The 57,671-nt window shown below is 40.9% G+C and carries 47 protein-coding genes, 2 tRNA genes and 3 rRNA genes (2 of these 52 cut by a window edge); 23 read left to right on the top strand and 29 right to left on the bottom strand.

All coding sequences use genetic code 11. The features are described 5' to 3' along the window. The 3 genes from mnmG to asnC all read right to left on the bottom strand — a co-directional run. Window positions 1-1,065, bottom strand: the 5' portion of a protein-coding gene (mnmG, locus tag PZ638_RS00220; RefSeq protein WP_004906322.1) for a tRNA uridine-5-carboxymethylaminomethyl(34) synthesis enzyme MnmG. 825 nt of this gene lie to the left of the window's left edge; the window shows 1,065 of its 1,890 coding nt (coding positions 1-1,065); its start codon is at window positions 1,063-1,065; its stop codon lies off the left edge, out of view. Between the two features lie 377 nt (window positions 1,066-1,442). Next, complete coding sequence (gene mioC / locus PZ638_RS00225) at window positions 1,443-1,883, bottom strand: FMN-binding protein MioC (RefSeq protein WP_094962009.1); 441 nt, start codon at window positions 1,881-1,883, stop codon at window positions 1,443-1,445. A 91-nt stretch (window positions 1,884-1,974) separates the two neighbouring features. After that, complete coding sequence (asnC, locus tag PZ638_RS00230) at window positions 1,975-2,436, bottom strand: transcriptional regulator AsnC (RefSeq protein WP_094962010.1); 462 nt, start codon at window positions 2,434-2,436, stop codon at window positions 1,975-1,977. A 161-nt stretch (window positions 2,437-2,597) separates the two neighbouring features. On the opposite strand from asnC, the gene asnA reads away from it, so the two are divergent. After that, window positions 2,598-3,590 (top strand): aspartate--ammonia ligase, encoded by a 993-nt coding sequence (gene asnA / locus PZ638_RS00235; RefSeq protein ID WP_004906329.1) that lies wholly within the window; start codon window positions 2,598-2,600, stop codon window positions 3,588-3,590. Here asnA and viaA read toward each other — a convergent pair whose 3' ends face one another. Next, entirely contained in the window at window positions 3,591-5,048 is a 1,458-nt protein-coding gene (viaA, locus tag PZ638_RS00240) for an ATPase RavA stimulator ViaA (protein ID WP_094962011.1), read from the bottom strand. A 2-nt stretch (window positions 5,049-5,050) separates the two neighbouring features. After that, window positions 5,051-6,568, bottom strand: a complete 1,518-nt coding sequence (gene ravA / locus PZ638_RS00245; RefSeq protein ID WP_206277736.1) for an ATPase RavA — start codon at window positions 6,566-6,568, stop codon at window positions 5,051-5,053. A gap of 280 nt (window positions 6,569-6,848) precedes the next feature. On the opposite strand from ravA, the gene rbsD reads away from it, so the two are divergent. The 6 genes from rbsD (at window position 6,849) to rbsR (ending at window position 12,673) form a co-directional block, all read left to right on the top strand. Beyond that, window positions 6,849-7,268, top strand: coding sequence for a D-ribose pyranase (gene rbsD, locus PZ638_RS00250; protein ID WP_144141626.1), 420 nt, complete (start codon window positions 6,849-6,851; stop codon window positions 7,266-7,268). 7 nt (window positions 7,269-7,275) lie between these two features. Beyond that, complete coding sequence (rbsA, locus tag PZ638_RS00255; protein ID WP_096863684.1) at window positions 7,276-8,790, top strand: ribose ABC transporter ATP-binding protein RbsA; 1,515 nt, start codon at window positions 7,276-7,278, stop codon at window positions 8,788-8,790. Continuing rightward, window positions 8,787-9,749: a ribose ABC transporter permease gene (gene rbsC, locus PZ638_RS00260; protein WP_004906340.1), complete on the top strand. Its 963-nt coding sequence runs from the start codon at window positions 8,787-8,789 to the stop codon at window positions 9,747-9,749. Before rbsA ends, rbsC begins: the two co-directional genes overlap by 4 nt. Before the next feature lie 18 nt (window positions 9,750-9,767). Next, the gene (rbsB, locus tag PZ638_RS00265; RefSeq protein ID WP_094962015.1) at window positions 9,768-10,658 is read left to right on the top strand and encodes a ribose ABC transporter substrate-binding protein RbsB; all 891 of its coding nucleotides are present in this window, start codon (window positions 9,768-9,770) and stop codon (window positions 10,656-10,658) included. An 80-nt stretch (window positions 10,659-10,738) separates the two neighbouring features. Next, the gene (gene rbsK, locus PZ638_RS00270) at window positions 10,739-11,668 is read left to right on the top strand and encodes a ribokinase (RefSeq protein WP_004906346.1); all 930 of its coding nucleotides are present in this window, start codon (window positions 10,739-10,741) and stop codon (window positions 11,666-11,668) included. A gap of 3 nt (window positions 11,669-11,671) precedes the next feature. Next, complete coding sequence (rbsR, locus tag PZ638_RS00275; protein ID WP_164454777.1) at window positions 11,672-12,673, top strand: ribose operon transcriptional repressor RbsR; 1,002 nt, start codon at window positions 11,672-11,674, stop codon at window positions 12,671-12,673. On the opposite strand, the gene mdtD is transcribed toward rbsR, so the two are convergent. Both mdtD and PZ638_RS00285 read right to left on the bottom strand, forming a co-directional pair. Then, window positions 12,670-14,073: a multidrug transporter subunit MdtD gene (gene mdtD / locus PZ638_RS00280; RefSeq protein ID WP_004906350.1), complete on the bottom strand. Its 1,404-nt coding sequence runs from the start codon at window positions 14,071-14,073 to the stop codon at window positions 12,670-12,672. The genes rbsR and mdtD overlap by 4 nt on opposite strands. A gap of 47 nt (window positions 14,074-14,120) precedes the next feature. After that, window positions 14,121-14,819, bottom strand: a complete 699-nt coding sequence (locus tag PZ638_RS00285; protein WP_004906351.1) for a FadR/GntR family transcriptional regulator — start codon at window positions 14,817-14,819, stop codon at window positions 14,121-14,123. A 545-nt stretch (window positions 14,820-15,364) separates the two neighbouring features. Here PZ638_RS00285 and PZ638_RS00290 point away from each other — a divergent pair. From PZ638_RS00290 to PZ638_RS00315, 6 genes are all read left to right on the top strand, one after another. Next, window positions 15,365-16,904, top strand: a 16S ribosomal RNA gene (locus PZ638_RS00290). Between the two features lie 65 nt (window positions 16,905-16,969). Further along, a tRNA-Ile gene (locus PZ638_RS00295) sits at window positions 16,970-17,046 on the top strand. Between the two features lie 138 nt (window positions 17,047-17,184). Then, window positions 17,185-17,260 (top strand) — tRNA-Ala (locus PZ638_RS00300). Window positions 17,261-17,585: 325 nt separating this feature from the next. Next, a 23S ribosomal RNA gene (locus PZ638_RS00305) occupies window positions 17,586-20,491 on the top strand. Window positions 20,492-20,629: 138 nt separating this feature from the next. Further along, window positions 20,630-20,745 (top strand): 5S ribosomal RNA (gene rrf, locus PZ638_RS00310). Together the 16S, 23S and 5S rRNA genes with 2 tRNA genes alongside form the textbook arrangement of a ribosomal RNA operon. 964 nt (window positions 20,746-21,709) lie before the next feature. After that, window positions 21,710-22,156: a hypothetical protein gene (locus PZ638_RS00315; RefSeq protein WP_094962901.1), complete on the top strand. Its 447-nt coding sequence runs from the start codon at window positions 21,710-21,712 to the stop codon at window positions 22,154-22,156. 97 nt (window positions 22,157-22,253) lie between these two features. Here the strand turns inward: PZ638_RS00315 and PZ638_RS00320 are convergent, their stop codons facing one another. The 7 genes from PZ638_RS00320 to acs form a co-directional block, all read right to left on the bottom strand. Continuing rightward, the gene (locus PZ638_RS00320; RefSeq protein WP_112308040.1) at window positions 22,254-23,642 is read right to left on the bottom strand and encodes a 3-deoxy-7-phosphoheptulonate synthase class II; all 1,389 of its coding nucleotides are present in this window, start codon (window positions 23,640-23,642) and stop codon (window positions 22,254-22,256) included. A gap of 45 nt (window positions 23,643-23,687) precedes the next feature. Beyond that, on the bottom strand, window positions 23,688-24,083 hold the full coding sequence (locus tag PZ638_RS00325) for a cupin domain-containing protein (protein ID WP_094962899.1): 396 nt from the start codon (window positions 24,081-24,083) through the stop codon (window positions 23,688-23,690). Window positions 24,084-24,137: 54 nt separating this feature from the next. Then, entirely contained in the window at window positions 24,138-24,665 is a 528-nt protein-coding gene (locus tag PZ638_RS00330) for a prephenate dehydratase domain-containing protein (protein ID WP_112308039.1), read from the bottom strand. An 18-nt stretch (window positions 24,666-24,683) separates the two neighbouring features. Then, window positions 24,684-25,382: an RraA family protein gene (locus PZ638_RS00335; protein WP_144141880.1), complete on the bottom strand. Its 699-nt coding sequence runs from the start codon at window positions 25,380-25,382 to the stop codon at window positions 24,684-24,686. A gap of 303 nt (window positions 25,383-25,685) precedes the next feature. Further along, window positions 25,686-27,335, bottom strand: coding sequence for a cation/acetate symporter ActP (actP, locus tag PZ638_RS00340; RefSeq protein ID WP_094962897.1), 1,650 nt, complete (start codon window positions 27,333-27,335; stop codon window positions 25,686-25,688). Continuing rightward, window positions 27,332-27,643 carry a DUF485 domain-containing protein gene (locus PZ638_RS00345; protein ID WP_144141072.1) on the bottom strand — a complete coding sequence of 104 codons (312 nt, stop codon included), beginning with the start codon at window positions 27,641-27,643 and terminating at the stop codon, window positions 27,332-27,334. The genes actP and PZ638_RS00345 overlap by 4 nt, the downstream gene beginning before the upstream one ends. Window positions 27,644-27,838: 195 nt before the next feature. Next, complete coding sequence (gene acs / locus PZ638_RS00350; RefSeq protein WP_272674401.1) at window positions 27,839-29,794, bottom strand: acetate--CoA ligase; 1,956 nt, start codon at window positions 29,792-29,794, stop codon at window positions 27,839-27,841. A 417-nt stretch (window positions 29,795-30,211) separates the two neighbouring features. Here acs and sodA point away from each other — a divergent pair, with 417 nt between their 5' ends. The 4 genes from sodA to yiiM all read left to right on the top strand — a co-directional run bounded on the left by sodA (window position 30,212) and on the right by yiiM (window position 34,890). Continuing rightward, a complete protein-coding gene (gene sodA / locus PZ638_RS00355) occupies window positions 30,212-30,838 on the top strand; it encodes a superoxide dismutase [Mn] (protein WP_094962904.1) in 627 nt (208 codons plus the stop codon). A gap of 194 nt (window positions 30,839-31,032) precedes the next feature. Next, window positions 31,033-32,739 carry an Hsp70 family protein gene (locus PZ638_RS00360; protein ID WP_275612169.1) on the top strand — a complete coding sequence of 569 codons (1,707 nt, stop codon included), beginning with the start codon at window positions 31,033-31,035 and terminating at the stop codon, window positions 32,737-32,739. Further along, on the top strand, window positions 32,739-34,157 hold the full coding sequence (locus PZ638_RS00365; RefSeq protein ID WP_180312270.1) for a J domain-containing protein: 1,419 nt from the start codon (window positions 32,739-32,741) through the stop codon (window positions 34,155-34,157). Before PZ638_RS00360 ends, PZ638_RS00365 begins: the two co-directional genes overlap by 1 nt. A 55-nt stretch (window positions 34,158-34,212) precedes the next feature. Next, window positions 34,213-34,890: a 6-hydroxyaminopurine reductase gene (yiiM, locus tag PZ638_RS00370; protein WP_110592749.1), complete on the top strand. Its 678-nt coding sequence runs from the start codon at window positions 34,213-34,215 to the stop codon at window positions 34,888-34,890. A 65-nt stretch (window positions 34,891-34,955) separates the two neighbouring features. On the opposite strand, the gene PZ638_RS00375 is transcribed toward yiiM, so the two are convergent. Both PZ638_RS00375 and PZ638_RS00380 read right to left on the bottom strand, forming a co-directional pair. Then, entirely contained in the window at window positions 34,956-36,590 is a 1,635-nt protein-coding gene (locus PZ638_RS00375; protein ID WP_275612170.1) for an ATP-binding cassette domain-containing protein, read from the bottom strand. Continuing rightward, window positions 36,583-38,268 (bottom strand): ABC transporter ATP-binding protein, encoded by a 1,686-nt coding sequence (locus PZ638_RS00380; protein WP_206277634.1) that lies wholly within the window; start codon window positions 38,266-38,268, stop codon window positions 36,583-36,585. The genes PZ638_RS00375 and PZ638_RS00380 overlap by 8 nt, the downstream gene beginning before the upstream one ends. A 187-nt stretch (window positions 38,269-38,455) precedes the next feature. Here PZ638_RS00380 and PZ638_RS00385 point away from each other — a divergent pair, with 187 nt between their 5' ends. After that, window positions 38,456-39,361 carry a LysR substrate-binding domain-containing protein gene (locus PZ638_RS00385; protein WP_094962891.1) on the top strand — a complete coding sequence of 302 codons (906 nt, stop codon included), beginning with the start codon at window positions 38,456-38,458 and terminating at the stop codon, window positions 39,359-39,361. 44 nt (window positions 39,362-39,405) lie between these two features. On the opposite strand, the gene PZ638_RS00390 is transcribed toward PZ638_RS00385, so the two are convergent. Beyond that, window positions 39,406-40,281, bottom strand: coding sequence for a pirin family protein (locus PZ638_RS00390; RefSeq protein ID WP_206277633.1), 876 nt, complete (start codon window positions 40,279-40,281; stop codon window positions 39,406-39,408). Between the two features lie 266 nt (window positions 40,282-40,547). Between PZ638_RS00390 and PZ638_RS00395 the strand changes: the two genes are divergently transcribed. Beyond that, window positions 40,548-41,225 (top strand): hydrolase, encoded by a 678-nt coding sequence (locus PZ638_RS00395; protein WP_004906617.1) that lies wholly within the window; start codon window positions 40,548-40,550, stop codon window positions 41,223-41,225. 95 nt (window positions 41,226-41,320) lie between these two features. On the opposite strand, the gene trpS is transcribed toward PZ638_RS00395, so the two are convergent. From trpS to PZ638_RS00450, 11 genes are all read right to left on the bottom strand, one after another. After that, complete coding sequence (gene trpS / locus PZ638_RS00400; protein WP_206277631.1) at window positions 41,321-42,361, bottom strand: tryptophan--tRNA ligase; 1,041 nt, start codon at window positions 42,359-42,361, stop codon at window positions 41,321-41,323. A 16-nt stretch (window positions 42,362-42,377) separates the two neighbouring features. Next, the gene (locus tag PZ638_RS00405) at window positions 42,378-43,070 is read right to left on the bottom strand and encodes a phosphoglycolate phosphatase (protein WP_206277630.1); all 693 of its coding nucleotides are present in this window, start codon (window positions 43,068-43,070) and stop codon (window positions 42,378-42,380) included. Beyond that, window positions 43,067-43,741, bottom strand: coding sequence for a ribulose-phosphate 3-epimerase (gene rpe / locus PZ638_RS00410; protein WP_004263207.1), 675 nt, complete (start codon window positions 43,739-43,741; stop codon window positions 43,067-43,069). Before rpe ends, PZ638_RS00405 begins: the two co-directional genes overlap by 4 nt. A 15-nt stretch (window positions 43,742-43,756) precedes the next feature. Further along, a complete protein-coding gene (dam, locus tag PZ638_RS00415; RefSeq protein WP_004263205.1) occupies window positions 43,757-44,659 on the bottom strand; it encodes an adenine-specific DNA-methyltransferase in 903 nt (300 codons plus the stop codon). 82 nt (window positions 44,660-44,741) lie between these two features. Next, window positions 44,742-45,647, bottom strand: coding sequence for an SPOR domain-containing protein (locus PZ638_RS00420; protein ID WP_180312273.1), 906 nt, complete (start codon window positions 45,645-45,647; stop codon window positions 44,742-44,744). Between the two features lie 261 nt (window positions 45,648-45,908). Next, window positions 45,909-46,997 carry a 3-dehydroquinate synthase gene (gene aroB / locus PZ638_RS00425; protein WP_004263201.1) on the bottom strand — a complete coding sequence of 363 codons (1,089 nt, stop codon included), beginning with the start codon at window positions 46,995-46,997 and terminating at the stop codon, window positions 45,909-45,911. A 45-nt stretch (window positions 46,998-47,042) separates the two neighbouring features. Further along, window positions 47,043-47,564: a shikimate kinase AroK gene (gene aroK / locus PZ638_RS00430; protein WP_004263200.1), complete on the bottom strand. Its 522-nt coding sequence runs from the start codon at window positions 47,562-47,564 to the stop codon at window positions 47,043-47,045. A 507-nt stretch (window positions 47,565-48,071) separates the two neighbouring features. Continuing rightward, window positions 48,072-49,136: a transporter gene (locus tag PZ638_RS00435; protein ID WP_413242980.1), complete on the bottom strand. Its 1,065-nt coding sequence runs from the start codon at window positions 49,134-49,136 to the stop codon at window positions 48,072-48,074. Beyond that, the gene (locus tag PZ638_RS00440) at window positions 49,129-49,677 is read right to left on the bottom strand and encodes a hypothetical protein (protein ID WP_110592746.1); all 549 of its coding nucleotides are present in this window, start codon (window positions 49,675-49,677) and stop codon (window positions 49,129-49,131) included. Before PZ638_RS00440 ends, PZ638_RS00435 begins: the two co-directional genes overlap by 8 nt. After that, complete coding sequence (locus tag PZ638_RS00445; RefSeq protein ID WP_004263186.1) at window positions 49,670-50,215, bottom strand: PilN domain-containing protein; 546 nt, start codon at window positions 50,213-50,215, stop codon at window positions 49,670-49,672. The genes PZ638_RS00440 and PZ638_RS00445 overlap by 8 nt, the downstream gene beginning before the upstream one ends. 3 nt (window positions 50,216-50,218) lie before the next feature. Continuing rightward, window positions 50,219-51,049 carry a type IV pilus biogenesis protein PilM gene (locus PZ638_RS00450; protein ID WP_036958620.1) on the bottom strand — a complete coding sequence of 277 codons (831 nt, stop codon included), beginning with the start codon at window positions 51,047-51,049 and terminating at the stop codon, window positions 50,219-50,221. Between the two features lie 116 nt (window positions 51,050-51,165). Between PZ638_RS00450 and mrcA the strand changes: the two genes are divergently transcribed. Beyond that, a complete protein-coding gene (gene mrcA / locus PZ638_RS00455) occupies window positions 51,166-53,682 on the top strand; it encodes a peptidoglycan glycosyltransferase/peptidoglycan DD-transpeptidase MrcA (protein WP_180312274.1) in 2,517 nt (838 codons plus the stop codon). Window positions 53,683-53,838: 156 nt separating this feature from the next. Here mrcA and nudE read toward each other — a convergent pair whose 3' ends face one another. Further along, window positions 53,839-54,390 (bottom strand): ADP compounds hydrolase NudE, encoded by a 552-nt coding sequence (gene nudE / locus PZ638_RS00460; protein WP_094962884.1) that lies wholly within the window; start codon window positions 54,388-54,390, stop codon window positions 53,839-53,841. Window positions 54,391-54,715: 325 nt separating this feature from the next. Between nudE and PZ638_RS00465 the strand changes: the two genes are divergently transcribed. The 3 genes from PZ638_RS00465 to hslO all read left to right on the top strand — a co-directional run. Next, window positions 54,716-56,809 (top strand): IgaA/UmoB family intracellular growth attenuator, encoded by a 2,094-nt coding sequence (locus PZ638_RS00465; RefSeq protein WP_004263171.1) that lies wholly within the window; start codon window positions 54,716-54,718, stop codon window positions 56,807-56,809. 64 nt (window positions 56,810-56,873) lie between these two features. Next, window positions 56,874-57,284 (top strand): ribosome-associated heat shock protein Hsp15, encoded by a 411-nt coding sequence (gene hslR, locus PZ638_RS00470; RefSeq protein WP_004263168.1) that lies wholly within the window; start codon window positions 56,874-56,876, stop codon window positions 57,282-57,284. A gap of 39 nt (window positions 57,285-57,323) precedes the next feature. Continuing rightward, window positions 57,324-57,671, top strand: the start of a protein-coding gene (gene hslO, locus PZ638_RS00475; RefSeq protein ID WP_004263166.1) for an Hsp33 family molecular chaperone HslO. Its footprint extends 525 nt past the window's final position; 348 of the gene's 873 nt are visible here — the first part of the coding sequence; its start codon is at window positions 57,324-57,326; its stop codon lies beyond the right edge, outside the window.

Below are 57,671 nucleotides of genomic sequence, written 5' to 3' on the forward strand. Positions count from 1 at the left end.
TTGTTTTAGATCTCTAGGGTCAAAGAAATCATATTCAATAGCATAACCAGGGCGGATGATCCTTGCATTTTCCATTCCTTTCATGGAATGAACAATTTGCATTTGAACATCAAATGGTAAGCTGGTGGATATCCCGTTAGGGTAAATTTCATTGCTTGTTAAGCCTTCTGGCTCTAAGAAGATCTGATGTGAGTCTTTATCGGCAAAACGCATAACTTTATCTTCGATCGAAGGGCAATAACGTGGGCCGATCCCTTCAATAACCCCTGCATACATAGGGCTACGATCCAAGTTATTTCTGATCACTTCATGGGTTTTTTCATTGGTATAGGTGATATGACAAGGCATCTGCTGTGGATGTTGATCTTGTGAACCTAAAAATGAAAATACCGGCATTGGATCATCACCTAGCTGTTGAGCTAACTGACTGAAATCAATAGTTCTTGCATCAATACGTGGTGGCGTTCCTGTTTTTAAACGATTAACACGTAAAGGCAATTCTCTCAAACGTTGAGAAAGTGAAATTGAAGGGGGATCACCTGCACGACCACCACTGTAATTTTCTAAACCTATATGAATTTTGCCATCAAGGAAAGTACCAACGGTTAATACTACAGCTTTGGCTTTAAATTTTAAGCCCATGCGAGTAATAGCCCCTGTAACTCGATTGTTTTCAACAATTAAGTCTTCTACAGGTTGTTGAAAAATCATCAAATTTGGCTGATTTTCTAAAGCCATTCTAACAGCTTGGCGATAAAGAACACGGTCAGCTTGTGCTCGGGTTGCACGAACTGCAGGCCCTTTGCTGGCATTTAATGTTCTAAATTGAATACCTGCTTTGTCTGTTGCTGTGGCCATTAGACCACCAAGGGCATCAATTTCTCTAACCAGATGCCCCTTACCGATCCCACCGATGGCTGGGTTGCAAGACATCTGGCCCAATGTATCAATATTGTGAGTCAGTAATAGGGTTTGACGCCCCATACGTGCAGCTGCCATTGCTGCTTCAGTACCGGCATGACCACCACCAATTACGATGACGTCAAATTGCTCTGGATAAAACATGTGTGGACCTTAAACGTTAGAAAATGCGGATTGTGCATTTGAGGAGAGAATTCTACTCAAGTTTGAGGAAGAGACCAAGCTTTAGGTTTCTCCCCTATATAATATAAAGATCTTTTTATTTAAAGATCTCTTTATTAGATCTTTTATTAGGATCACTCGTTTCTGTGGATAAGTGGATTTTCACTTTAAAGATCATAAAAGTGTAAAGGATCATATACTGTGAATGATCCGTGATCCATTTGCGTATAAGCTGGGATCAAAAAGGGTACTTATACACAGGGCATGGGGAACCTAAAACTTATACTCTGGATAACTACGGGTTAATACCGGGATCTTCCCTGAGTTATCCACAGTTGATTGCTGTTATTTTAATCAAATTAGAGTTCATTTGCCCAAATTTTAACCCATTCCCCTGCGGGATCTTCGGGTATTTCGTGTTGTTGGACATCAATTTCCAAACATTCACCGATCCTTTTAGCCCCTTGCTTGGTTAACAAGTCATCTATTTTATGGATCGCACCACAAAAAGTGTCATATTCAGAGCTACCGATCCCTACCGAGCCAAATTGAACTTGGCTTAGATCAGGAGCACTTTCTTCTATTGAATCAAAAAGAGGTTGAATATTTTCAGGGAGATCACCTGCACCATGTGTTGAGCTCACCACCAGCCATATGCCTTCAAGTGTTAAGTCATCAAGCTCCGGGCCATGCTGAATTTCGGTTTCATGACCGAGTTCTTCTAAAATCTCAGCCATGTGCTCGGCAACATACTCCGCACTGCCCATTGTACTGCCACTTATTAAGGTTACTTTTGTCATGGTGATTCTCTTTCACAATAATAGGGCGCTATTGTACGCTGTGAATGAGCTGGGATCTACCTGTGGATAATGTGGTTATATCATTTTTTTTCTACGGATTGATTGTTCGTAAGATCGGGTTTTGTAAGGAGATCAGTGTTTCTGTGGATTGTATCTCATCAATGGTCTGAATTTTGTTGATAAGTACGTCTTGTAAAGAATCGATAGAACGGCACATTACTTTAATAAAAATGCTGTATTGCCCTGTTGTATAGTACACCTCGACAACTTCTTCTAAGGCATCTAATTTTTTTAGTGCGGTTGGGTAATCTTTTGCACTTTTTAAAATAATGCCAATAAAGCAGCAAACATCGAACCCTAATTGTTTTGGGTTTATATCAATACGTGTGCCTTTAATAATTCCTGCTTGTTTCATTTTTTCGACACGGACATGAATTGTCCCGGGACTAACAACGAATTTTTTGGCTAATTCAGCATACGGTATGCGTGCATTTGCCATTAATTCGTGAAGTATGTCACGATCGAGATTATCGATTTGATAATTTTCCGGCATTATTTCACCTCTATTTTAACGATTATTCATTTTTATACCTGTTTTTTTATTCAAAATAAACAGTAAAGGCTTTTTTTAATGATGGATATTGAATTTATACCTCATTTTGTTGCTTAATCTATACATCAGCTAATACAGCTAACAAATTATGGGAATAAATTATGGACAAGTCATTTATCGAACATCAGCAACAAATTAGTTTTGTGAAATCATATTTCTCACGTTTACTTGAAAAAGAATTAGGGTTAATTGAAGTTCAAGGGCCAATCCTAAGCCGCTTAGGGGATGGTACTCAAGACAACTTATCTGGCAGCGAAAAAGCCGTTCAAGTGAAAGTGAAATCAATTCCAGGTGCAACCTTTGAAGTGGTTCATTCTTTGGCTAAATGGAAACGTAAAACATTAGGGCGTTTCGGTTTTAGTAAAGGCCAAGGTCTATACACTCATATGAAAGCGTTGCGTCCGGACGAGGATCGCTTAACCCCAATCCACTCCGTCTATGTTGATCAGTGGGATTGGGAAAAAGTGATGGCAGATGAGGAACGTACACTTCCTTATCTGAAGCAGACAGTGGGTAAAATCTATAAGGCAATAAAAGAAACAGAAGCTGCCGTAAGTAAAGAATTTGGGTTGGCACCGTTCCTGCCTGACCAAATCCACTTTATTCACAGTGAAGAGTTGTTACAGCGCTACCCTGATTTAGATGCGAAAGGGCGTGAACGCGCAATCGCAAAAGAATTAGGTGCAGTATTCTTAATTGGTATCGGTGGTAAGCTATCTAGCGGTGAATCACATGATGTTCGTGCGCCAGACTACGATGACTGGACAACAAAAAATGAAGACGGTTTTTGTGGTTTGAACGGCGACATCATTGTGTGGAACCCTGTTTTACAGGACGCATTTGAGCTTTCTTCAATGGGAATTCGCGTAAGTCCTGAGTGTTTAACTCGTCAATTAAGTTTAACTGGCGATGAAAAACGTATGGAATTAGAGTGGCACCAAGCGTTAGTGAAAGGTGAAATGCCACAAACTATCGGTGGTGGTATTGGCCAGTCTCGCTTAGTTATGCTACTTCTTCAACGCCAACACATTGGCCAAGTGCAATGTGGTGTATGGGGTGCTGAAATGCAAGAATCCGTTGAAGGTATGCTGTAATTAGCGGCTAAAGCGGCGTAACAGCCTGCTTTTTAACCCAGTATCAAAACGCCAAATATGGTCAAAGATCTTCATGATACTGGGTTTCCCATAATTTGATACAGATACCGCATGGAAGCGGTATTTACCTTTCTTCTGCATAATCTTTATTTTCTGAATTAACTCATCCGGTAAACGCTGAGCAACAAAATCAGAAATCACCACGGCATCTGCATCAATCCACTGTTTTGATTCCAATTTTATTGCGGTTTCTTGCAAACAAGCCGCAAGGTCAGTCCCACCTTTAAATGTTTGATGTAAAAAACGAATACATTGCTCTAAGCCATCAATAGAAAGTAAATCGTAATGTACAATTTCTGTGGAAAATAACATCACATGGCATGAGCGGTTATCCGCCAGCGCAATTTTCATTAGCGCGAGGCAAAATGCTTTGGCGCAGCGTTCATTTAAACCGCCCATCGAACCCGATGTATCAATACATACAACAAATGGTCCTCTTGGCTGTTCTTCATTATGGTGGTGGGTAATAGGGCGCAGAACTTTTCTTTCTTGCCAGCTATCTCCTTGTAACCGATAAGTTAGAAGCTGTTTTTCGAGTAATTTTCGATAGAACTCAAATTCAATATCTTCAAGGCCTAACATAGCGAGTTCTGCAGGTAATAACCGTAAAATATCATCACTCTGATTTAAGCCATTAACTTGCTCAGGAACCGTTTCTGGCACTTTTTCCATGATAGTCATTGGTTCAAGAAAAACACTATCATCAGGAATGGATTGAGCGGATTGGCTACGGCCTAATAATTGGGCTATTTTTTCTAATTCAGGCTGCTGACGTAAAAATTCACTGTATCGGCTTAATAATTGGTCATTATAAGTGGAAGTCATGTTCACACCTTTGGTTAAATCCCACAGCCGGCCAGCAGCACGTTCATTTTCGCCAAGAATATCTTCTAAATTACCACTTAGAGCCAGTCGGCGTTGTAATTCTGCCAATAATTGTTCTTTTTCCTGTTCTAGTAGCTCTTTATGTAGTGTTGTAACTTGTAAAATTAAGCTAATACGCCATCTTTGAACAAACAGTGATTGCCTTGCACTGCGGTTTTCTATTTTCCCACTCTGTAGCTGATATGCCTCACGGTAAAAAGGGGAATCCAGTTGGTGAAGTTTTGCGATGACATTAGGTAATTGGATAAAAAAGGCATCTGTCGAAATCCCAAGGGACTGACGATAAAGTTCAAATTCTTCTGAAAGTTGTGCGGGAACAAGCGCATCTTGCATACGCTGTTTGAGATCCTTTTTCCAACCCGATAAATCTTTGAGTAAAGCTTTTTTTAATCGAGGATGTTTTTCAAAAAATACCGCCAATTGAGGAGTTGCTAGCAAAGATATAATTATCTCTTCAATTAATTGGCCTTCATTAACTGAAAGCAGCATTTCTAATGTGGCTAAACTCATCATCGCTATTCGGCCACTTTACCCATGATTTGGTTACGTAATTGGTTTAGCTTTTCAGTGAGCTTTATAAAACTTTGTTCAATATCCGCAAGCCAGTGTGGTTCAATAAATAAGTTGGGCTGCTGTTTTTCAAACTGATAACGCGCGGTTTGAATCTCTTCTTGAATTTTATCCAGCTTGTCTAGCCACTCTTGATTATTTGTATTTGGCGCAAGTGACGAGGTTTTATCTTGAATATATAAAGTAGATGATTGATGACTTACATCTAATAACTGTATCTGGTTTAAATTATTTACCTCAGCAGCAATGTCTTGCGCAAAACCAATCCCATTTAGATGAGCGGACAGTGTCGTTCCTTTATTTAAGAAGGTTATTAGTGACTTTTTATCAGTTGTTACAAAGGTAACTTTCATATTATGCAGTTGCAGTGGGCGATGTAAAAACAGCGTAATTCGGCCGTCACTGATATTTTCAGGCAATACATAAGATGCCTTACGAGCAAACATTGCATTGTTTTTATTGACTTTAAATGCATCTTGGTTGTTTTGATCTTGGGTCGATGACATCCATTGCTGATAAATTTGCTCTATTTCACGGGTTAATTTTCGCTGTTGCCAGCCATCTTCTTGTAATAATGATTGCAATAGTTGCGGTAAAGTATTCATCGATTGCATGTCATGCCAGAGACAATCTTTTAATAACACAAGATCTAGAGGAGATACGCTGTTGCGACCATTAAAGAAAGCACTTGCTTGTAATAGGTAAACCGCTTTCTTCCAGCGCCTATCAGAAACATAAAGCTGCTTCTCTGTAGCATCTAATTGTTGGCGTAATTGGTAAATCAATTCAAAACAGTGATCGGGTAGCGTAATTTTAGGAATTTCTTGTTGCCACTGTTGGTACTCTTCATCACTGATTTTTAAATGCTCTGGCATTTGAGATTCATTCAGCGATGATTTTCCTGTTAACAGTGCGCGAAAATTTTGTTTCTCTTGCACTTTATCCAGCCAAATACGTACTAGCATTCTGTCGAATAGCGCCTCGAGGCTATTATCAGCATCGGGTAATTCATTTGATGCAGTTACTAATAATCGCATAGGGATGGATTTTTCTTCATCACCATTACGGAACTTGCGCTCATTAACCGCCGTTAATAAGGTATTTAAAATGGCTGGGCCCGCTTTCCATATTTCATCAAGAAATACGACTTCAGCGTCTGGTAAATAACCTTTGGTTAAACGTTCATATCGTCCTTCATCTTTTAGCGCCTGTATTGAAAGAGGACCAAAGATTTCTTCCGGTGTTGAAAATCGCGTCATTAAGTATTCAAAAGCGTTTGCGTGACGAAAAGCATATTTCATTCTTCGTGCAATTAAGCTTTTGGCAATACCTGGAGGGCCTAATAGAAATACGCTTTCACCGCTTAATGTGGCTAATAAGCACAAACGAATAGCTTGCTGGCGTTCATATAAACCGCTTTCAAGGTAATTGCTTAATTGGGCTATTCGTTCAGCAAGCTGCATATTCATTCCTTTTATTATAGAAGCGTTGATATTAAAACTATCAATTTCTTTTATTACATACTGCGACCTATTTTTCCATTTTTCTTTGATATGCCCCAAGAAATCAGAAAAAACGATTCAGCTATAAGTGATTCAATAAGTTATTGTTTTTAAACTTTCTCAACACGAACGAAACGTTTCGATATTGATCACAAATATTAATCATCAATATTGAGTTGTGACTTATCTTTACTATTATTACATGAGCGAAACGTTTCGCTTACTGGAATGGCGGTGAAAAATGAAAAAGGGTGTTTTACTTAATGCCAACGTTACCTCTGTAATCGCAAGATTAGGTCATACAGACCAAATAACGCTTTCTGATGCAGGTTTACCCATTTATCAAGGAACGGAACGTATTGATTTAGCCATTACGCAAGGCTTACCAGATTTCATGTCAGTTTTAAGTGTCATCACCCAAGAGATGCAAGTTGAAAAAGTCATTCTAGCAGAGGAAATCAGCACCATTAACCCACAAATGGAAGCTGCTATTTTGGCTCACTTACAACAGTTAGAAGTCACTCAAAACAATACGATTGAAATTATTTATTGCAGTCATGAACGTTTTAAACAACTGACTCATGACAGTAAAGCGGTGATCCGAACAGGGGAATGTTCACCGTTCGCTAACGTTATTCTTTGTTCTGGTGTGACTTTCTGAGGTGACTATGCAACCTTTATTAGAACTTATCGGGATTGATAAATCATTTCCAGGGGTAAAAGCCCTCAGTGGTGCGACATTGAATGTCTATCCAGGGAAAGTCATGGCGCTGGTGGGGGAAAATGGGGCTGGCAAATCAACCATGATGAAAGTGCTGACAGGTATTTATAAAAAAGATGCCGGGCAAATCCGCTATTTAGGCAAAGAGGTGGCGTTCAATGGGCCCAAAAGTTCCCAAGAGGCGGGTATTGGGATTATCCACCAAGAACTCAACCTGATCCCTGAATTAACCATCGCTGAAAATATTTTTCTAGGCCGAGAGTATGTTAATGCATTTGGCAAAATTAACTGGAAAAAAATGTTCAGTGAGTCTGACAAACTGCTTAAACGGCTTAACCTTGATTATGATAGCCATCAAACTATTGCAGAGCTTTCTATTGGCGAACAACAAATGGTGGAAATCGCCAAAGTCCTTAGCTTCCAATCACAAGTGATTATCATGGATGAACCCACTGATGCGCTAACGGACACGGAAACAGAATCCTTATTTAGAGTTATCGAAGACTTAAAAGCTCAAGGCTGTGGCATTGTTTATATTTCTCATCGTTTAAAAGAAATTTTTGAAATTTGCGACGATGTAACGGTGTTTCGCGATGGCCAGTTTATTGGTGAGAAACCCGTGAGTGAATTAGAAGAAGAAAAACTCATTGAAATGATGGTTGGTCGTAAACTTGAAGACCAATATCCAAGGGTTGAGGTAGAAACTGGAAAAATTAGGCTGCAGCTTGAAGATGTATCTGGACCAGGTGTAACAAATGCCAATTTCACCCTAAAGAGTGGGGAAATTTTAGGTGTATCTGGTTTGATGGGCGCGGGGCGTACAGAGTTGATGAAAATCATCTACGGCGCGGCGACAAAAAAATCAGGTACGATAAAACTGGAAGGCAAACCCGTAACACTGAAAACACCACAAGATGGCTTAAACAGTGGCATTGTTTATATTTCAGAAGACCGTAAACGTGATGGATTAGTATTAGGCATGTCAGTGAAAGAAAATATGTCATTGACGGCATTACGTTATTTCAGTCGTGCAGGGGGAAGCCTCAAGCATGGTGAAGAGCAGCAAACCGTTAGCGATTTCATACGATTATTCAATATTAAAACCCCGTCTATGGACCAAATAATTGGCAATCTTTCTGGTGGAAACCAGCAAAAAGTGGCCATTGCGCGCGGTTTGATGACAAGACCAAAAGTACTGATCCTCGATGAGCCAACTCGTGGTGTAGACGTTGGTGCTAAAAAAGAAATCTATCAACTAATTAACCAGTTTAAAAAAGAAGGGCTGAGTATCATTTTAGTTTCTTCAGAAATGCCTGAAGTAATAGGAATGAGTGACCGCATTTTGGTGATGCACGAAGGTCATATCAGCGGCGAATTTTCAGCCAAAGACGCGACTCAGGAAGCCTTAATGGCTGCCGCAGTGGGTAAAAATTATGGCTCAGTTCAGGAGTTATCAGTATGAGTTCAACTACCGCATCATCAAAACGCTGGTTCAGCAAAGCATGGCTGATGGAGCAAAAATCATTAATCGCACTATTAGTTTTGATTGCAATCGTATCAACATTAAGCCCGAATTTTTTTACGGTTAATAACCTATTCAATATATTACAACAAACCTCCGTCAACGCCATTATGGCGGTTGGGATGACATTAGTTATCTTAACGTCAGGAATCGACCTTTCTGTTGGGTCCTTATTGGCCTTAACGGGAGCGGTTGCAGCCTCTATGGTCGGGGCGGAAGTTAATGCATTAGTGGCTGTTGCGGGGGCATTAGCACTCGGTGCTGCTATCGGTGCATGCACCGGGGTGATTGTCGCAAAAGGAAAAGTCCAAGCTTTCATTGCGACTTTAGTCATGATGCTACTACTGCGTGGTGTGACACGAGTTTACACAGACGGCAGCCCTATCAATACAGGATTTAGTGATAACGCAGACTTATTTGGTTGGTTTGGTATTGGCCGCCCATTTGGTATTCCTACCCCAGTCTGGTTAATGATCATCGTTTTTGCTGCGGCATGGTATATGTTGCACCATACTCGCCTTGGTCGTTACATCTACGCACTTGGTGGGAATGAAGCGGCTACCCGTCTTTCTGGTATTAATGTCGATCGCATTAAAATAGTGGTTTATGCCTTATGTGGACTGCTAGCGGCATTGGCGAGTGTCATTGAAGTTGCACGTTTATCATCGGCTCAGCCAATGGCAGGTAATGGGTATGAACTTGATGCTATTGCTGCGGTTGTACTGGGTGGTACCAGTCTTGCTGGTGGTAAAGGGCGCATAGTTGGAACATTGATTGGTGCGCTTATCCTTGGTTTCTTAAACAATGGATTAAACTTATTAGGTATTTCGTCAAACTACCAGATGATTGTTAAAGCTGTCGTCATCTTACTCGCTGTACTTGTTGATAATAAAAAGTAACCCTACAGGAAAATTATTATGAAACTGAACAAACTAGCAACGTTATTATCTGCAGTTGCACTGAGTGCAACCGTTAGTGTCAATGCGATGGCGAAAGATAGCATTGCACTCGTAATTTCTACATTGAATAACCCGTTCTTTGTGACGATGAAAGATAGCGCACAAAAAGAAGCGGATAAATTGGGTTATGAGCTGATTGTTTTAGATTCCCAAGACAATCCAGCTAAAGAATTAGCCAACGTTCAAGATTTAACCGTTCGTGGTACAAAATTAATGTTAATTAACCCAACGGATTCAGATGCGGTGGGTAACTCAATATTAATGGCTAATAAAGCAAATATACCTGTCATCACTTTGGATAGAGCAGCTAACAAAGGTGAAGTTGTCAGCCATGTGGCATCAGATAACCGCATGGGCGGAAAAATGGCTGCCGACTATATTGCACAAAAAACAGGCAATGAAGCGAAAGTGATTCAATTAGAAGGTATTTCAGGTACATCAGCAGCGCGTGAGCGCGGTGAAGGTTTTAATACTGGAGCAAAAGAGCACAAATTCAATTTACTGGCGAGCCAACCTGCTGATTTCGATAGAACAAAAGGCTTGAACGTAATGCAAAACTTGTTAACGGCACATCCCGCTGTTCAAGCGGTATTTGCTCAAAATGATGAAATGGCATTAGGGGCATTAAGAGCTTTACAAACCGCAGGCCGTACTGATGTTCTGGTTGTCGGTTTTGATGGAACAAATGATGGTATCAAAGCCGTTGAAGGTGGAAAATTAGGTGCAACTATTGCACAGCGCCCAGACCAAATTGGGATTGTTGGTGTTCAGATTGCAGATAAAGTCTTAAAAGGCGAAAAAGTGGATTCAACGGTTCCGGTTGAATTGGAATTAGTGGTAAAACAATAAGATAAAAACCGCCGCGGCATACTGCGGCGGTTTATTTTTAGTTTGCAATTCATTGGTCATCAAAAAAGGAAATAAACGTTATGGGTACAGCAAAACTGGTGGTTCTCGGTAGTATCAACGCGGATCATATATTAAATGTTAAGCATTTCCCTCAGCCGGGTGAAACCGTTAGAGGCGATCATTACCAAGTTGCATTTGGCGGGAAAGGCGCCAACCAAGCTGTTGCGGCAGGTCGCAGTGGTGCTGACATAACGTTTATTGCTTGTGTTGGTGATGACGATATTGGTGTGAGTATAAAAAAACAGTTATCTCTCGATAATATTAAAACTGAATGTATTGATGCAATTGAAGGTGAAACGACAGGTGTCGCCCTCATTTATGTGAATCAACAAGGGGAAAATACAATTGGCATCAATGCAGGAGCAAATGCGCAACTAACCAAGGCAAGGTTAGCTCATTATCAGCAAAAAATTGTGGAAGCGGATGCGGTATTGATGCAACTGGAATCCCCCATTGAAACAGTACAAATGGCCGCTGAAATAGCTAAGAAAAACAATACGAAAGTCATTTTGAACCCTGCACCTGCTCAATCATTACCTGATTCATTATTATCATTAGTTGATATCATCACACCAAATGAAACAGAAGCTGAACACTTAACAGGTATTGCGGTTAATGATAATCAAGGTGCTCAGGATGCAGCTGAAGCCTTACATCAAAAAGGTATTAGTAAAGTGATGATAACACTTGGTTCTCGAGGTGTTTGGTATAGTGAAAAAGGTGCAGAAGGTAAAATAATTTCTGCATTTCGCGTAAAAGCAGTGGATACTATTGCCGCAGGTGATACATTCAATGGGGCTTACGTTACTGCACTGCTTGAAGGTAAGGCTGACGAAGAAGCGATTATTTTTGCCCATGCGGCGGCGGCGATAGCTGTGACTCGCCCAGGAGCTCAACCGTCTGTTCCATGGCGTAAAGAAATTGACCAGTTTTTGACTCAACAGGATTAACTTGTGGCAACAATGAAAGATGTGGCACGCCTTGCGGGGGTGTCGACATCCACCGTCTCTCACGTTATTAATCAAAATCGCTATGTCAGCGAGAGCATTACCACTCGCGTTAAAAATGCGATTGAAGAGTTAAACTATGCCCCTTCTGCGTTAGCGCGTAGTTTAAAAATGAATCGTACTAATACGATTGGGATGTTACTGACAACAAGTAATAACCCATTCTACGCAGAAGTAGTGCGGGGGGTAGAGCGGAGTTGTTACGAACGCGGTTATAGTTTGATTTTGTGCAACACTGAAGGTGACCTTCAGCGGATGAATCATAGTTTAGAAACGTTGCTACAAAAGCGTGTTGATGGGCTATTGATTATGTGCACAGAAGTTCAAGGACCATCAAAAAATGTTTTGGCTCGTTACCCCGCTGTGCCAACGGTTATGATGGACTGGTCACCATTCGAATCAGATGGCGATATCATTCAAGATAACTCTTTTCTGGGTGGGGAAATAGCCACTCGTTACCTTATTGAATCTGGTTTTACCCGTATTGCATGTATTGCAGGACCACAAGATAAATCACCAGCAAGAGCGCGTCATCAAGGTTTTATTCAAGCCATGACAGATTGCGGCATTAATATTTATGATGATTATATCATTTTCAGTGATTTTGAATTTGCTGGTGGGTTTGAATCTATGAATAAACTGCTTAGTTTACCTGTCCCTCCCGAGGCTATTTTTGCCGGTAATGATGCGATGGCGGTGGGAGCTTATCAAGCGATATACCAAAAGGGCTTGAAAGTACCTGATGATATTTCAATTATTGGTTATGATGATATCGATCTTTCACCTTATATGATCCCACCACTAACAACAATTCATCAGCCAAAAGATAAGTTAGGCCAACAGGCTGTTGACCAACTTATTTATCGTATGGATAACCCAGAAGCAAAGGCGAGCGTTTTGGTTCTTACCCCTGAGCTAATTGAGCGCCAATCGGTTAAAAAATATTAATTCTTCGCTTTTTTGGTTTTGTTTTTTATTAAATTGTCACCGTCTGTCTTACTTAATAATAAGAAGACAAAAGCTGAGATAAGCGTAATGACACCAACGGTAATAAAAGTGTAGTGAAAATTATCGACCGTATTGCTATTAGGTTGTCCACCATAGAAGTTTAAGATTGCAGCACTGACTGCAATACCGAAGCTTATCGATAGTTGCTGAGTCACCGCTAACATACTATTTCCCGCACTCGCATTATTGTCTGTTAAATCAGCCAAGCAAATAGTATTCATTGCGGTGAACTGCACTGACATCACCATTCCTAAAATGAATAAAGGTACGATTAACAGGTAAATCGACATACTTGGTGATTGTAAGGAAAACTGTGCGATCATTAATCCAATAATAATGGTGATAACAAATAATGTATTACGGTAGCCATACTTAGTTAGGACCCGAGTAACTCCCGATTTAGCAGTGATTGACCCTATTGCTAGTGGTGCCATCATCATTCCTGCCACAACGGCTTCGTAACCAAAACCCACCTGCAACATTAGTGGCATTAAAAATGGAATACTGCCTGTTCCTAAGCGTGTCGCGATATTACCGCTGATCCCAATAGAAAATGTACGCGTTTTAAATAAATTCAATGGGATTATTGCGTGCTTAGTGCGTCTTGCATGGAAAATATAAACAAATAAGAAGAGAAAGCCGACTAAGACAATAGTGACTGGAATCGATGTTGAAAGAGATTTATCACTGAATAAGTCTAAGCTGACAGATAGCATGACTAAGCCGGAACCAAACAATAAGAACCCTAAAGTATCAAATTTACGTTTTGGCATTTTAAAGTCAGGCATATGTTTTAAGGCATAAAAAATACCTAAAACACCAATAGGAATATTAATAATAAATATCCAATGCCAAGTTGCATAGGTTACTAAGATACCACCTAATAGAGGCCCCAATATTGGCCCTACTAAACCAGGGATGGTGACGAAATTTAAGATAGGTAATAACTCACTTCGAGGGTAAGCCCTTATTAAGGCTAAGCGGGCGACTGGCATCATCATTGCCCCACCAATTCCTTGAATAACCCTAGAGGTCACTAAGAAATTTAAGGAAGGCGAAAGGGCACAAAGTAATGAACCAAGAGAAAATAAAGAAACCGCTAAAATAAATATACGTCTTGTACCAAATCTATCTGCAAACCAGCCGCTAACAGGAATCAATAGAGCAACAGTAAGCGTATAACTGACTACGGCTGATTGCATCGCAAGCGGCGAGTGATCGAGGCTTCTTGCAATATCAGGTAAAGCCGTATTCAAAATTGTGGCATCAAGCGCTTGCATGAAAAAGGCCATTGCCGCAATCCATGGAAGGCCAGACATATTTTTCGCTGTTTTGAACATCAGTTACCTATACAAATAAATGAAAGCTTTAATGGAATATTGTTTTGTTAGTCTTGCTTTTGGGTAATCGTTAGTAAGTTATAGCAAAGGTCGAGTGCTACTGTACTTTTACCATGAATAATTGCATTGGCAAGTTGTTGATGAATTTCGACCTCTATAACCTCATTATTAGTAATGACATCAAAGTAACGCAGATAAATAGAACGGAATAAATTAGCAAAAGAAATTAAGAAAGGATTGGCACAAGCTTTGTAAATAGTTAAATGGAAATGATAATCAACTTTCACCCAATGCGCTCTGTCAAATTCTTTGGCGAGTAACTGCATTTCACTTGCTAATAATTGTAATGATTGTTTTTGTTCTTTTGTCGCATGTATAGCCGCAAGATAACAAGCTTGAGGTTCTATTGCGAGTCGAACCATTTTAAAGTGTTCCATCACGACCGATTGCTCTTCACTATTGGACCACCATGTTAAGAGATCTTGGTCTAAAAAATTCCAATTTGAGGGAGGCATAACACGGGTACCTATTTTGGGGCGTGCTAATACCATTCCTTTTGCCGCTAATATTTTTATTGCTTCTCTTATTGCTGTTCGACTCGCTTGGAATTGTTCTGATAATTCTAATTCGCTGGGTAAAATGGAATCAGGTAAATAGGCGCTGGTTAAAATCAACTGGCCAAGATTTTCTGCAATAATATAAGAGCGATTTTTTTGTGAGGCTGTTTGTTGCTTACTTAATTCCATAATTCATCTCAAAGCATAATTCTTAGATGCATATATTACGTGAGTAGATGTGTGATTGCTGCTTAAATAGTCAACATATAGACCTAATTTAACTTATAAATATGTTTTTGGCTAAAAAAAACACGAACAAGATAAAAACTCAAAAAAACACTTGCGAGAATTTTTCGACTCCCTATAATGCGCATCCGTTGTCACGACAAACCGGTTAGAAGAAAACTTCATAACCCAGTGATAACAGAGGTGAGAAAGAAAAAAGTTGAAAATAAACGCTTGACTTTCTAAATAAAAAACGTATTATACGACACCTCGCGACAACGACCTGATTCACGGAATCAAGTCCGAAAATCGAAAGATTTAGTCGCAACGCTCTTTAACAATTTATCAGACAATCTGTGTGGGCACTCACAGGACACTATCAAAAAAATATTTGATTTTAAGTCTTGAAGAGTGACTAACACGTTAATTCATATATATGAACTAATAGGTAATATGTTTTCGCAAGAAGACATACGACAGTAAACATTCTTTGAGCATCAAGCTACTTTTAATTGAAGAGTTTGATCATGGCTCAGATTGAACGCTGGCGGCAGGCCTAACACATGCAAGTCGAGCGGTAACAGGGGAAGCTTGCTTCTCGCTGACGAGCGGCGGACGGGTGAGTAATGTATGGGGATCTGCCCGATAGAGGGGGATAACTACTGGAAACGGTAGCTAATACCGCATAATCTCTCAGGAGCAAAGCAGGGGAACTTCGGTCCTTGCGCTATCGGATGAACCCATATGGGATTAGCTAGTAGGTGAGGTAATGGCTCACCTAGGCGACGATCCCTAGCTGGTCTGAGAGGATGATCAGCCACACTGGGACTGAGACACGGCCCAGACTCCTACGGGAGGCAGCAGTGGGGAATATTGCACAATGGGCGCAAGCCTGATGCAGCCATGCCGCGTGTATGAAGAAGGCCCTAGGGTTGTAAAGTACTTTCAGTCGGGAGGAAGGCGTTGATGCTAATATCATCAGCGATTGACGTTACCGACAGAAGAAGCACCGGCTAACTCCGTGCCAGCAGCCGCGGTAATACGGAGGGTGCAAGCGTTAATCGGAATTACTGGGCGTAAAGCGCACGCAGGCGGTTGATTAAGTTAGATGTGAAATCCCCGGGCTTAACCTGGGAATGGCATCTAAGACTGGTCAGCTAGAGTCTTGTAGAGGGGGGTAGAATTCCATGTGTAGCGGTGAAATGCGTAGAGATGTGGAGGAATACCGGTGGCGAAGGCGGCCCCCTGGACAAAGACTGACGCTCAGGTGCGAAAGCGTGGGGAGCAAACAGGATTAGATACCCTGGTAGTCCACGCTGTAAACGATGTCGATTTGAAGGTTGTTCCCTAGAGGAGTGGCTTTCGGAGCTAACGCGTTAAATCGACCGCCTGGGGAGTACGGCCGCAAGGTTAAAACTCAAATGAATTGACGGGGGCCCGCACAAGCGGTGGAGCATGTGGTTTAATTCGATGCAACGCGAAGAACCTTACCTACTCTTGACATCCAGAGAACTTAGCAGAGATGCTTTGGTGCCTTCGGGAACTCTGAGACAGGTGCTGCATGGCTGTCGTCAGCTCGTGTTGTGAAATGTTGGGTTAAGTCCCGCAACGAGCGCAACCCTTATCCTTTGTTGCCAGCGATTCGGTCGGGAACTCAAAGGAGACTGCCGGTGATAAACCGGAGGAAGGTGGGGATGACGTCAAGTCATCATGGCCCTTACGAGTAGGGCTACACACGTGCTACAATGGCGTATACAAAGAGAAGCGACCTCGCGAGAGCAAGCGGAACTCATAAAGTACGTCGTAGTCCGGATTGGAGTCTGCAACTCGACTCCATGAAGTCGGAATCGCTAGTAATCGTAGATCAGAATGCTACGGTGAATACGTTCCCGGGCCTTGTACACACCGCCCGTCACACCATGGGAGTGGGTTGCAAAAGAAGTAGGTAGCTTAACCTTCGGGAGGGCGCTTACCACTTTGTGATTCATGACTGGGGTGAAGTCGTAACAAGGTAACCGTAGGGGAACCTGCGGTTGGATCACCTCCTTACCATTGAAGTGTTTTTGTGAAGTGCTCACACAGATTGTCTGATGAAATAGAGTAGCGGTATCGATAGGCTTGTAGCTCAGGTGGTTAGAGCGCACCCCTGATAAGGGTGAGGTCGGTGGTTCAAGTCCACTCAGGCCTACCACTTTTCTCTTATGCTGCGTTATGGCTCAGCTCGTTTACCCAAAAGTAAACTTCGCTAATCCACGCCTTGCCTAAGAAAAAAGACCTCCGAATAAGAAAATCTTATAAAGAGATTAATTGATACCGAAAATACCTTTATGGGGCTATAGCTCAGCTGGGAGAGCGCCTGCCTTGCACGCAGGAGGTCAGCGGTTCGATCCCGCTTAGCTCCACCATAATTTTTCTGATTATTCAGAATAGATTAGTAATAGTCTATTGCGAATAATTATGCTCTTTAACAATCTGGAACAAGCTGAAAATTGAAAACAACGCACATTGTTTATCGCTTAAACAATGTGAGAGTCTCTCAAAATTTCAGACCTGAAATTTTCGGTCACAAACTCGAGCGGCATGCGCGAGCAGTGTGAAATTCAAGGCGGACAGCGCACAGCAAGCGCAGCGTACTTAGGTACGTGAGCATTGCGAGCACTGCCCAACGAAGAAGTTCACCACGCACAGCCATGACAGTAATGTGAACGTTGAAACAATTTCGGGTTGTGAGGTTAAGCGACTAAGCGTACACGGTGGATGCCTAGGCAATCAGAGGCGATGAAGGACGTGCTAATCTGCGATAAGCGTCGGTAAGGTGATATGAACCGTTACAACCGACGATTTCCGAATGGGGAAACCCAGTGCAATTCGTTGCACTATCGTTTGATGAATACATAGTCAAACGAAGCGAACCGGGGGAACTGAAACATCTCAGTACCCCGAGGAAAAGAAATCAACCGAGATTCCCCTAGTAGCGGCGAGCGAACGGGGAGCAGCCCAGAGTCTTAATCAGCATTAGCATCAGGAGAACGGTCTGGAAAGTCCGGCAGTAAAGGGTGATAGCCCCGTATCCGAAGGTGTTAGTGTTGTGAACTCGACGAGTAGGGCGGGACACGTGTTATCCTGTCTGAATATGGGGGGACCATCCTCCAAGGCTAAATACTCCTGATTGACCGATAGTGAACCAGTACCGTGAGGGAAAGGCGAAAAGAACCCCGGCGAGGGGAGTGAAATAGAACCTGAAACCGTGTACGTACAAGCAGTGGGAGCACCTTTAGGGTGTGACTGCGTACCTTTTGTATAATGGGTCAGCGACTTATATTCTGTAGCAAGGTTAACCGTATAGGGGAGCCGTAGGGAAACCGAGTCTTAACTGGGCGAATAAGTTGCAGGGTATAGACCCGAAACCCGGTGATCTAGCCATGGGCAGGTTGAAGGTTGGGTAACACTAACTGGAGGACCGAACCGACTAATGTTGAAAAATTAGCGGATGACTTGTGGCTGGGGGTGAAAGGCCAATCAAACCGGGAGATAGCTGGTTCTCCCCGAAAGCTATTTAGGTAGCGCCTCGTGAACTCATCTTCGGGGGTAGAGCACTGTTTCGACTAGGGGGTCATCCCGACTTACCAACTCGATGCAAACTACGAATACCGAAGAATGTTATCACGGGAGACACACGGCGGGTGCTAACGTTCGTCGTGAAGAGGGAAACAACCCAGACCGCCAGCTAAGGTCCCAAAGTCATAGTTAAGTGGGAAACGAAGTGGGAAGGCTCAGACAGCCAGGATGTTGGCTTAGAAGCAGCCATCATTTAAAGAAAGCGTAATAGCTCACTGGTCGAGTCGGCCTGCGCGGAAGATGTAACGGGGCTAAACTATGCACCGAAGCTGCGGCAGCGATATTTAGATATTGTTGGGTAGGGGAGCGTTCTGTAAGCCTGTGAAGGTGTGCTGTGAGGCATGCTGGAGGTATCAGAAGTGCGAATGCTGACATAAGTAACGATAATGCGGGTGAAAAACCCGCACGCCGGAAGACCAAGGGTTCCTGTCCAACGTTAATCGGGGCAGGGTGAGTCGACCCCTAAGGCGAGGCAGAAATGCGTAGTCGATGGGAAACGGGTTAATATTCCCGTACTGGTGATAATTGCGATGGGGGGACGGAGAAGGCTAGGCTATCCGGGCGACGGTTGTCCCGGTTTAAGGATGTAGGCAGGTGAATTAGGCAAATCCGGTTCACTACATGCTGAGGTCCGACGACGAGTCACTACGGTGATGAAGTAGCTCATGCCCCGCTTCCAGGAAAAGCCTCTAAGCTCTAGATTATCATTAATCGTACCCCAAACCGACACAGGTGGTCAGGTAGAGAATACTCAGGCGCTTGAGAGAACTCGGGTGAAGGAACTAGGCAAAATGGTGCCGTAACTTCGGGAGAAGGCACGCTGGCATTAGGTGAAGTGATTTACTCATGGAGCTGAAGCCAGTCGCAGATACCAGCTGGCTGCAACTGTTTATTAAAAACACAGCACTGTGCAAACACGAAAGTGGACGTATACGGTGTGACGCCTGCCCGGTGCTGGAAGGTTAATTGATGGGGTTATCCGTAAGGAGAAGCTCTTGATCGAAGCCCCAGTAAACGGCGGCCGTAACTATAACGGTCCTAAGGTAGCGAAATTCCTTGTCGGGTAAGTTCCGACCTGCACGAATGGCGTAATGATGGCCAGGCTGTCTCCACCCGAGACTCAGTGAAATTGAACTCGCTGTGAAGATGCAGTGTACCCGCGGCAAGACGGAAAGACCCCGTGAACCTTTACTATAGCTTGACACTGAACATTGAGCCTTGATGTGTAGGATAGGTGGGAGGCTTTGAAGCGTGGACGCCAGTCTGCGTGGAGCCAACCTTGAAATACCACCCTTTAATGTTTGATGTTCTAACGTTGCCCCATTATCTGGGGTGCGGACAGTGTCTGGTGGGTAGTTTGACTGGGGCGGTCTCCTCCCAAAGAGTAACGGAGGAGCACGAAGGTTGGCTAAGCATGGTCGGACATCATGCGGTTAGTGCAAAGGCATAAGCCAGCTTGACTGCGAGAGTGACGGCTCGAGCAGGTACGAAAGTAGGTCTTAGTGATCCGGTGGTTCTGAATGGAAGGGCCATCGCTCAACGGATAAAAGGTACTCCGGGGATAACAGGCTGATACCGCCCAAGAGTTCATATCGACGGCGGTGTTTGGCACCTCGATGTCGGCTCATCACATCCTGGGGCTGAAGTAGGTCCCAAGGGTACGGCTGTTCGCCGTTTAAAGTGGTACGCGAGCTGGGTTTAGAACGTCGTGAGACAGTTCGGTCCCTATCTGCCGTGGGCGTTGGAAGATTGAAAGGGGCTGCTCCTAGTACGAGAGGACCGGAGTGGACGCACCACTGGTGTTCGGGTTGTCATGCCAATGGCATTGCCCGGTAGCTAAGTGCGGAAGAGATAACCGCTGAAAGCATCTAAGCGGGAAACTTGCCTTGAGATGAGTCTTCCCTGACTCTTTAAGGGTCCTAAAGGAACGTTTAAGACTAAGACGTTGATAGGTTGGGTGTGTAAGCGTAGCGATACGTTGAGCTAACCAATACTAATGAACCGTGAGGCTTAACCTGACAACACCGAAGGTGTTTTAGAGAGATAGAGTTGTTTTCGAGAAGTGAGAAGCCGAAAGGTGAAGGACACGCAGCTTGTTTGAGATTGAGGTTCTGGTTTAGTGAAGAAAAAACTAAACGGGAACAAAACAGAATTTGTCTGGCGGCAATAGCGCGGTGGTCCCACCTGACCCCATGCCGAACTCAGCAGTGAAACGCCGTAGCGCCGATGGTAGTGTGGGGTCTCCCCATGTGAGAGTAGGGAACTGCCAGACATTAAATTAGTGAGAAAGCCACCCATTGGGTGGCTTTTTTGCGTTTGGGGAAACTAACTAATTGTTGATGTTAGAGTTGAAACGCTTTAATGTCTCAATAACCCAATAACCCAATAACCCAATAACCCAATAACCCAATAACCCAATAACCCAATAACCCAATAACCCAATGACCCAACGACTTTTTTATTTTAACGACTCGATTTATTTGATTTTATTCCTGTTCTCAGGGCCATTAGTCATGAATATACCTATCGTCAATGGAAGCTCACGATGAAAAGTAGTGAGTAACAGCTCACAAGTTGTTTGGTATATGTAGCAAAATTTTAATGAAACCTAATGGATATGATTGATAGGTGGTTTTCCATCACCGTACTGAATGGAATTACTTGGGAAATAAGTAACAGTCCACTTAAAAAGGAAAATGGAGCAGTGAAAGTAAGCTGGAACCTTCATCTCTTAAATAGGTATGAAATGAATTCATTTATATACCCTACTGATAGATGAATCCTAAAATATTAAAATAAGTAATAAATCAGGGGAATTAGTTCATCGATTTATTCTACTTTACTTTTTTGGGCTTTTTATATTTTATGGCTTTTATAGTGTTAATTGATATGTAAAAACAGTATGTGTTTATAATTTAAATATTAATAATATCAATGAATAATATGTTGTAAGTTATTTTTTCTGCTAAGAAAGTAGTTCATCACGCTTTTAAATTTTGTCTGAATTTTATCTGGATAGTTATTTTTATATATAAAAATTGTTAAATTGATGTTTTATTTTATTGTGCTTATAATGAATCAATAAACTTAAGATATTACATAAGATATAAAATATATTTATAAATAGAATTTTCAATGGAAAGAACACAGCCCAATGTGTCGTTAATAGCATAAGCGGTAATCATTAACTGACTGTATTTCATGTAAATATTGTTTATGTGCCAAAGGTGGATCGCATGAAAAAGGCAAAAAGCGCTAATCATAAGATTTTTGATCAAATTCTTTCTGTAAATAAGCAGAAAGAAAACGAATTTAATAATGGGCAAGATGGTGCAATTATTCTTTCTATACTTGTGATGTTTTTTGTACCATTTTTACTATTAAATGCAGCAAGAATTTTTTTTGGGATAGATTACAGTTTTGTCGCAGTGATCTCCATGTTGGCAGTTAGTGCCATCATCACATACACACTGTATAAGCGTTTAAAAATGGATTCTGAATTTGCTGAGAAGCATATTGTGTTAGACCAATTATTGATGCGTTATACGCCAAAAAATAAAGCAGAGTTTAAGAGCCTTCAAGAAGAGAGAAAGGCAAACCCATCAAGTACTTATTTACTTGTTGAAGATTGGGCTAATAGAGAAAGGCTGCACTATGCAAATTTGCATACACTAATAATCTAATAAATGTTTGCATATCCCTCGGCTATTTTTAGTCGGGGGATTTTTTTATCTATTGCAATGGCTAGCCCTACATTGAGGGCTAGGTTAGTAAAAATAACTAATTCCAGTTTTTACCTAGAAGATATGCAATTTCGAGAGATTGCATTCTGTTGAGTCTAGGGTCACATAATGATTGATACCTATAACTAATATCTTCTTCGCTGATTTCAGGAATACCTCCTGTGCACTCAGTAACATCTAGTCCTGTCATTTCTAAGTGGACACCTCCTGGATGTACTCCTGCTTCCTTTAATATATGAATGAACTGAATCATTTCATCAGTAATATCCGTAAAATAGCGTGTTTTATATCCTTCTTTGGCATTTTTAGTATTACCATGCATAGGGTCAATCATCCAAATGACAAACTCTCTACTGGACTGAATTGATTTAATGAGAGCTGGAAGCTTTTGTTTAATAACCCCCGTTCCCATTCTAATGATGATAACTATTTTTCCTTTCTCTTGACTAGGATTCAATTTCTTTATTAATTTCAGTAACGTATCTGATGTGATATTTGGCCCGCATTTGATACCAATAGGGTTTTCTATCCCTCTTAAATATTCGATATGTGCTTTTTTTAGATCTCTAGTTCTTTCTCCGACCCATACCATATGTGCAGAGCAGTTATACCACTTGTTATCTTTAGAGTCTTTTCGTGTCATGGCTTCTTCATAAGGAAGTAAGAGCGCTTCATGACTGATATACATCGGTTTTATAGCATTTTCTTTCTGCGAAAGATAATTTGCAGTTTTGTATAAATCCTCTAGAAATGACATGTAGTGTGTTTGCTCGGTCGAACCCGGATAAACTTTGATATTCAATCTAGATTGATATTCAGTAGGATCAGATGTGTTGATAGCCCGAATTAAATTGAGCGTAGCAGATGAGTAATGATAAGCACTAAGCATTCTTTGGGGGTCCGGTGTTCGGCTTTTTTCTGAAAAGTCTGCACCGTTAATAATCTCACCTCTAAAGCTTGGTAGCTCAATACCATTTTGTGTCTCAAAAGAGTTACTTCGAGGTTTAGCGTATTGACCGGCTATGCGGCCAATTTTGATCACTGGAAGGTGAGTTGCTTGACTTATCAATCCTGCCATTTGGTTAAAAGTGAACATAAAGTCACGGATAACTGTTGACTGGCAATTATTAAAAGATTCTGCACAGTCCCCTCCCTGTAAAATAAACGCCTTTCCTTCAGTTACTGAACTCAGTATGTTTTTAAAGCTACGAATTTCAGACGCTAATACTAAGGGGGGGTGGTTATGTATGTTATTTTGAAAATACTCTAATGCACATTTATCTGGATAATGCGGATTTTGTTCTATGGGAAAGTCCTTCCATGAGGAAGGCCTCCACAATGTTGACTGGTTATAAGATCCCTTTTTATGATGAGAAATATCATTATGTTTCCCTATAATGACGTCATAATCATAAGAAAGTAACATATCAACTCCTAGGCCATGAGAGTAAAAAGTAAGGATGAGGAAAGATTATTTTGACTGAGATGTGTTGAGGTACGTTGTGAGAGTACCATTTTGTCTTGCAAGATAGTCTTCACGCACAGGTGTATATACATCGATAACTTCTGAAGGCTCAAGTGCTTCCGCATCATGAACAGCCCAAGAAGGGATGATAAAAGAGTCACCTGCGTGTAAGAAAACGGTTCGACCATCAACAGTTAATCTTAACGAACCTTTTAATATTGTTGTTGCAGTTTCATGTTCATGGACATGTTCTGGGATAATCGCTTTTGGCTTGAATGTCCAAAAGGCAATAGTAAAACCGGTACCATGAATGAATTTTGCTTGTATTTTGCTTTCCTCTCCTTCATTACGGTTTAGGTCCATATCATAGGAGATCATTTCTTTAGATAAAAAGAGGCTCATATTGTTACCTTATATAAAAATAGGGGAATATTAAATAGAGTATTTATTAAATGATTAATTAATCTTTGAGTGGATTGAGAACCCCATAGGAACGGGACCAAAGTCATGTAATATATTGAGGTTATGGTTTTTAGCTGCTTTTAGCGTAGTGATACATGCATCAACAGTTCCATTGGCGCATTGTAAAGCCGCTTCACTATTGGAATTAAACAATAAAGACTCAATTGGTTTATTTAAGCCATTAACCTCTGAAAATAAATCTTTAGGTGCAGGATGTGAACCTATTTTTTTTATTTTATTCAGGTCAGTATAGCGACTTGCAAATAACATGTTATGAGTATCCAATACAAAACAATCAGTCAACTTTAAAAAAGTTAAGTTTTGAAAGACTATGTTGTGTAAATAAGGATAAACAATACAACCGAGTAATATGCAGTTATTATCCTTTTTTATTTTTTCTACAGCGATTTCAAGTGTTTCGTGTAATATAACATTTCCATCTAAGTCATTTTTTTCTAAATAATAATGTGCAGCTTTCTCGCAATTTGTTCCTTTAGGGCCTAATGTATGGATAGTAAACATGGCAATACCTCATATAGATTATATTCTTCCTGTTTCGTTTATTAAATCAGGGAGTCTTCTCCCTGATTTAATTTGAGCTAGCATTGTATTTTCAGTGTTATTAATTTTTACAGCTTCTTCAAAGACTTTATCAATCATATCTAATGGAACAACGACACTCCCGTTTGCGTCTGAAATGATGAGATCGCCAGTCTGGATGATATTGTCTTCAATTCTGCATGAAGTGCCTGTCTCACTGACATAGTAAGCACCTTGAGTGTCTGATGGAATTATATTACTCGCGATGACAGGGATATTCAGATCTCGTAATTCTTGAATGTCCCTAACGGCGCCACCTAAAATAATACCGTTGAAGCCGAGTTGCTGAAAATAGGTGCAACTCATTCCTCCGGCTAGAGCAGCATGTTTCATTAAATCACCATAGCCAGCAACATAAATAAGTCCACTTGCGTTATGTAATTCAGGTACGAGAAACTGTTGGACTTGTTCCCATGTTGATGATTGTTTCTCTATGATACATTTTTCTTTTTTAATTAATTTCCATTGAACGGTATATGCATGTCCGACGATATAAAAATCGTTCATATTAAGAGGATGTAGTTCATGAGATAAAACACTACCTGATGTTAATCCATCTAGAATGTCAATAATTGTAGATGTGCTTATTTTTAAATTTTTTATCTTCTCGAGTTTTTTTATATCGGGATTGTAAAACATAAATTTTCCTTGTTTAGATAGAAAAAGGATTATTAGCTTTTTAATTAATAGATATAAATTCTAGTAAGGTCAAGGATAAATAAAATATAAACCTACCAATTTTTAGTATTTGCATGATATAGATGGTTATTTATTTTAAGTTAATTTTCCATCGTAATGATTTTAATATTTATATTTTAGTGATGATAATTGAATTTATTATAAATAGATGTGATTATTGTTATTTGACATTTAAATTATTAATAGAATAAAAAACGGCATAAATAGCCGTTTTTTATTCTATATAATTATGAGAGATAGACGTTAATGTGATTTACCCTGCTCAATACCAAGCCCAATTTGTGAACGAATAAACTGTTCTTTGAAACGTTCCCTCTCCATTTTTCCTTGTTGTGAATTATCTGTTACAGAGAATAACCATGAAGCAACAAATGCAACAATCATGGAGAAGAAGGCTGGGTACTCATATGGATAGATTGGTTTTTCATGGTGAAGAATACTGACCCAGATGGTTGGTCCTAAAATCATTAAAACAACAGCAGTAATTAGCCCTAACCAACCGCCAGCCAATGCACCGCGAGTTGTCAGCTTACGCCAGTACATCGACAGTAAAATGATTGGGAAGTTACAACTAGCCGCAATAGAGAATGCTAAGCCGACCATGAAGGCAATGTTTTGTTTTTCAAACAAAATACCGAGGCCAATTGCAACAAAACCTAAGATAACAACGGTAATTTTAGAGACACGTAATTCATCTTTTTCATCCGCTTTACCATTTTTCATTGCCATCGCATATAGGTCATGAGAAACCGCGGAGGCGCCTGCTAAGGTTAAACCAGCAACAACAGCAAGGATAGTGGCGAATGCAACTGCAGAAATAAAGCCTAAGAAGAAATTGCCACCGACGGCATCTGCAAGGTGAACAGCAGCCATGTTTGTTCCACCGATAAGTGCTCCAGTAGCATCTTTAAATGCAGGATTGGAACTGACTAGAACGATGGCACCAAAACCAATAATAAAGGTTAGTATGTAAAAGTAACCGATAAATCCAGTGGCATAGAACACACTTTTACGAGCTTCTTTAGCGTCACTAACGGTGAAGAATCGCATAATAATGTGAGGGAGGCCAGCGGTACCAAACATCAATGCAAGACCAAGGGATAAGGCGGATATTGGGTCGGAAACCAGTCCTCCTGGGCTCATAATAGCAATACCATTTTTATGAACTTCAACGGCTTCTTTAAATAAGGTATTAAAGTTAAAGCCAACATGCTTCATAACCATAACGGCCATGAATGTTGCACCCGCTAATAACAAGATGGCTTTAATAATTTGCACCCAAGTTGTGGCTAACATTCCACCAAATAGGACATATAGCACCATCAATATACCCACAATAACAACCGCGACGTGGTAATTGAGACCAAATAACAATTCAATTAATTTACCTGCACCAACCATTTGAGCAATAAGATACAGTGCAACAACAACTAGAGAGCCAACCGCAGATAGAATCCGAATGGGTCTTTGTTTTAATCGATAAGAAGCAACATCAGCGAAGGTATAGCGACCTAAATTACGTAAGCGCTCGGCAATTAAGAATAGAATGATCGGCCAGCCAATTAAGAAGCCAATCGAGTAGATTAAGCCATCATAGCCAGAGGTATAAACCAGAGCAGAGATCCCTAAGAAGGAGGCTGCAGACATAAAGTCACCCGCGATAGCCATCCCGTTTTGGAAACCAGTAATTTTCCCGCCCGCAGTGTAGTAATCAGAGCGAGAACGCGTTCTTTTTGACGCCCAGTAGGTAATATACAGAGTGAAGCCGACAAACAGTAAGAACATCACAATCGCCTGAATATTTACAGGCTGGCGTTCAACATCCCCTGTCAATGCATCAGAAAACGCCATTGATGAGGTAAAAAAGAGAATGAGTGAGAGCAATATTTTCATTTTTCTACCTCTTTTAAAATTTCTGCCGTTAAGCGGTCATATTCACCGTTGGCTCGGATGACGTAAAGCCCTGTAAGTAAAAACGAAATGACGATTAGTCCTACACCAACAGGGATCCCTCTTGTTATGTATGAACCTTCGGATATTGGTGTTCCAAGCCAACTTGGGTCAAAAGCGATAAGAAAAATAAAACCCACATACAGCACGAGCGTTATTGCAGATAACAACCATGAAAAGCGACTACGTTTCCTAACCAGTTCTTGAAAGCGAGGGTTATCCTCTACCTTTTCGTAAGCAGTAGCATTCATCAGAGTTCTCCTCTGTTATACTCGTCATACTTCAAGTTGCAGCTTTGTTGACTGCACTCACTCACACGAGTCACATACTTATGTATGCTCCTCGTGTTTCGTTCGCTTGTCGCCTAGCTGCACCTCGAATTATTTAGAGTAAACCATCTTGTTGGGATGTATGTAAGGCCGCCTCTATGAGTTGGCCTTTTGGCGTTATGACATACTCATAGACTGTTTTTCTTCGAGTAGTTTTTCGACAACACCTGGATCAGCCAGAGTGGAGGTATCTCCGAAATTACTGGTGTCTCCTGATGCAATTTTTCGTAGGATGCGACGCATGATTTTACCGGAACGGGTTTTGGGTAGTGAATCCGTCCAGTGAAGTACATCCGGGGTGGCAATAGGGCCGATTTCCTTACGAACCCAGTTGCGAACTTCGGTGTATAGCTCTGGTGATGGCTCAACCCCAGATATTAATGTGACATAAGCATAGATTGCTTGGCCTTTAATATTATGAGGAATACCGACCACGGCAGCTTCAGCCACTTTCGGATGTGCAACGAGCGCTGATTCTATTTCTGCGGTACCTAAACGGTGGCCCGAAATATTCAGTACATCGTCAACACGGCCAGTGATCCAGTAATAACCATCTTCATCACGACGAGCACCATCACCACTAAAGTACATGCCTTTAAAGGTTGAGAAGTAGGTTTGCTCGAAGCGTTCGTGATCGCCGAATAAGGTTCGGGCTTGGCCCGGCCATGAATCAACAATCACTAAGTTACCTTCTGTGGCGCCTTCGATAGGTTCACCAAGGTTATCGACTAATGCAGGGCGAACACCAAAGAATGGCAATGTTGCAGACCCTGGCTTTAACATGGTTGCCCCCGGAAGTGGTGTGATCATGAAACCACCTGTTTCGGTTTGCCACCATGTATCGACAACAGGGCAGCGGCTGTTACCAATTTTTTTATAGAACCATTCCCAAGCTTCAGGGTTAATGGGTTCCCCCACGGAGCCGAGAATTCGTAATGAGTTGCGATCTGTACCTTCAATGGCTTTATCGCCTTCGGCCATTAATGCGCGGATAGCCGTTGGGGCAGTATAAAGGATATTGACTTGGTGTTTATCAACCACTTGGCTCATTCGGTTAACTTCTGGGTAATTAGGTACCCCTTCGAACATTAATGTTTTAGCGCCATTGGATAATGGCCCATATAACAAATAGCTATGGCCTGTTACCCAGCCTACATCTGCAGTACACCAATAGACTTCACCTGGATGGTAGTCGAAGGTGTATTTAAATGTCAGTGTGGCATAGACTAAATAACCGCCAGTGGTATGCAGAACGCCTTTCGGTTTACCTGTAGAGCCTGAGGTATATAGGATGAACAGCGGGTCTTCTGCGTTGATTTCTTCTGGAGGGCAATCTGCACTGACGCCTTTGATGACGTCGTGCCACCAGAGATCACGGCCTTCTATCCAGCTCGGCGCGTTGCCTGTGCGTTGGTAAACAATCACATTAGAAACCGTTGTGACTTGTGGGTTGGCGAGTGCGTCATCTACATTTTTCTTTAATGGAATTGCACGGCCAGCACGTAAGCCTTCATCTGCAGTGATGATAAGCTTCGCTTTACAGTCGATAACGCGACCAGAGACCGCCTCAGGGGAGAAACCAGCAAAAATGACCGTATGTATAGCACCAATACGAGCACAAGCTAGCATCGCGACAGCAGCTTCGACAACCATCGGCATGTAAATGGCGACGACATCACCTTTACGGATCCCTTGTTGTTTTAGGACATTCGCAAACTGACAAACATCATGGTGCAGTTCGCGGTAAGTGACATTTTTTGACGATGAAGGGTCATCGCCTTCCCAAATAATCGCAGTTTGGTCGCCTTTTTCAGCCAGATGGCGATCCAAACAGTTAGCACTTAAATTTAATGTACCGTCTTCAAACCAGCGGATATCGATGTGCCCGGGGTCAAAAGAGGTGTTTTTAACACGAGTGTACGGTTTAATCCAATCAACGATTTTTCCTTTTTCGCCCCAAAATCCTTCAGGGTCTTGAATCGAGCGTTGGTACTCATCGTTATACTGTTGTTCGTTTATCAGGGCATTTTTTGCAATTTCAGCAGGAACGGGATGTTTAGTTATTTGAGTCATATTATTATCTCCTTGCAGATGTTAATACTATGTCAAAAAATGGTTAACTAAAGCACGATTTTTAAATTTGTTTTTCTTTTGCGCGGAAGATCACGTATTAATTGTAATGAGATTTGCAGGATTATCATTTGATGCTAAATGTCAAATTGACATATAAATCTAAAAATATAATAAAAGGTAGATTTAAAGAAAAATAAATGGCGGGGTTGTTGGTATTAGTTACTGAATAAACAAGTTCTCATAGCGAATATAAATATCCATACATTTCTCATGGGTTTGATAATGATTTTCATTAACAGTAAAATAACTATAATAGATAGTTATTCACAAGGTGCGAAGTTACGCAAGTGTTTACCCTATGAGCCTTGTGGTAAAAATGAGAAACATAGCGGTATTTACGTCACTGGAGACAATAATATGAGTTATACATTACCTGCTTTACCTTATGCTTATGATGCGTTGGAACCACATTTTGACAAGCAAACCATGGAAATCCACCATACTAAGCACCATCAAACCTATGTGACTAACACCAATACAGCGTTAGAAAAACTACCTGAATTAGCAGGTTTAGATATCGATGTTCTGATTCAAAAATTAGACCAAATTCCTGCTGATCAACGTACGTTTGTTCGTAACAACGCAGGTGGCCACTCAAACCATAGTCTGTTCTGGAAAGGTTTGAAATTAGGTACTGAATTAAAAGGCGAATTAAAAGCTGCGATTGAGCGTGATTTCGGTAGCGTTGATGCATTCAAAGAACTGTTTGAAAAAGCAGCTGCAACCCGTTTCGGTTCTGGTTGGGCATGGCTGGTTCTGAAAGATGACGGTAAATTAGCTGTAGTTTCAACAGCGAACCAAGACAGCCCATTAATGGGTGAGGCTATTTCAGGCGCATCTGGTTACCCAATCATCGGTTTAGACGTATGGGAACACGCTTATTATCTGAAATTCCAAAACCGCCGTCCTGATTATATTAAAGCATTCTGGTCAGTTGTGAACTGGGATGAAGCAGCGGCACGTTTTGCAGCGAAAGCTAAATAATCTTATAAGATAACGTAATTTGCTATAAGCGCAGCGTTAATGCTGCGCTTTTTTTATGCCTACAATTTGATATCGATTCCAAAACTTTACTTTTTATTGTTAAATAAAACTCATTATCATTTAAAATATTGGTTATTAATTTATTTCAATAATGATATGGATTTAGTTTGTTGATAAATAAGGAATAAATAAAAATGGATCGTTTAGCAACACACTTAGTCATGGGGATTGACCTTGGGACAAGTAACAGTGCGGTAAGTTTGTGGTTAGATGGCAAATCAGTCCTAATTCCTAATCTACAAGGAAACGTTCTAACACCTTCTGTGGTTGGTTTAGATGATGAAGGCCAGATTATCGTAGGACAAGCTGCTCATGAACGTTTACAAAGTCATCCTAATATAACTAAAGCGAGTTTCAAACGTTATATGGGAACCGATGCCACTATAACACTAGGTAAGCTTGTATTTCGTGCTGAAGAAGTCTCCGCTTTGTTGTTACGTCAACTTAAAGATGATGTTGAAGCATGGTTAGGTTATGCCGTCAAAGACGCCATAATTACAGTTCCTGCTTATTTTAATGACGTCCAGCGCCGCGCAGTTAAAACAGCGGGGCAGCTTGCTGGATTGAATGTTGTAAGGTTATTAAATGAGCCAACAGCCGCTTCACTTGCTTTTGGGTTACTCGAAAATAAAGAACATAAATACCTCACATTTGACCTAGGAGGGGGCACGTTTGACGTATCGATCATCGATATGTTTGAAGGCGTTATCGAAGTTTGTGCTAGTAGTGGTGATGTACGCTTAGGCGGTGATGATTTTCGTGAAGTGATTTATCAATGGATGTTGAAAAAGTACCCCGAATTACACAAAGATAAGTTTCTGATACGGCCTGAATTATTGAAATTGGCGGAACATCTCAAGTTAGCCTTGAGTCAAGCACCAGAATGCTATGTTTCTATGCATTGGAATGAGTCAGATTTTGAATGGAAAATGACAGAACAAGAGCTAGCTACTTGTTGTCAGCCTTTATTAGCTCGTCTTCAACAACCTATTTTACAGGCATTGCATGACTCCCGTTTTTCGCTTAATGATCTTGACGATATATTGCTAGTGGGAGGGGCGACACGTATGCCTCTCGTTAGACAAACCGTAGCTCGTCTTTTCGGGCGATTTCCACGGCATGATTTAAATCCTGATGAGGCAGTTGCTTTAGGGGCTGGTGTCCAAGCAGGTATGGTAATGGCAGATTGCGCTTTGGATGATATCGTTTTAACCGATGTCATGCCATTTTCATTGGGGGTTGATACCACGAAACAGCATGGTGAGCGTTTTGAATTTGGTTACTATCTTCCTATTATTGAACGCAATAATTTCTTGCCTATCAGTAAGATGCAGGAGCTAAGTACAATTGTAGATAACCAAGAGCATATTTTACTCAAGGTATATCAAGGTGAAGCTCGCCTAGTCAAAGATAATGTTTTCCTTGGGGAATTAAAGATAGATATTCCTCCACGACCAGCCGGGGAAGTGACGATTGAAGTTAGGTTTACTTACACGGTTGATGGTTTACTTGAAGTTGAGTGTCATTATCAAGGTAGCCCTAAGGTTTATCGGTTATTGATTGAAAAGGTACCGGGTCAAATGAGTGAGGCTCAAATTTCAGCCAGCTTGGCAAAAATTGCAGGGTTAAAGCAGCATCCAAGGAATATGCCTGAAAATAGAGAATTGTTAGCCCGTTGTTCTCAATTATATGAATTCTTGCTCGGTGATGACAGACTTTGGGTCGATAAGATAACAACTGAGTTTGAGATAGCGTTAAATAGCCAAGATTTACGCTTGATCGCAACATTTCGCCAGCAAGTTGTTCAACTTTTGAAACGATATGAAAGGGATTTGCATTAATGGATATGTGGCAAATATTGGGAATTCCGTTCACTCATGATGAAAAAGAAATCCGTAGGGCTTATGCAAAGCAACTCAAAAAATATCGACCCGATACTCATCCAAAAGAGTATCAGCAGCTAAGAGAAGCATTTGAAAATGCAAAAAACGTATCCTCTTATCAAGTGAGTTCTCAGCCTGAAGTTGCTTCTGAAGACGAAAGTTATGGTGAAGCCGTATTATTAAATGAACACACCAGGTATCAAGATATTTATTTTTCTGATTGGCTATCAAACACATTTGTAGTGGATGAACCTTTACCAGCTATCACTGTGGCTGAAGCTGTTTATACTCAAGATGAAATTGATACTGTCGCGAGCCTGATTGTGGAGAATGAAAGCAAAGGGAAGGCCGCGCTATCTTTTCTTTGGGCTCATGTGATGGAAAAAGGCAATTTACACATTTTTGCTCAGTTTCATAAGGATTTTGCCAAAGCATTATCACAACAGCAGGGCTTAATGGAATCGACCGTAGATTGTGCTTCTGAATTATTGAATTGGCAGTTAAATGATTATAATTCAGACAGTGTGGTTCCAATGTTTATTCAAGAAGGTATTCAAAATCAATTACGTAAAACTGCTGTTGAACGTGCATGGCGAGATTGCGAAATTGAAGCATCACATAAGTACTCGATCTCAGCATTTACAATGCAATTTTTAATTGGAAAGCAGGCAGAAGTGACTGGGTGGATGCGGTTAGTACCTGGGGTGCTGGATTTGTTGATGAAGCAATATCAGCAGTTGATACAAAATTACCCAGAGCTTGCAGATCGAGTTAATCCAGCAGTGGCCGCTTTTTTCAGTCAACCTAGAGTATGTTTTTCTCTTTCTCATTTATTTCTTCTTATGTTTTGGGGAAGTATATTTTGTATTGCGGCGCCGTCTCCGGATATCGATAACCGGGTTATTATCGCAGTTGCGATGATTTTTATTTTCTATTTATATCTTAGCGATGCGTTATTATTTTTCTTTTTAAATAAAAATAAAGACACTTTTGGCGCTATATTTTTATTGGTAGATTTTCTATTTTCGATAATGGTGCTAACAGGGATATATGTATTCATTATGTCTGTCATTGCTGACGTAGTGAATATTACAATTAAAGGTGGTGATAATCAGGTGGGAACTATCATGTTTAGCGGTATGTTCTTGTTAATGATCATCTGGCAAATAGTACCAAAGACAAAAGGGATACCAAAATTGAGGTTACCAGGGATAACCGTATCGCGTATTCTTGGGTTTCCATGGATATTTTTAAAGTGGTTTAATTCTTGGTGGATTACGCTCACTTGGGGGCTATTGATATATATTATTTTAGAGCTGACATTGATAGGAGCCCTGCTAAAAATTAGTGAGGTTATTAACCATGGGTTATGGTAACTTGAACACAGTAACAGTTATTTCATCCTATGTGAGTATTAAGGTGTGATCTTGCATGAAAGTATCTCCCCAAGTTTTTATCGGTAAAGTCCAAGCAACCCAGTTTTGTGGGCACAGCGCTATTCACAAGCAAGCTGCCGATGGGTTATTGATGTTAGGGCAATTGGGACTTGATGGCGATGAACAAGCTGAAAAACGCTTCCATGGCGGGCCTGATAGAGCACTTTGCCATTATCCTCGTGAACATTATGATTTCTGGGTAAATGCGTATCCTGATTTAGCCGATTTATTTGTTGCCTCTGCATTTGGGGAAAATATATCAACATTGGGTATGAGTGAAGAAAATGTATTTATTGGGGATATTTTTGCATGGGGTGATGCGCGTATTCAGGTCACTCAGCCTCGTTCCCCTTGTTATAAGCTCAATGGGTTAACGGGAATTGAAAATTTTGCACAAATGATGCAAGACAATGGGCGCTGTGGTTGGTTGTACCGTGTCATTAAAACAGGCAATGTTAGTGAAAATACGCCATTAACCTTATTAAGCCGCAATAGTGATATTTCAGTACAAGAAGCGATTATGATTGCATTTCACGCCCCTTATGATGAAGAGCTGTATCAGCGGCTTTTAAGTGCTGCAGGGTTATCCGCAAGTTGGAGCTTAACCATGCAGAACCGTTTAGATAACCACCGAATTGAAGAGTTTAAGCACCGGTTGTTTGGTAAGCGTTAATATAAAGCGATGTGCTTATGGCAAAGAGAGTATTTGGCCATAAGCACTTGCTAGCAATATAACGCCTAAGTCTTAGGCATTTGTTGTATAAACTGTTGGTACCACGGTATATTCGCCATTAATTCGAGATGTGTTCCCTGGGCAATAATTTTTCCTTTCTCCATATACACAACATGGTCTGCTTGGCGAGCGAGATTAGGCTGGTGGGTGACGATGATACGTGTTTGTTGTTTTGCTTGAGTAATAAGGTCAATCACGGAGGCTGTATTGATATTATCAAGGCTTGCCGTTGGTTCATCCATTAAAATGATATTAGGATGCTGTAGAATCAGCCTTGCAATACACAGCCGTTGTCTTTGTCCTCCAGAAAGTAACATACCACCGGCACCTACCTCTTTTTCTAAGAACGTATGATTGGCAGTGAAATTAAGTTGTATCAGTAATGCACTGATTGCCCGGTCATCAATATTATCATCATCAAGTACCAAATTTTGGCGTACGCTACCGCTAAATAAACGGCTATCTTGCAGTAAGACTCCCCGGCGAGCACACAACACCTCTTGTGATAGGTTTTTAATATTTTTATTACCGTAGTTCACACTGCCATGTGTTGGGTCTTGTAAGCGGGTGAGTAAGCCTAATAATGTACTTTTTCCTGCTCCTGATGGACCTACAATGACGGTAATTGTATGTTCTTTAAAGTTAAGGTTTATATTTTGTAAAATGCGTTTTTTATTATCACTGTAAAATGATAACTGTTCACAGCTAACGCTATCGATAGTGGGTGTTAATGAACGATAAGGAAAGTTCAACACGGGGGCCTTCAAGGCTTTTTCGATTTGTTGAATTGCTTTTTTCATTTGCCTAATTGATTGGTCTAAATGAGAAAGTAACCACATAGGCTCAATTAAACGAGCTAATAAAACTAACCCGGCTAGCCACATGTTTAGTGGCATCTTTGCATGATCAACTAAATAAATTCCGAATCCAAAGAGCGTAATAAACGCGGTTTGTACCATTAATGAAAATAATAAGTGAAATGGCAAGCTTCTTCGTTGTAGTTGTCTCTGAGTTTGATATTGGGATGCTAAGGCAAGTTTAGGATGCAGGTGCTCATAGTGAGTACTTGAACGACGAATCAATGGCTGGTGGAGAGCATATTGGTTGAGTGCACTCATTGCTTGTTGTTCTGACTCATGAACTGCTCGTTCGAAAAAAGCAATTTTGCTGGCAGACAAGCGTAAAGAAATTAATAACAAAAAGAGTATAAACAGTAAAATAGCGCCAAATGTACTTTGATAGATTAAAACCCCGATCACGATAGTACAAGGTGTAATTAACCCACTAATAATAGGATGCAACAAATGTGCAGGTACAGACATAACCTGTGATACCGGCCCTGAAATTAGTTGGTTGCTGTTTGATATGGGTTGTAATGAAAGAGGTAGATGGTGAATAAGTGCCGTAGCAAGATAGCGCATCACTAACCCCCCAGCAAAATAGCCTTTTTGAGTGGCTATAAATGTTACGGCTAATGTCGTTAAAATAGAAAGAGCGAATAATGTTAATGGCATTGTGGTATCAAGGTGCCAATCTAAAATAACAACAAATAAAAATAACCCGCTAATTCCCTCTAAAACAGCGCTTAGCGTCATCCAAAATATAGCATTACGTACGGTGTACAATAAGCGTTTAAGCACAGTTATCCTCCAAGGCACGTAAAAGTTTCTGATAGGGTTCTGAATGTATTGAAAGGTATTGATGCGAGCCTTGTGCGATTAATTTTCCGTTGTCTAACAATAATATGCGGTCTGCTAGATTCAAACCGCTTAAGTCATGGGTAATTAATACACAGGTTCGCGGCTCGGAGTGTAATAAATTGAGAACCCGTTGTGCATTTTGTGGGTCAAGCGCTGATGTTGGTTCATCAAGCAGCAATAAAGGCGCTGACGATAGGAGTGCACGCGCAATTGCGAGGCGTTGAGCTTCTCCACCGGATAACACCATATCTCGCCCTATTACGGCATCTAGCCCTTTAGGCTGTTGTTTTACAATCGATAATAAGTTTAGTTCATTAAGATAACGGTACATATTATCTTCAGTGGTGTTGGGGGCAAATAGCTGTAGATTTTCACGGATAGAACAAGGAAAAGGAGGGGAGTTTTGCATGACGATGGAAACTGTACGGTTCAAACTTGTCAATGATAGAGATGGTAATGGCGCTGAGTTAAAGAGCACATTTCCTTCAGTTGGGTCTAAATAGCGCGCCATAAGCTGTAATAAAGTACTTTTCCCTGCACCAGATGCCCCGACAATAGCGATAAATTCGTTAGGCTCTACGGTGATATTAATATTTGATAATATTGGATTATCACCTATTTTAACGTCAACTTGGACAAGTTTGAGCTCACCTTGGGATGGGATAACGTCCTTTTCTCCGTAATGCATGTCTGGTTCAGTTAGAAACTGGCGAATACGTTCTGATGCGCTGACGGCAAGGTTTAAGGCGTCTGCGCCATGCCCCATTGCAGCAACCGGTGCGGCGATACTGCTGATTAATAGAATGAACAAAATGATTTGATCGAGAGGCGCGGGCGCTGGCAGCAATGAGACCCCAAAAATAACCCATAATGACAGCAATGTGCTGCTGATACCGACTTGGGTCAGTGAGCTCAAGGCACCTATTTTTCTTATCCATCGTTTAAAGGCGATTTCAAATTGATATAGAGCTTGTGATGCTTTCTTTTGAATGGATTGATTAGGATATTGCCTTGCTTGCAGCGGGTTATCTGCGAGTTCGGCGTATTGTTGATATAGAGAGCCCATTGCTTGGTTACGTGCGGTGTATAGCGCCTGATAACGCACAGAACGCATTTGTCTAAATAAAAAAACAGAGACAATTAACGGTATTAAGCAAAAAACGGTGAGTAGGGCATTTTGCCATAATAGAATGAGAGTTGCTGTTGTGGGGAGGATAATCAATTTTGTAATATCAGCGGGGGCATGAGCGGTTAATTGATGTAACCCTCGCACATCGCGATCTGCAATTTGTAAAAAGCCGTCTCTACCATGTTGGGCAAAGTGGTTTAATGGAAGTTTTTCTACTTTATTCAGAAGTTGTAGTCTGACTTGATGGCAGAGATGGTTATCCGTTTGATGTGTTAAATACAGAGCAAGAGTTTGGCAAATTAGCCAACTTACACCACCGGTACAAGCAATAATAACCCACTCATAATATTGATGAACGGGAGCAACTGCAACTTGGCTAATTGCTATTAATGGAATGAGTGAACAGAGGCCTGCAATAGCTTGTAAAATAAGTGCAAATAATAATGTGAAACGATAGGGGTGAAGTAATTCCCTGAGTGCGCGGTACATGCGAAACCTCCAATAGCGAATCTGTCACTTTAATTTATTTCGCTTTGTTATCGTGAATTAGTTGTTTTGCTCACCAGACTATTTGTTTTGTTTGCAGGCCTTAAGTGGCAGTATTCATTTTTAAAGCGCTTTTTTAGGGTTTTTAGTAAGATGGTGATATTGCGATTGGGAATGTTGGGAGGATGAGATGCAATATGATTTAAATGATCTCTACTATTTTGTGAAAGTTGTCGAATATGGTGGGTTTTCACAAGCGGGTTTGGCTCTAGGGATCCCTAAATCTAAATTAAGTCGTCGCATTGCAGACTTAGAAAAAAATCTTAATGTTTCATTGATTTACCGTTCTACCCGCCAGTTTCATGTCACGGAAGTGGGACAAGTTTTTTATCAGCAGTGTAAAAATGTAGTTGATGAAGCTGAAGTTGCTCACGAATTGATTTGTTCCGTTCAGTCACATCCTAAAGGAACGATCAAACTATCCTGCCCAGTTGCACTATTACAAGTATATCTCAATGAATTACTTGTAGATTTTATGATGAAATACCCTGATATCGATATCCAAATCTTAGCGGTTAACCGCCCTGTTGATGTTATTAGTGAAGGGTTGGATTTAGCTATTCGCGTGCGTTCATTGCCCTTAGATGATTCAGGCTTAATGATGAAAGTACTAGGGTATTCACGGCGTATATTAGTGGCTAGCCCACAATTATTCGCAGAGCAGGGTGAACTCATAGAACCAGAAAAGCTGGTGGATTACCCGATGTTAGCGAATACAGAGCATTCACAAAATTACACGTTAACCCTCAAAAACAGTGACGACCTTAGCTTTACACAGCATTTTACCCCTAAGTTAGCGACAACAGATATCTTAACGTTATACCGCGCGGCACTAAAAGGTGTCGGGATCGCAAGGCTACCTTATGGTGTGGTAGAAAAAGACATTGAATCAGGGAATTTGATAGAGGTATTACCGCAATGGCAGTTTCCTGAAGATATCATTCATGCAGTATATCCATCACGTAAAGGGTTGTTGCCGTCAATCCAATTACTGTTAAATTATTTAGCAGATAATATTTCGCCGTCAGTGAAATAAATTTCCCCGATAGCGCATTAGGCTATCAGGGAAATATTCGTTATTTATTGTGTTTCAGGAATGCGGCCAAATTTCCCACTGTTGAAATCATTTATGGCTTCATTGATTTCTTGAACAGTATTCATCACAAAGGGGCCGTAGCCAACAACTGGCTCATTAATGGGATCACCACTGAGTAACAGCACTAAGGCATCTTCTGTGGCTTCTAACAGAATATTGCTGTCTGTATCGTCGAGGATCATCAGTTCCCCTTCGTTTAAAGCAGAACGGCCATCAACAAATATTGAACCACGTAGCATGACTAAACCGACATGGCGTCCCGCTTTAGTTGGGATACCCACAGTTTTACCTTTGTTAAGCTGCAAATCCCATACATCCAATGGACTAAAGGTTTGTGCTGCACCCTTATTGCCCAAATAGTCACCGGCAATCACTCGCAATGTACCTGCATCATTGGGTAATGCGACTTTTGGCATGCTTTGGCTTTCTAACAGTTGGTAGCCGGGGGCCGCTGATTTGTCTTTTGCTGGCAAATTGACCCACAGTTGCACCATATCAAGTGTGCCACCTTTTTTCATAAAGGCATCAGACTGATACTCTTGATGCAAAATACCCGATGCTGCAGTCATCCACTGAACATCACCTGGGCCTATCACACCACCTTCACCCGTAGAGTCATGGTGGGCGACTTCGCCATCATACACAATCGTGACTGTTTCAAACCCACGGTGTGGGTGCTCTCCAACGCCTCTGTTTGTTGAATTTGAGCTTGGGAAATCAAAAGGCCCCGCTCTGTCGAGCAAAAGGAATGGGTTGAGGTATTTCCCATGATCGTTATAGCTAAACATTGAACGGACAGGGAAGCCGTCTCCTACCCAATGGCTACGAGGAGATTGATAGATACCAATAATTTTTTTCATGGTTTTGCTCCTAAAATTGTTTTGATGACTGAATAATAAAGGAGCAAATCATTTGGCAGTAGTGGCAAAAATAGGTTTCATTGTTGCAGTGATAGAACAATAAAATAAAGTCTAATTATTCTATTTATAGAACAGTGTTTATCAAAAACTGGACTACTCAGCTTTAAATCGATGAATTAATCTAAATAACACGAAAACGGAGCGGATATCGTTCTATTTTTAAATCAAAAATAGGTTTCATATTTTATCGATTGAGAGGTTTCATCATGAGTAGCCCAGCTAATTTTAATGGTCAACGTCCTGCTATTAACCCAGAAGATGCGGTGATGTTATTAATCGATCACCAGAGTGGTTTATTTCAAACTGTAGGTGATATGCCAATGACGGAATTACGTGCTCGCGCCGCTGTTCTGGCTAAAATGGCTTCCCTAGCTAAAATTCCAGTAATAACAACTGCTTCTGTACCTCAAGGCCCAAATGGCCCGTTGATACCAGAAATTCATCAAAATGCACCACATGCACAATATATTGCACGCCGCGGTGAAATTAATGCATGGGATAACCCAGAGTTTGTGGCGGCCGTGAAAGCAACAGGTAAAAAGCAACTGATTATTGCTGGAACTATTACCAGTGTTTGTATGGCGTTCCCTGCAATTAGTGCGGTGATGGATGGCTACCAAGTATTTGTGGTGATTGACGCCTCAGGCACTTACAGCAAAATGGCGCAAGAAATTACCTTAGCGCGTGTCGTTCAAGCGGGTGTCGTTCCAATGGATACTGCTGCTGTTGCTTCAGAATTGCAAGGGACTTGGAACCGCGAAGATGCTGCGGAGTGGGCAATGGCTTACACGCAAATTTTCCCTGCCTATCAATTATTAATTGAAAGCTACAGCAAGGCGCAAGATGTTCTGAAAAATAATGAACAATTAGATTCAGAGCGTTAAGGTGAAATAAACAGCATCAATGAATTAATTGGTGAAAATTGATTAGAGTAAAAATGGGGAAAAACCCCATTTTTACTGAGTTAATACAATGATTGTTACTGAGGGCGTTTAACAAAACCAATAGCTTCGTAAACTTTATCTAACGTTTCTTGTGCGCGAGCAGCGGCTTTGGTTGCGCCTTCATCCATAATTTGGTTGAGCAGCGCTTCGTTATTACGGAATTCATGATAACGAGTTTGAAGTGTGGTTAACATACCGGAAACGGCTTCAGCCACAGCGCCTTTAAGATGACCATACATTTGCCCTTCAAATTCGGTTTCAAGTTCTGCAATTTTTTTGCCAGTTACGCCTGACATAATATCTAATAAATTAGAAACACCCGGCTTATTTTCTAAATCATAACGAATACGCGGTGGCTCTTCAGAGTCAGTCATTGCACGTTTGATTTTTTTCACGACAGATTTCGGGTCTTCTAATAAGGCGATAACGTTGTTACGGTTATCATCGGACTTAGACATTTTCTTGGTTGGATCTTGCAGAGCCATAACACGGGCACCACCACCAGTCGGAATGAATGGATCGGGTACAGTGAAAATATCACCATAAATGGCATTGAAGCGTTGAGCAATATCACGGCTCAATTCAAGGTGTTGTTTCTGGTCAATACCAACAGGTACTTGATTCGTTTGATAAATCAAAATATCTGCTGCCATTAGTACTGGGTAATCAAAGAGTCCCGCATTGATATTTTCTGCGTGACGGGCAGATTTATCTTTAAACTGAGTCATACGGCTCAACTCACCGAAATAGGTGTAGCAGTTAAGCGCCCAGCTCAGTTGAGCGTGTTGTGGTACGTGTGACTGCACAAAAATGGTGCTTTTTTTCGGGTCAATACCACATGCTAAATAGAGCGCAAGTGTATCGAGGGTTCTTTTACGCAGTTCAACAGGGTCTTGGCGAACGGTGATGGCGTGCTGGTCAACGATACAGTAAATGCAGTCGTAGTCATCTTGCATTTGTACCCACTGACGTAATGCACCCATGTAGTTACCGATGGTTAATTCACCGGAAGGCTGTGCGCCGCTGAATACGATTGGTTTTTGGGGTTGCTTTAATTTTTCAGTGGGAGTGCTCATTTAGTTATGTCCTTGCTTATTTTATTTCAGATAACCCGATTGCAGGTAATAAATCAGAAAAATGTGTTAATACACAGTTCGGTTCACTCAGTGCAATAGATTCACCATAGTTATAACCGTAGGTCAGACCGACACACGGGCATTCAGCGCTTTTCGCTGCAATAATATCATTACGAGAATCGCCGACAAAAAGCAATTCTTCTTTACGTAAACCGAATGTTCCCATCGTTAGGTAGAGGGGAGCAGGATGCGGTTTTAAAGCTTTGACGTCATCGCTACCCAAGACTAGAGAAAAGTAGTGTTCAATACCTAATTTCTTTAATAATGGCGCAATAAATGGGGTCGCTTTATTAGTAACAATCCCCATAGGTAAGTCATGTTTTGCTAATTGCTCTAAAGTGTCTTTTACTTCAGGAAACAGTTGGCTGCCTGTTGTGACGGACGTTGCATAGAATTTATCAAAACTGGCTCGAGCTTTTTTTTGTCGCTCAGGTGTGATTTCGGCACCCGCCCATGAAAGTGCGCGTTCAACTAACACATCAACACCATTACCTACCCAAATAGAAACGCGTTCTTTACCTGCAGGGGCAAAATTAAATTCTTTGAGCATGTTGTCGATGGCTTCAGCTAAGCCAGCTGCACTATCTACGAGTGTGCCGTCTAAATCGAAAGCGATCGCTTTGATATTCTCTAATACTACTTCAGTCATTGAGATACCTTTTGTAATTCGTTACGCATCGCGTCGATGACGGTTTTATAGTCCGGTTGGTCGAAAATAGCAGAACCCGCAACGAAGGTATCGGCACCTGCCGCTGCAATCTCTGCGATATTATTCACTTTGACACCGCCGTCGACTTCCAAACGAATATCATAGCCACTTTCATCAATTAATTTACGGACTTGGCGCAATTTATTGAGTGTTTGTGGGATAAACGATTGGCCTCCAAAACCTGGGTTCACAGACATGAGTAGGATCATATCAACTTTATCCATGACGTAATCAAGGTAGCTAAGTGGTGTTGCTGGGTTAAATACTAACCCCGCGGTACAGCCATGTTCGCGAATTAACTGTAGTGAGCGGTCAACATGTTCGCTGGCTTCAGGATGGAAACTAATATGGGTTGCACCGGCCTTAGCAAAATCTGGGATAATGCGGTCAACTGGCTTCACCATTAAATGAACATCGATAGGTGCAGTAATTCCGTAGTCTCGCAGTGCTTTACATATAGGTGCGCCAAACGTTAAGTTGGGTACGTAGTGGTTGTCCATAACGTCAAAATGCACAATATCGGCACCAGCTGCAAGAACATTGGCGGTATCTTCGCCTAAACGTGCAAAGTCAGCAGATAAAATAGATGGGGCAATGAGAAAGTTTTTCATTATTGTCTCCGATTATTAATCGTTATCTGAGAGCCATTCATCGCTAGGTACAAGGCGCTGCGTTTTTTTCTTATCCGTTTTTCTAGGAGAAAGGCTATTAGGTATACCCGGATATAATGCCAGTAACTCATTGACTTTTGTCCGGTTTAATATATTTCTACTAATGGTGCGACGTACTTTTACAATATGCAATTGAGCTTGATAATACCACTCTCTCGTCATCGGGGTATCATGATTTGAGATCAAGACAGGAATTTTACTTTCTGTTGATAACTTTTGAGCCAAAATAGCTAAGTTTTGTTGTTCGAGCGAATTAAAGGCATTCGTGTGATACGCCGTGAAGTTAGCTGTATCTGATAAAGGTGCATATGGTGGGTCACAGTAGACAACAGACCCCTCTTTTGCGTTGAGCAAAGTTTCACCATAATGCTGAGTCATAAACGTGGCATTTTGTGATTTTTCAGCAAACCACAGTAATTCTTCTTTAGGAAAATAGGGCTTTTTATAGCGGCCAAAAGGAACGTTAAATTCACCACGAGAATTATAGCGGCATAACCCATTATAGCAGTGGCGGTTTAAGTATAAAAAAAGGACACTGCGTTTCTCAGTATCGGTCGATTGGTTAAAGGCTTCACGCATTAAATAATATTGTTCGGAAGTATTATATTCAGGTGTGAAGATTTGCTGGGCTTCTTCAATAAAAGCATCAGCGCGGTCTTTAACCGTATTGTAAAGGTTGATGAGGTCACTGTTGATATCTGCCAGTATGTATGAATCATAACTGGTGTTTAAAAACACTGACCCAGCACCAACAAAAGGCTCAATTAAGCAATCACCTTGTGGAAGGTGTTTTTTGATTTCTTCCACAAGGGGGTATTTACCCCCAGCCCATTTTAAAAAAGCGCGTTTTTTTTTCATGCCGTCTTATTATTACAATCGTTTAGAGTAACTGCATTTATACTCTGTCAGGACAACATAATGCGCCCGGGGAAAAACGTTGTTATTTTTGATCCTGTTTGACTTGTTTCATATTTCTAACCCACGGTTTTTTCGCTTGTACTGCAGCAGGTAAGGTCCCTATTGCATTTTTTGCGTCGGTCACTGAACTATAATTTCCGTGAATAAGAACATACCAAGTTTGCCCATTACGTATGGTTTTATAAACTTTGTAATTGGCCAATTTGTTTTCTTTTGCGAAAGCTTCCAGTGTATCAGAGCGGCTTGCACTGCTGAGTTGCAATGTGTAGCTACCTGCTGGTGCAGACATGATATTGCTACCTTGGCTACTTGCCGTTGATTTTGCTGGCTGTTTAGTTTGCACAGGATGTTTTGGCTCAACGGGTTTTACAGGTGTTTTTTCTGGCGTTACTGGTTTGACTACGGGTTGTTGTTCCACAGGTTTAACGGTTGGTGGCGTTAACGGTGTCGTATTTTGTGGCTGGCTAGTGCCTGGCACAGAAACTTGGCCTTGGTTTAAGGCATCAACTACATCGCCAGGTATTTCGATTCGCTCACCCAGACCATTTGGTTGAGTTTGAGGTTCGCCTTGGGTTGGCGTTGGCGTAATTTGTGAACCAGTGATTTCTTGCGGTTGCCCTGATAGCGTTTGACCTTGTGAATTTGTCAACGATGAGGAACCCGATAAATCGATATTCTGTGAATTATTGGTACCCGTTGTTTGTTGCTTTTCATGCTCTGTAGGGGCTTTCAGCGCTGAGCTGATAGCAATAATGAGCAGCAATAAGACCAGTACACCCACACCAATCATAATATGTTGACGTGAAAGTGCAATTTTAGGTTTTGCAGCAGATGATGATTGGCGTGAGCGCCCTGTCGGTCTATCTGATGTATCAGGCCTAAGATCATTTTGACCTTGAGGCTGGTTATCTGGTTTAAATTCGTCCATTTTCCTCTCCCGAATAAAATTTGCCTATAGTAGAGATAAAATGTCTCTTATCAGTACAACCTCTAACGACCAAGCAGGATATCGCTGCTTATTTAAAGCATATATCCTTTCGTAATACCACGCTAGCCAAAGTGGTATTGATAATACGCTTTTTCAGAGTTTCGTATATAGGCGTAGGCATACCGTATAATTTAACGACTTTAGTGAACATCTACCAGTAACATTTTAAAACGCCAGTAAAAATTCAGCTTTTTCTTCGTTTTATGACATACAGGATGATATTGCCGCAATGACAGTCTGCGTATCAACATCTGAACGCATTTCCGAATGGCCGATAGTGGTAGGCAAAATTAAATGCAGTTTTCCACCCATCACTTTTTTATCTCGCATCATATGTGGGAGATAATCATCGGGCTTCATTTGTGAAGGGCCTTTGACGGGAAGTGATGCACGCTCTAAAAGTGTGACCACCCGCTGAGTTTGTTCAGGAGTAAATTGACCAAGTAATTCTGCTGTTTTTGCTGCCATAACCATGCCAGCCGCGACAGCTTCACCATGTAACCAGACGCCATAGCCCATATGCGCTTCGATAGCATGACCAAAGGTATGGCCTAAGTTCAATAATGCACGTAACCCACTGGTTTCTTTTTCATCCGCAGCAACCACTTGTGCTTTTAGTTCACAACAACGGCGAATACAGTAAGCCATCGCTTGGTCATCAAGAGAGACGAGGGCATCAATATTCTCTTCTAGCCAGCTAAAAAATTCACTATCGAGGATAATGCCATATTTAATGACTTCTGCTAAGCCGGAGGCAAGTTCTCTTGGTGGGAGAGTTTTTAAGCAGTTGAGATCAACCACAACAGAAGCGGGCTGATAAAATGCGCCGATCATATTTTTCCCTAGTGGGTGATTGACGGCGGTTTTACCACCGACAGAAGAGTCCACTTGAGATAATAAGGTCGTAGGTACTTGAATAAAACGTACTCCACGCTGATAGCTTGCTGCTGCGAAACCTGTTAGGTCACCAATGACGCCCCCACCAAGAGCGATGAGGGTGGTGTCACGGTTATGGTGTTTTTCAAGTAATGCGGTAAATACATCATTCATAATGAATAATGATTTGTATTGTTCACCATCCGGTAGAATGATGGTATCAACTTTTACGCCTGAAGTTTCAAGGGCATTCTTTATCTTATCGAGATAAATAGGGGCAAGAGTTTCATTTGTCACGATCATTGCTCGTTGACCCGCAGTTAATGGCTCAAATGCCCCCGTTTGTTGATATAAGCCGGGTGCAATATTGATTGGATAACTACGTTCGCCTAGAGTGACGGTGACTTTTTCCATCTTGCTTTACCTTGAGTTCATTTTTGAAAATAACACCATGAACAATTAGTTTTTTTCTAATAGTTCAATGATTTGGTTGGCAACAACTTTTGCACTTTGCTCATCAGTATGAATGGTAATATCAGCAATTTCTTCATACATAGGATTACGTTCGTCAGCCAGTTTCTCAAGAACCTCACGTGCGGGTTCGTCAACTTGTAGCAGTGGACGTTTTTTGTCACGTTGTGTACGAGATAATTGTTTCTCAATGGTGGTCTCAAGATAAACAACGACACCGCGAGCGGATAGGCGATTACGGGTCTCTTTGGACTTAACAGAGCCACCACCTGTTGCTAATACAATGCCTTGTTTCTCTGTAAGCTCATTGATGATTTTTTCTTCGCGATCGCGAAAGCCTTCTTCACCTTCAAGGTCGAATACCCAGCCTACATCTGCGCCAGTGCGTTTTTCTATCTCGTGATCAGAGTCGAAAAACTCCATATTAAGCTGTTGAGCCAACTGACGGCCAATAGTACTTTTGCCAGCACCCATTGGTCCAACCAGAAAGATATTGCGTTTCTCTGCCATGTTTTTTGGTATTACTACGATTATTCGTTAATGATTACCCGCCCCGCCAATCAGATTAGCGGCGGGACCTAAACTGAAACCTCATAAGTGATGATGTGAGATCAGATAAGAAAATTATCTCAATACATCAACCTGAATTGCAACTATATAAATATGGCACTAAGCAAGCAAAGTGCCATATTTAAAATTACAGGTTTCGATACTTGAGCCGTCTATGTTGTCTAATGCCTTGTTTATCATGCTTTTTAACAGTTTCTAGCTATTGGTATCAGCAAGTTATTTCTGTTAAGAATAGAGCAACATTAATTGTGGCTGTTTTATAAGCGACTGACAGCTTGTTCTTTAATCTACGGATAGTTAGAACACTCAATGGATAACCTTGTATGCTAAAACGACGCCAGCGTCAAATTTATCCGGTAGGTTTATGCCATAAAAAATATTTTTTTTTGTCATCTTTGACTTATTGTGTATTCAACTATTTGAAGTATATGCGTTATTTTTTCCATGTTAAATATTGATAAGTTTTGGTGTTATAAAAACAATAAGGACACGCTTATCTGTATGCTCTGCCGTATTTGTGAATAATGTACCTAGAAAAGGGATATGAGATAAAAAGGGTAAGCCCATCTCTGTTTTTTCTTGTTTTTGCTGAAAAATTCCCCCAAGGATAAGGGTTTCATTATTTTTGATGGTTACGGTTGTTGCGATTTCTTGTTTATTGATGGCTAAGTGATGATGTTGGCTGCTAGTGAGAGCAGTATCGGGTGAGTTATGACTAATTTTAAGGTTTAATTCAATTTTTTCATCACGCACAATCGAGGGGGTAACATCCATACCCAGAACGGCATCTTTAAATTGTACGTGTGTTTTCTTGTCATTACTGGTGACATAGGGGATCTCTGTACCTTGCTGAATACTTGCGGGTTGTTGATGCGAAGCAACTAAACGAGGACTCGCAATAATAGAAAGCAGATTTTCTTTTTCTAATGCTTTCAGTTTCATTTCAAGTAAACCATCACCAAGACTAAGAACATTGAAGGCAAATTGTCCTGATATTGAAGAGTAACGATTGTAGCGATATAAGTGATTAGCGTTTAGATTTCCACCTGCCATCATTCCCCATTCTAAGCCCAACTCCTGTAATGCAGTTCGGCTGCTACTAATGATATGTGCAGTGATCTGTACTTGTTTATTTGGCTTATCTTGATGTTTTATCCATTCATCAATCAGTGCTAATCGATCTGGATCCTCTTTAATAATGAGGCTGTTTGTCGTGATATCGTGATGGATAGAGGCATTTTTTGATAATAACGAAGTATCTGGATGTTCTAATAGATGACGAACCTCTTGGACATTGGTTGAGATTAATTTAAATATTTTTTGGGTTAATGATGTTTTACTTGGCGTTACCTGCGCTACTGCTGTTTCCGGGGTAGGCTGGTTTTCTGTTACTAAGGGAGGTATCAGTGGTGCAAAGGGATCTCTAACCTCTTCGGCAGAGATTAAAAATGAAGATAAAAAGAAGAGTCCCCCAGCAATCAGCATGAGGATGTTAGTTCGTGAGCTATTCATTGCGGTTTTCATCCTTGATAGCGAGAGTGTCGTTGAACAATGAAAATGAGATGGAGGTGATGATAATTCCTTGTTTTAAATATATTTTTATGTCATGAAAATGCCATCTCTGGGTTTGAGGAAGGGTAAGAAGCTGTTCTATAACGTGATAAATAGGAATGAAGTGACCTTGGAACTCCATAAAATAGGTATTGGTATCTGTTGGTTGCAATTGATTAAGTGTCACAGATGAATGTGAGAGCAAGGTATTTAACTGTGTCAGTAATTCAAGAGGCGCTTCTTTAATATCAACGGATTGCTTTAGTGATTGAGCTTGTTTTTCAAGTTGTTGTAACGAAGGTGAGTGATAGAGAGCTTTCTTTTCTCTTGTAATTGCTTCAATTAAATTCAGGTTCTCAATGGTTAATTCCATGATCTGATTTTGATTTTTTTTCCAGTATAAAAAATACCCCGCAGTGATACAAAGCACAATTAAGAACCAAACAGGTAGGGTTTGTTGCCAAAATGGGCGATACCAAAAAGAATGTATGGACTCATTCATCGAGCACTCCTTGATATTTGGCTGTGAGGTGTAAACGGTTTAATTGATTCACTCGGCTGATTTTTTTCAATTGAATATCACTCAAACCTGGGTGATTTTTAAGCTGTAAGCCAAGCGAATTGATATCTTGAAAATCATAACTGTTAGCTTTGATCTCTATTTTGTTATTCATTAACTGTAGATTTGTTAGCCAACTTTTGGGTGGAGTTAGAGTTGGAAGGTTTTGTAGTAACTTAAGTAAAAATTGGTTATTTACTATGATGCTATCTATCTTTCTTTTTTTGCTCATTAAGCTATTAATCTGTGTTTGTTGAGTCGCGATTTGCAATACTAATTGTTGTATCTGTTCATATTGTAGTTGGTTATTGTGCTTTCTATTTTTTAGGTCTTTCATTTCAATTTGTTGAAAAATAAATAAAAAAACACACGCTATAATCACTGAGCAGCAAACCACAGAACAAAAGAGTAAAAACTCTCGTATCTTCTTTTTTATTTGCTGTTGGCGCCAAGGGAGAAAGTTAACTTGGTATATTTCCATCAATTAAATATCTCCATGACGTAAAGCAAGACCGGCAGCAATCACAAAATCCCCCAGTAACTGTGGTAATTTAATATTATGCTGTTGAAAAGCTTGGCGTAATTCCCAGTGGTGAGCTACCTCATCAGTACGAGAAATCTGTTCATGATCTGTAATGAGGTAAATAGGTGAGGCTTTTTCTTGATCAATAAAGGGCAGCAAGTGGGAAAGTGTCGGTATATCGGTATCTTGTAAATGGTTATAATTAGCTGGTTGGCTAATTGGCCCTGACCAAAGCCATTCACCTTGTCGATAATGAATAACCCAGCATTCATCGGGTAAACCCGCGTTTCTTGCCACATAACGTAAAGCTATGGGGGCGACATCAATAGCAAGCAGATTGAACCCGCTTTCTGTAAATAGATTTTGCCAAAAAGTAATATCTGACTGGCGGGCCCCATTAAAATAAACCTGTTGTTTGATGACGCGATAGTCGATAACCAGCTCTTGGGCGTGCATAGAAAAACGTTTTTCAGCTTGAGATTGTAAATACCACCCTAATTCTGGTTGTGGCAATTTGATTTCACTGGGTAATGAAATTTGTTGTTTTATTGTACGGACAGCGGGTAATGCGAAGGATACGGAACACTTTTTAGGTAATTTCTGACGCCATTGTAATAAAATATTCAGTAAAATTTGATATTGTTCATGGCTAGAATTATCAGTTAGCTCGAATGGTAATTGTTGTTGCCAACATTCACATAAATGCCAGTATTGTCTGCGCCGCTTTGCAGCGACTAGCTGTATTCTATCTCGATAGAGGTCGATCCCAATGTTCCATTTTGATGTATACATAGTTAATTTCCTTATCATTAACAAATAAATTACGATTTCTATTGTGCTGTATAAGCTTTATACTGTGTGTTAGTGATATCTAAACCCTCTTGTTAGCCGAGCATGGGAATTTTCCGGTGAAGTTCGTAAAATATTTTTTTATTCTTGTTTTCTGTTGCATTTTTTTTGGAACCGCCTCGATTTATGGCATGTATAAATATGTGGAAGGTGAGTTACCTGATGTAGCAACAATGAAAGACATTCGTCTGCAAATTCCAATGCAGGTATACAGTGCGGATAACGAATTGATTGCCCAATATGGGGAAAAGCGTCGTATTCCTTTACCTCTGGCAGAAATTCCTCCTTTAATGATCAAAGCGTTTATCGCCACTGAAGATAGCCGTTTTTATGAGCACCATGGGATTGACCCTATTGGTATTTTCCGTGCGGTTACCGTAATGGCGTCTTCTGGCCATGCATCTCAAGGGGCCAGTACAATCACTCAGCAGCTCGCGAGAAATTTTTATTTAAGCCCTGAAAAAACCCTCATGCGTAAAGCTAAAGAGGCATTTTTGGCTATTCGCATTGAGCAGCTTTTTACTAAAGATGAAATTATGGAGTTGTACCTGAATAAAATTTATTTAGGTAACCGTGCTTATGGCGTCGGAGCAGCTGCGTACGTTTATTTTGGTAAGACAGTGGATGAGTTGACGCTTAGTGAAATTGCGATGATTGCAGGTTTACCAAAAGCACCTTCTACATTTAACCCTCTGTACTCTTATGACCGTGCGGTAAGTCGTCGTAATGTGGTTCTTTCTCGCATGTTTGAGGAGAAATACATTACTCAAGACCAGTATGAACAAGCAAAAAATGAAAAAATAGTTGCTTCGTATCATGCGCCGAAAATTGATTTTTCTGCGCCGTATTTAGCCGAAATGGCGCGTCAAACCTTGTTTGATAAATATGGTGAAGATGCGTATACCGATGGGTATAAAGTCTACACTACGGTGATCCGTAAAGATCAGGAAGCTGCAACAACCGCAGTCCGTAATAATTTGATCGACTACGATACTCGCCACGGTTATCGCGGCCCTGCCGAGGTTTTATGGAAACAGAATGAAACGGCTTGGACAGCAGAGCAGATTGTCGAAAAATTGAAAAAAATGCCGGTTTATGGGCCTTTAATGCCTGCTGTTGTGACATCTGCAACAGCTTCAGAAGCGCAAGTGATGTTAGCTGATGGTTCGCAAATTCCTATTACAATGACCGGTGTGCGTTGGGCGCGTAAATTTATTTCAGATACTCAACAAGGTGCCGCGCCAAGAGCTGTAAATGCAGTCATGCAAGTGGGTGAGCAAATTTGGGTTCGAAAAGTTAAAGATAACTGGTGGTTAGGGCAAGTACCTGATGCGAATGCGGCATTTGTTGCTTTAAATCCAAATGATGGGGCGATTATTGCGCTAGTAGGTGGGTTTGACTTCAATATGAGTGAGTTTAACCGAGTCACCCAATCATTACGCCAAGTTGGTTCGAATATTAAACCTTTCCTATATACAGCGGCAATGGATAAAGGCCTGACATTATCATCATTACTTAATGATGTACCAATTAGCCGTTGGGATGCAGGTGCAGGTTCTGATTGGCGTCCTAAGAATTCACCTCCTCGCTATGATGGGCCTATTCGTTTACGTCAAGGTTTAGGCCAATCAAAAAACGTTGTGATGGTTCGTGCGATGAGAGCCATGGGGGTGGATTATGCGGCTGATTATCTGACTCGCTTTGGTTTTCCAGCGGAAAATATTAACCGCACTGAGGCGTTAGCGCTAGGTGCGCCATCATTCACACCAATGCAAATGGTTCGTGGATATGCTGTCATGTCCAATGGTGGGTATTTGATTGACCCATACTACATTTCGAAGATCGAAAATCATAATGATGAGGTTATTTTCGAAGCCAACCCTAAAATAGCATGCCCTGATTGCACGAATATTCCGGTAATTTATGGTGATACGGAACGCACTATTGTGAGCAAAGGTATTGATGATGAGTCTACCGAAGAAGTGACACAATCAGGCGATAATACCGTCATAAAAGAGCCAACAATGGAATTAACGACGGCAGCTAACTTAGACGGGAACTCTGGTGACCAATATGCACCTCATGTAATTAATACCCCACTTGCATTCTTAATTAGGGATGCGATGATGACCAATATTTATGGCGAGCCTGGTTGGTCAGGTACAGGTTGGCGTGCAGCGAGAGATTTAGGTGGTCGCCGTGATATTGGTGGGAAAACAGGGACAACTAACAGCTCTAAGGATGCTTGGTTCTCTGGCTATGGCCCAGATGTTGTTGCTTCTGCATGGATTGGTTTCGATGATAATAGGCGAACATTAGGTCGTGGTGAAGCTGGGGCCAAAAGTGCACAACCCATGTGGAACGACTTTATGAAGTCTATTTTAGCAGGGGTACCAGTGAAAACAATGAAGCCGCCTAAAGGTGTTATTTCGGTCTCCATTGATAGCAGAACAGGTAAATTAGGTTCCTCCCGTCGTGAGTATTTTATTGAAGGAACTGAACCGAAAGAACATGCGGTACAAGAGGTAGGTACGACAATTTCTACGGAAGGCGGGGCCAGCCAAGAGCTATTTTAAAATTATTGTTGGTTAAATACCTATAATTAGCACCCCATTGTTGGTTTAAAACATGGGGTGTTTTCTATAGAGACGTTTAATATATCAGTAGGTTATATACCTATATTAATGATTAGTTATAGAAATAACATACAGCAGATGTAATGTTAAGTGTTATTACCTAACACTTTTTAGGTAACGTTCTAGATAGAAAAGTGCGCTAATATTCCGAGCTTCGTTGAAATCAGGGTGTTCCAGTAATTCCATCATTCGAGATATTGGCCATAGCTCTTGTTGTAGAGGTTCAGGCTCATCTCCTTTGAGTTTTTCCCTGTATAAGTCTTGAGCGATAAGAATATTCATTTTACTTGAAAAGTATGATGGCGACATCGTCAGTTTGGCGAGCTGAACCATGTGATTAGCGCCATAGCCAATTTCTTCTTTGAGTTCACGCTGGGCTGCTTCAATGGCAATTTCACCGGGGTCGATAGCACCTTTGGGAAAGCCTAATTCATAGCTTTCAATCCCGACAGCGTATTCGCGAATGAGGATGAGGTTATCACCCATGATAGGAACAATAAGAACCGCTTCGCGTTTTGCGGGCCGCATTCTTTCATAGACTCGTTTTTCACCATTACTAAATTCGAGGTCAACTGATTGAATGCTGAATAATTTTGATTGAGCAACATCTTGAATATTCAAGATTTTAGGTTTTTTTAACTCTGTCATAACGATTTCCGAACAGGATGAGTGAAATCTATTGCTAAAAGCATATTTCATTGATTTACGAGACGCGTTTTACCTAGCACTGCCCGTATTTCGAAATCATCATACAACTATGACCTATATCAAAATAAAATGATAGATATTATCGAGTAGATAAAATGCTGTTAGTATAATTGACTCAAACAAATAATACGGGTAAACAAATAAAACATTTTTTACAACGTGTTGTAATTTAAAATAAAAACTACAAATAGAATAGGAATCGGCTTATTTTTAGGAAGTGTGAGGGCTGATATGCTTTTCTTATTCATTTTTCATTGGGGAAACAATGCTGAACCATGTCATTATAACGGCTATAATTGTTATTAGCCTGACTATAATGGCTTCCTTCCTATATTTTAGGCGGGGGCGGCATTCTGGCGTCTATCAAATACCTTCTGTAGCGTCACCATCATTTAGGAAAATGATTGATTCAGATTACCAAACCATCTCCCAGTATTTAAATTATTGCGCTGCTATATCAACAAATACATCTCAGCATCCATGGCAAATCAAAAAAAACTCAATCATAGCGACAGTTTGCCATTCATTGACACGTTTTAACTTACGCCAAGAGCAAGGAAATAGTTGGCGCTATTTTATTGATACAATTGAGGTTCAGCTCCCTTCACAGCTTGAGCCTTTTTTGCAACGCCAAAATGTTATGGAAATAGTGGAAACAGACCACTTGCCGTTAATTATTTCAATGAATAGCCATTCGCTGAAAGATTTCAGTAGTGAATGGCAAACGGGTATGCCTATCGATTCAACATGGCCTGATGCGGCAATTCAAGAACGTGGCCAGCATAGTATTGAGCGATTGAAAGTTCGTAAAGAGACGAATGAAGAACATCGGCTACACCATTCTACAGGTTGGCTTGGTGCTGCGATTATCTGCCTGAGTTTTTTATTTGGTTATTTAACCCTTGTTTCGATTCCTTTATTACAGGAATCAGGATTAGTGATCACAACGATTACGTTTATTATTGGGTTACTTATTCTCTTTCGTTCTAGGATGTTTCCCCGACAATATCAAGATATTCAATGCATTCATGGCCAACCAAAGCGCTGGGAACTCTATGGCGAACTGGATAAAAAATATTCCACCAATACGTCTATTGCTGGTATTGACTTGCACTACCCTAATCATTGGACGAATTATTTAAAATACGAAGAAAACCAAGCTGTAAATATTGATTTTTATACGACGGGTGAGGTGGTCAGGCACGGTAAGTATCTTTCTTTGCATGAAGAAGAGCGCTATTACCCGTACAAACGGTTCAAAAAGAATGTATTGATGTTAGTTGGGGCTTTATTAACGATGGCCCTGATATTTGCATATCAACCGATAGATTTGCCAATAAAACTGGGTTTTGCGTGGCTAGGTGGCACAGAGAAAATCAAGGCTGAGAGTCCTAATGAGCTCGCTTCCCGTCAGCTCAAAGTTGGGGATACATTAGTTGCCCAAGGAAAAGGGATGTGTTACCGATCACCGAATTTGAATAAAGAAAACCAAGCTCAATTTGTGCCGTTTGATTGCTCTGGTATTTATTGGAATGATGTTAGTTTACAGACTGAACCTCAATCAGAGGTTGTTGAACACTCAATATCATTGCTTGATACCGTCAAAAGCCAATTGCATCCAGATAAAAACTCGACAGGAGTTAACCCAAGATTACAGCGGGATATTATGAAATCAGGGATGAATATTATCTTTGATTTTTCGGCTATCATCATGGGGACAGAACAACTGTGCCATAATTCTGATAACTGCCTAAAATTAAAAAATGCACTGACTAACCTAGGGAGTACAGATGATTGGCCTTCTTTAGTAAAGAAAGCGTCTACGGGAAAACTAAAAGGGGCTCATGTTTTATTGCGTGCTGGTAGCGCTGAGGCCTTGGAAAACATCGTGGAAGACACCATATATGATTTTATCAGGACAGAAATAGATAGAGAAGTGCGCAAAATTAATAGTCCGCCTCCTGGTGGTGTTTTATTAATTAGTGATGAAAACAAGCCTTTAGTTGATTCGATACAGGGAGCTTCTTTTAATGAGCTATCGCCATTACAGCGTTGGCAAGAGTTGCAAAGGTTATCAAATCTTCTGATCAATACACCGTTCAATATTGAAGGTGTCATTACGGATTTATCAGTAGATGCCAATGGGACATTGCAAATTGTGTTGCATGAAGAACCCAATGAAAAAGTGGTATCTCAGTATATATGTAGTGCGCTTTTTATCCTATTTTTGTTGGTGTGTGCGTTGTTAAATGGTTCGTTGATTGTGCTACGTGTTTTGAATAATAAGAAGCGTTTGCGTAATATCACAGAATATTATGATAAATGCTTTGAGGCTAATCCCCCTTCCTATCGTCGATAGCATCATCCCGGAAGTAGAGGGAGCCTCTTCTTAGTTTGATTCAGACTTATGTTGAGGAGGCCCCATGAATCAATCCATTATAGAACCTGTTCGCCTTGATAAGTGGCTGTGGGCTGCGCGATTTTATAAAACGCGTGCGGTCGCCCGTGAAATGATTGAAGGCGGCAAAGTCCATTACAATGGGCAAAGAACTAAGCCAGGGAAAATTGTTGAGCTGCATGGAATCGTTAAGCTTCGGCAAGGTAATGATGAACGAACGGTTGAAATCATGCAAATCAGTAGCCAGCGCAAAGGTGCACCGGAAGCTCAGTTGCTGTACTGTGAAACGATAGAAAGTATTAATCAACGCGAGAAAATGGCACAAGCGCGTAAGATGAATGCACTGACGATGCCACATCCAGAGCGACGCCCGGATAAGAAAGAACGGCGTACCCTGTTAAAGTTTAAACAAACAAATTCTCATGAGTCGTCTTAATGACGGCCTGAGCAACAGCCCGAGCAATAGAGAGATATTATGGCAAACCAAGACTTACTCCACCGTTTTTTATTTGAACAACATTCTGTTCGTGGAGAAATGATCAGTGTTGATGAAACCTTTGAACATATTTTAGAAAACCATGACTACCCAACAGCGGTAAAAGGGTTGTTGGGTGAGTTACTTGTTGCTACCAGTTTATTGACGGCAACGTTGAAGTTCGATGGTGATATTACTGTGCAAATTCAAGGTGATGGGCCTGTTAATTTGGCGGTTATCAACGGTAATAATTTACAACAGATGCGTGGTGTTGCACGTGTAGATGGCCCAGTTGTGGCGGGTAGCACTCTCAAGCAAATGATTGGTAACGGTTTTATGGTTATTACC

The sequence above is a fragment of the Providencia hangzhouensis genome, from assembly GCF_029193595.2.
In the GTDB taxonomy this organism is placed as follows: Bacteria; Pseudomonadota; Gammaproteobacteria; order Enterobacterales; family Enterobacteriaceae; genus Providencia; species Providencia hangzhouensis.

Bases quoted from the DNA above. Each gene is read 5' to 3' on its own strand.
- mioC (WP_094962009.1), bottom strand. From the start codon at position 1,883: ATGACAAAAGTAACCTTAATAAGTGGCAGTACAATGGGCAGTGCGGAG.
- asnC (WP_094962010.1), bottom strand. From the start codon at position 2,436: ATGCCGGAAAATTATCAAATCGATAATCTCGATCGTGACATACTTCAC.
- asnA (WP_004906329.1), top strand. From the start codon at position 2,598: ATGGACAAGTCATTTATCGAACATCAGCAACAAATTAGTTTTGTGAAA.
- viaA (WP_094962011.1), bottom strand. From the start codon at position 5,048: ATGATGAGTTTAGCCACATTAGAAATGCTGCTTTCAGTTAATGAAGGC.
- ravA (WP_206277736.1), bottom strand. From the start codon at position 6,568: ATGCAGCTTGCTGAACGAATAGCCCAATTAAGCAATTACCTTGAAAGC.
- rbsD (WP_144141626.1), top strand. From the start codon at position 6,849: ATGAAAAAGGGTGTTTTACTTAATGCCAACGTTACCTCTGTAATCGCA.
- rbsA (WP_096863684.1), top strand. From the start codon at position 7,276: ATGCAACCTTTATTAGAACTTATCGGGATTGATAAATCATTTCCAGGG.
- rbsC (WP_004906340.1), top strand. From the start codon at position 8,787: ATGAGTTCAACTACCGCATCATCAAAACGCTGGTTCAGCAAAGCATGG.
- rbsB (WP_094962015.1), top strand. From the start codon at position 9,768: ATGAAACTGAACAAACTAGCAACGTTATTATCTGCAGTTGCACTGAGT.
- rbsK (WP_004906346.1), top strand. From the start codon at position 10,739: ATGGGTACAGCAAAACTGGTGGTTCTCGGTAGTATCAACGCGGATCAT.
- mdtD (WP_004906350.1), bottom strand. From the start codon at position 14,073: ATGTTCAAAACAGCGAAAAATATGTCTGGCCTTCCATGGATTGCGGCA.
- PZ638_RS00285 (WP_004906351.1), bottom strand. From the start codon at position 14,819: ATGGAATTAAGTAAGCAACAAACAGCCTCACAAAAAAATCGCTCTTAT.
- PZ638_RS00315 (WP_094962901.1), top strand. From the start codon at position 21,710: ATGAAAAAGGCAAAAAGCGCTAATCATAAGATTTTTGATCAAATTCTT.
- PZ638_RS00320 (WP_112308040.1), bottom strand. From the start codon at position 23,642: ATGTTACTTTCTTATGATTATGACGTCATTATAGGGAAACATAATGAT.
- PZ638_RS00325 (WP_094962899.1), bottom strand. From the start codon at position 24,083: ATGAGCCTCTTTTTATCTAAAGAAATGATCTCCTATGATATGGACCTA.
- PZ638_RS00330 (WP_112308039.1), bottom strand. From the start codon at position 24,665: ATGTTTACTATCCATACATTAGGCCCTAAAGGAACAAATTGCGAGAAA.
- PZ638_RS00335 (WP_144141880.1), bottom strand. From the start codon at position 25,382: ATGTTTTACAATCCCGATATAAAAAAACTCGAGAAGATAAAAAATTTA.
- actP (WP_094962897.1), bottom strand. From the start codon at position 27,335: ATGAAAATATTGCTCTCACTCATTCTCTTTTTTACCTCATCAATGGCG.
- PZ638_RS00345 (WP_144141072.1), bottom strand. From the start codon at position 27,643: ATGAATGCTACTGCTTACGAAAAGGTAGAGGATAACCCTCGCTTTCAA.
- acs (WP_272674401.1), bottom strand. From the start codon at position 29,794: ATGACTCAAATAACTAAACATCCCGTTCCTGCTGAAATTGCAAAAAAT.
- sodA (WP_094962904.1), top strand. From the start codon at position 30,212: ATGAGTTATACATTACCTGCTTTACCTTATGCTTATGATGCGTTGGAA.
- PZ638_RS00360 (WP_275612169.1), top strand. From the start codon at position 31,033: ATGGATCGTTTAGCAACACACTTAGTCATGGGGATTGACCTTGGGACA.
- PZ638_RS00365 (WP_180312270.1), top strand. From the start codon at position 32,739: ATGGATATGTGGCAAATATTGGGAATTCCGTTCACTCATGATGAAAAA.
- yiiM (WP_110592749.1), top strand. From the start codon at position 34,213: ATGAAAGTATCTCCCCAAGTTTTTATCGGTAAAGTCCAAGCAACCCAG.
- PZ638_RS00380 (WP_206277634.1), bottom strand. From the start codon at position 38,268: ATGTACCGCGCACTCAGGGAATTACTTCACCCCTATCGTTTCACATTA.
- PZ638_RS00385 (WP_094962891.1), top strand. From the start codon at position 38,456: ATGCAATATGATTTAAATGATCTCTACTATTTTGTGAAAGTTGTCGAA.
- PZ638_RS00390 (WP_206277633.1), bottom strand. From the start codon at position 40,281: ATGAAAAAAATTATTGGTATCTATCAATCTCCTCGTAGCCATTGGGTA.
- PZ638_RS00395 (WP_004906617.1), top strand. From the start codon at position 40,548: ATGAGTAGCCCAGCTAATTTTAATGGTCAACGTCCTGCTATTAACCCA.
- trpS (WP_206277631.1), bottom strand. From the start codon at position 42,361: ATGAGCACTCCCACTGAAAAATTAAAGCAACCCCAAAAACCAATCGTA.
- PZ638_RS00405 (WP_206277630.1), bottom strand. From the start codon at position 43,070: ATGACTGAAGTAGTATTAGAGAATATCAAAGCGATCGCTTTCGATTTA.
- rpe (WP_004263207.1), bottom strand. From the start codon at position 43,741: ATGAAAAACTTTCTCATTGCCCCATCTATTTTATCTGCTGACTTTGCA.
- dam (WP_004263205.1), bottom strand. From the start codon at position 44,659: ATGAAAAAAAAACGCGCTTTTTTAAAATGGGCTGGGGGTAAATACCCC.
- PZ638_RS00420 (WP_180312273.1), bottom strand. From the start codon at position 45,647: ATGGACGAATTTAAACCAGATAACCAGCCTCAAGGTCAAAATGATCTT.
- aroB (WP_004263201.1), bottom strand. From the start codon at position 46,997: ATGGAAAAAGTCACCGTCACTCTAGGCGAACGTAGTTATCCAATCAAT.
- aroK (WP_004263200.1), bottom strand. From the start codon at position 47,564: ATGGCAGAGAAACGCAATATCTTTCTGGTTGGACCAATGGGTGCTGGC.
- PZ638_RS00435 (WP_413242980.1), bottom strand. From the start codon at position 49,136: ATGAATAGCTCACGAACTAACATCCTCATGCTGATTGCTGGGGGACTC.
- PZ638_RS00440 (WP_110592746.1), bottom strand. From the start codon at position 49,677: ATGAATGAGTCCATACATTCTTTTTGGTATCGCCCATTTTGGCAACAA.
- PZ638_RS00445 (WP_004263186.1), bottom strand. From the start codon at position 50,215: ATGGAAATATACCAAGTTAACTTTCTCCCTTGGCGCCAACAGCAAATA.
- PZ638_RS00450 (WP_036958620.1), bottom strand. From the start codon at position 51,049: ATGTATACATCAAAATGGAACATTGGGATCGACCTCTATCGAGATAGA.
- nudE (WP_094962884.1), bottom strand. From the start codon at position 54,390: ATGACAGAGTTAAAAAAACCTAAAATCTTGAATATTCAAGATGTTGCT.
- PZ638_RS00465 (WP_004263171.1), top strand. From the start codon at position 54,716: ATGCTGAACCATGTCATTATAACGGCTATAATTGTTATTAGCCTGACT.
- hslR (WP_004263168.1), top strand. From the start codon at position 56,874: ATGAATCAATCCATTATAGAACCTGTTCGCCTTGATAAGTGGCTGTGG.